The organism is Streptomyces sp. NPDC048566 (genome assembly GCF_043199735.1).
GTDB lineage: Bacteria > Actinomycetota > Actinomycetes > Streptomycetales > Streptomycetaceae > Streptomyces.
In genome coordinates this window covers 1-57,671 of the sequence record NZ_JBICWL010000020.1, presented here as the reverse complement: position 1 = coordinate 57,671, position 57,671 = coordinate 1, and the positions used below count along the sequence as shown (strand labels likewise).

At 71.4% G+C, this 57,671-nt stretch carries 37 protein-coding genes and 5 pseudogenes; 15 read left to right on the top strand and 27 right to left on the bottom strand.

From position 1 onward, the window contains the following. Positions 1–626: 626 nt before the first annotated feature. Entirely contained in the window at positions 627–821 is a 195-nt protein-coding gene (locus tag ACGFS9_RS25265; RefSeq protein ID WP_393256400.1) for a DUF4236 domain-containing protein, read from the top strand. Between the two features lie 240 nt (positions 822–1,061). Beyond that, positions 1,062–2,591: a helix-turn-helix domain-containing protein gene (locus ACGFS9_RS25260; protein ID WP_393256399.1), complete on the top strand. Its 1,530-nt coding sequence runs from the start codon at positions 1,062–1,064 to the stop codon at positions 2,589–2,591. Positions 2,592–2,990: 399 nt separating this feature from the next. Here ACGFS9_RS25260 and ACGFS9_RS25255 read toward each other — a convergent pair. The 4 genes and pseudogenes from ACGFS9_RS25255 to ACGFS9_RS25240 all read right to left on the bottom strand — a co-directional run. Further along, positions 2,991–4,127, bottom strand: a pseudogene (locus ACGFS9_RS25255) (IS3 family transposase); the annotation flags it as partial. A 912-nt stretch (positions 4,128–5,039) separates the two neighbouring features. Then, the gene (locus ACGFS9_RS25250; protein WP_393256397.1) at positions 5,040–7,100 is read right to left on the bottom strand and encodes a serine/threonine-protein kinase; all 2,061 of its coding nucleotides are present in this window, start codon (positions 7,098–7,100) and stop codon (positions 5,040–5,042) included. An 80-nt stretch (positions 7,101–7,180) separates the two neighbouring features. Beyond that, positions 7,181–7,480 (bottom strand): annotated as a pseudogene (locus ACGFS9_RS25245) (glycosyl transferase family 2); the annotation flags it as partial. A gap of 63 nt (positions 7,481–7,543) precedes the next feature. Then, positions 7,544–7,759, bottom strand: a pseudogene (locus ACGFS9_RS25240) (3'-5' exonuclease); the annotation flags it as partial. A 44-nt stretch (positions 7,760–7,803) separates the two neighbouring features. Here ACGFS9_RS25240 and ACGFS9_RS25235 point away from each other — a divergent pair. Next, positions 7,804–8,639: pseudogene (locus tag ACGFS9_RS25235) on the top strand (IS5 family transposase). A gap of 350 nt (positions 8,640–8,989) precedes the next feature. Further along, positions 8,990–9,250, top strand: a complete 261-nt coding sequence (locus tag ACGFS9_RS25230) for an ATP-binding protein (RefSeq protein WP_393256459.1) — start codon at positions 8,990–8,992, stop codon at positions 9,248–9,250. A gap of 277 nt (positions 9,251–9,527) precedes the next feature. On the opposite strand, the gene ACGFS9_RS25225 is transcribed toward ACGFS9_RS25230, so the two are convergent. From ACGFS9_RS25225 to ACGFS9_RS25210, 4 genes and pseudogenes are all read right to left on the bottom strand, one after another. Next, positions 9,528–10,142, bottom strand: coding sequence for a hypothetical protein (locus ACGFS9_RS25225; RefSeq protein WP_393256395.1), 615 nt, complete (start codon positions 10,140–10,142; stop codon positions 9,528–9,530). 240 nt (positions 10,143–10,382) lie between these two features. Continuing rightward, positions 10,383–15,734, bottom strand: coding sequence for an RHS repeat-associated core domain-containing protein (locus ACGFS9_RS25220; protein WP_393256394.1), 5,352 nt, complete (start codon positions 15,732–15,734; stop codon positions 10,383–10,385). A gap of 483 nt (positions 15,735–16,217) precedes the next feature. Then, positions 16,218–17,464 (bottom strand): annotated as a pseudogene (locus ACGFS9_RS25215) (IS3 family transposase). Positions 17,465–17,830: 366 nt separating this feature from the next. Continuing rightward, positions 17,831–18,256 carry a DUF6299 family protein gene (locus ACGFS9_RS25210; RefSeq protein WP_393256392.1) on the bottom strand — a complete coding sequence of 142 codons (426 nt, stop codon included), beginning with the start codon at positions 18,254–18,256 and terminating at the stop codon, positions 17,831–17,833. A 446-nt stretch (positions 18,257–18,702) separates the two neighbouring features. On the opposite strand from ACGFS9_RS25210, the gene ACGFS9_RS25205 reads away from it, so the two are divergent. After that, a complete protein-coding gene (locus ACGFS9_RS25205; protein WP_393256390.1) occupies positions 18,703–19,227 on the top strand; it encodes a YceI family protein in 525 nt (174 codons plus the stop codon). Positions 19,228–19,388: 161 nt separating this feature from the next. Here ACGFS9_RS25205 and ACGFS9_RS25200 read toward each other — a convergent pair whose 3' ends face one another. Together ACGFS9_RS25200 and ACGFS9_RS25195 are read right to left on the bottom strand one after the other, a co-directional pair. After that, positions 19,389–19,787, bottom strand: coding sequence for a RidA family protein (locus ACGFS9_RS25200; RefSeq protein WP_393256388.1), 399 nt, complete (start codon positions 19,785–19,787; stop codon positions 19,389–19,391). Beyond that, on the bottom strand, positions 19,784–21,127 hold the full coding sequence (locus ACGFS9_RS25195) for an acyl-CoA dehydrogenase family protein (protein WP_393256386.1): 1,344 nt from the start codon (positions 21,125–21,127) through the stop codon (positions 19,784–19,786). The genes ACGFS9_RS25200 and ACGFS9_RS25195 overlap by 4 nt, the downstream gene beginning before the upstream one ends. 139 nt (positions 21,128–21,266) lie before the next feature. Between ACGFS9_RS25195 and ACGFS9_RS25190 the strand changes: the two genes are divergently transcribed. Together ACGFS9_RS25190 and ACGFS9_RS25185 are read left to right on the top strand one after the other, a co-directional pair. After that, positions 21,267–22,952, top strand: a complete 1,686-nt coding sequence (locus ACGFS9_RS25190) for an AMP-binding protein (protein WP_393256384.1) — start codon at positions 21,267–21,269, stop codon at positions 22,950–22,952. A gap of 15 nt (positions 22,953–22,967) precedes the next feature. Next, complete coding sequence (locus ACGFS9_RS25185; protein ID WP_393256382.1) at positions 22,968–23,810, top strand: PaaX family transcriptional regulator C-terminal domain-containing protein; 843 nt, start codon at positions 22,968–22,970, stop codon at positions 23,808–23,810. 40 nt (positions 23,811–23,850) lie between these two features. Here ACGFS9_RS25185 and ACGFS9_RS25180 read toward each other — a convergent pair whose 3' ends face one another. Further along, complete coding sequence (locus ACGFS9_RS25180) at positions 23,851–26,145, bottom strand: bifunctional salicylyl-CoA 5-hydroxylase/oxidoreductase (RefSeq protein WP_393256380.1); 2,295 nt, start codon at positions 26,143–26,145, stop codon at positions 23,851–23,853. 7 nt (positions 26,146–26,152) lie between these two features. After that, positions 26,153–26,980, bottom strand: coding sequence for an enoyl-CoA hydratase family protein (locus ACGFS9_RS25175; RefSeq protein WP_393256378.1), 828 nt, complete (start codon positions 26,978–26,980; stop codon positions 26,153–26,155). A 374-nt stretch (positions 26,981–27,354) separates the two neighbouring features. Here ACGFS9_RS25175 and ACGFS9_RS25170 point away from each other — a divergent pair, with 374 nt between their 5' ends. Further along, positions 27,355–27,807, top strand: coding sequence for an ATP-binding protein (locus ACGFS9_RS25170; RefSeq protein WP_393256376.1), 453 nt, complete (start codon positions 27,355–27,357; stop codon positions 27,805–27,807). Here ACGFS9_RS25170 and ACGFS9_RS25165 read toward each other — a convergent pair. The 3 genes from ACGFS9_RS25165 to ACGFS9_RS25155 all read right to left on the bottom strand — a co-directional run bounded on the left by ACGFS9_RS25165 (position 27,764) and on the right by ACGFS9_RS25155 (position 31,816). Continuing rightward, entirely contained in the window at positions 27,764–29,212 is a 1,449-nt protein-coding gene (locus tag ACGFS9_RS25165; protein WP_393256374.1) for an amino acid permease, read from the bottom strand. The two genes, ACGFS9_RS25170 and ACGFS9_RS25165, sit on opposite strands and share 44 nt — an antisense overlap. Before the next feature lie 142 nt (positions 29,213–29,354). Further along, positions 29,355–30,362 carry an ornithine carbamoyltransferase gene (gene argF, locus ACGFS9_RS25160; protein ID WP_393256373.1) on the bottom strand — a complete coding sequence of 336 codons (1,008 nt, stop codon included), beginning with the start codon at positions 30,360–30,362 and terminating at the stop codon, positions 29,355–29,357. Between the two features lie 230 nt (positions 30,363–30,592). Continuing rightward, positions 30,593–31,816 carry an arginine deiminase gene (locus tag ACGFS9_RS25155; RefSeq protein WP_393256371.1) on the bottom strand — a complete coding sequence of 408 codons (1,224 nt, stop codon included), beginning with the start codon at positions 31,814–31,816 and terminating at the stop codon, positions 30,593–30,595. A 162-nt stretch (positions 31,817–31,978) separates the two neighbouring features. On the opposite strand from ACGFS9_RS25155, the gene ACGFS9_RS25150 reads away from it, so the two are divergent. Both ACGFS9_RS25150 and ACGFS9_RS25145 read left to right on the top strand, forming a co-directional pair. Continuing rightward, entirely contained in the window at positions 31,979–33,058 is a 1,080-nt protein-coding gene (locus ACGFS9_RS25150) for an SPFH domain-containing protein (protein WP_393256369.1), read from the top strand. Next, the gene (locus ACGFS9_RS25145; protein ID WP_393256368.1) at positions 33,055–33,948 is read left to right on the top strand and encodes a hypothetical protein; all 894 of its coding nucleotides are present in this window, start codon (positions 33,055–33,057) and stop codon (positions 33,946–33,948) included. The genes ACGFS9_RS25150 and ACGFS9_RS25145 overlap by 4 nt, the downstream gene beginning before the upstream one ends. Positions 33,949–34,328: 380 nt before the next feature. On the opposite strand, the gene ACGFS9_RS25140 is transcribed toward ACGFS9_RS25145, so the two are convergent. Beyond that, positions 34,329–36,872 carry a polynucleotide kinase-phosphatase gene (locus ACGFS9_RS25140; RefSeq protein WP_393256366.1) on the bottom strand — a complete coding sequence of 848 codons (2,544 nt, stop codon included), beginning with the start codon at positions 36,870–36,872 and terminating at the stop codon, positions 34,329–34,331. Further along, positions 36,869–38,341 (bottom strand): 3' terminal RNA ribose 2'-O-methyltransferase Hen1, encoded by a 1,473-nt coding sequence (locus tag ACGFS9_RS25135; RefSeq protein WP_393256364.1) that lies wholly within the window; start codon positions 38,339–38,341, stop codon positions 36,869–36,871. Before ACGFS9_RS25135 ends, ACGFS9_RS25140 begins: the two co-directional genes overlap by 4 nt. A 508-nt stretch (positions 38,342–38,849) precedes the next feature. Here ACGFS9_RS25135 and ACGFS9_RS25130 point away from each other — a divergent pair. After that, complete coding sequence (locus ACGFS9_RS25130) at positions 38,850–39,773, top strand: LLM class F420-dependent oxidoreductase (RefSeq protein WP_393256362.1); 924 nt, start codon at positions 38,850–38,852, stop codon at positions 39,771–39,773. A gap of 301 nt (positions 39,774–40,074) precedes the next feature. Continuing rightward, positions 40,075–40,239 (top strand): hypothetical protein, encoded by a 165-nt coding sequence (locus tag ACGFS9_RS25125; RefSeq protein WP_393256361.1) that lies wholly within the window; start codon positions 40,075–40,077, stop codon positions 40,237–40,239. 105 nt (positions 40,240–40,344) lie between these two features. Here ACGFS9_RS25125 and ACGFS9_RS25120 read toward each other — a convergent pair whose 3' ends face one another. From ACGFS9_RS25120 to ACGFS9_RS25080, 9 genes are all read right to left on the bottom strand, one after another. Then, positions 40,345–40,824 carry a DUF6099 family protein gene (locus ACGFS9_RS25120; protein WP_393256359.1) on the bottom strand — a complete coding sequence of 160 codons (480 nt, stop codon included), beginning with the start codon at positions 40,822–40,824 and terminating at the stop codon, positions 40,345–40,347. A gap of 212 nt (positions 40,825–41,036) precedes the next feature. Then, positions 41,037–41,369, bottom strand: a complete 333-nt coding sequence (locus ACGFS9_RS25115) for a nucleotide pyrophosphohydrolase (RefSeq protein WP_393256357.1) — start codon at positions 41,367–41,369, stop codon at positions 41,037–41,039. Continuing rightward, positions 41,366–42,523 carry an AAA family ATPase gene (locus tag ACGFS9_RS25110; RefSeq protein ID WP_393256355.1) on the bottom strand — a complete coding sequence of 386 codons (1,158 nt, stop codon included), beginning with the start codon at positions 42,521–42,523 and terminating at the stop codon, positions 41,366–41,368. Before ACGFS9_RS25110 ends, ACGFS9_RS25115 begins: the two co-directional genes overlap by 4 nt. A 384-nt stretch (positions 42,524–42,907) precedes the next feature. Further along, on the bottom strand, positions 42,908–43,297 hold the full coding sequence (locus tag ACGFS9_RS25105; protein WP_393256353.1) for a cell division protein SepF: 390 nt from the start codon (positions 43,295–43,297) through the stop codon (positions 42,908–42,910). A 671-nt stretch (positions 43,298–43,968) separates the two neighbouring features. After that, complete coding sequence (locus ACGFS9_RS25100) at positions 43,969–45,387, bottom strand: hypothetical protein (protein WP_393256352.1); 1,419 nt, start codon at positions 45,385–45,387, stop codon at positions 43,969–43,971. A gap of 353 nt (positions 45,388–45,740) precedes the next feature. Beyond that, a complete protein-coding gene (locus ACGFS9_RS25095) occupies positions 45,741–46,247 on the bottom strand; it encodes a hypothetical protein (protein WP_393256457.1) in 507 nt (168 codons plus the stop codon). Between the two features lie 446 nt (positions 46,248–46,693). Then, a complete protein-coding gene (locus tag ACGFS9_RS25090) occupies positions 46,694–47,335 on the bottom strand; it encodes a superoxide dismutase (protein ID WP_393256350.1) in 642 nt (213 codons plus the stop codon). Between the two features lie 449 nt (positions 47,336–47,784). Continuing rightward, the gene (locus ACGFS9_RS25085; RefSeq protein WP_393256348.1) at positions 47,785–49,293 is read right to left on the bottom strand and encodes a glycoside hydrolase family 71 protein; all 1,509 of its coding nucleotides are present in this window, start codon (positions 49,291–49,293) and stop codon (positions 47,785–47,787) included. A 115-nt stretch (positions 49,294–49,408) separates the two neighbouring features. Then, on the bottom strand, positions 49,409–50,368 hold the full coding sequence (locus ACGFS9_RS25080; RefSeq protein ID WP_393256347.1) for an LCP family protein: 960 nt from the start codon (positions 50,366–50,368) through the stop codon (positions 49,409–49,411). A 565-nt stretch (positions 50,369–50,933) separates the two neighbouring features. On the opposite strand from ACGFS9_RS25080, the gene ACGFS9_RS25075 reads away from it, so the two are divergent. Beyond that, positions 50,934–52,337, top strand: a complete 1,404-nt coding sequence (locus ACGFS9_RS25075; RefSeq protein ID WP_393256345.1) for an exopolysaccharide biosynthesis polyprenyl glycosylphosphotransferase — start codon at positions 50,934–50,936, stop codon at positions 52,335–52,337. Between the two features lie 71 nt (positions 52,338–52,408). Here the strand turns inward: ACGFS9_RS25075 and ACGFS9_RS25070 are convergent, their stop codons facing one another. Continuing rightward, entirely contained in the window at positions 52,409–53,353 is a 945-nt protein-coding gene (locus tag ACGFS9_RS25070; RefSeq protein WP_393256343.1) for a GDP-L-fucose synthase family protein, read from the bottom strand. Between the two features lie 152 nt (positions 53,354–53,505). On the opposite strand from ACGFS9_RS25070, the gene gmd reads away from it, so the two are divergent. Continuing rightward, on the top strand, positions 53,506–54,519 hold the full coding sequence (gmd, locus tag ACGFS9_RS25065) for a GDP-mannose 4,6-dehydratase (RefSeq protein ID WP_393256341.1): 1,014 nt from the start codon (positions 53,506–53,508) through the stop codon (positions 54,517–54,519). A gap of 255 nt (positions 54,520–54,774) precedes the next feature. Further along, a complete protein-coding gene (locus tag ACGFS9_RS25060) occupies positions 54,775–57,498 on the top strand; it encodes a LamG-like jellyroll fold domain-containing protein (protein ID WP_393256339.1) in 2,724 nt (907 codons plus the stop codon). Positions 57,499–57,671 lie beyond the last annotated feature (173 nt).

Sequence of the window (57,671 nt, the reverse complement as noted above, 5' to 3'; positions counted from 1 at the left end):
GGCGACCCCCGGCGCCGCGACGGAAGGCGCCCACCGGTACGGCCGCCGGCGCCGGCGCCGGGTGCGACCGGCGCGCCACGGGGGTGATCCACGCCGTGGCGCGGATCACCCGGGACGCGGGCGGGCGCCCTCCCCGGCGGCACTCCGGCGGGGAGAGCGACGGCGGGAGGCGCGGGCGAGGAGCGGGGAGGCGCCCCGCCCGAAATCCACCGACCCGCCACGCCTCCGCACACCGCCGCTCGGGCCGCAACGCGCCGACCCGGAGCCGGGAGGACGCCGAGGCGGGTGGGTGGATGCCGCGCAGGGACGGACACCGGTCGCGGCGCAGGCGGGCGGGCATACAGGCAGGCACGCACGCGACGGACGGTCACCGGAGTACGGGGCCAGGGCGCCGTCCGGCAGGGGCGAGGGGTGGCACGGAGGAGGCCGACGTGGACGGATCGGACCGAGCCGTTCGAGCCAACAGGCTCTCAGAGAAGACGGATTGACCACCGAGGGCCCCAGCAGGGCTGCCTCCCGGTCAAGTTGACGGGGCGACGCATGGACGGACAGGCACGTCGCGCCACTTTCGGGGTACCAGGTGTTTCGCCGGGAGGGCCCCGGCACACCGAGGCGAAAGGGCCGCCATGCCGCTCACGTTCCGCAAGAGCTTCAAGATCTTTCCCGGCGTGCGACTGAACATCAACCGCAAGTCGATGTCCGTCACCACCGGCGGTGGCGACCACGGTCCGCGGGTCACACACAGCACCACCGGCCGCAGGACGACGTCGATGAACCTCCCGGGCCCGTTCGGCTGGCGCAAGACCCGCAAGGCCCGGTGACACAAGCCGGACATACATCACCCGAAGCGACCAACCGTCACATACGCATCGCCAGGCGGCGCGGACCGGCGGCGACATCGACGACCGCGGCACGCGGCATCGCTCGACGGTCGCCGCCGCGCCGGCACCGCGGAGGCCCGCGCCATCCGAACTCCCCTGCGAGCGCGACACCATGGAGCCCGTCACCCGGAAGGCGGCGCTCCATTTCTTTTTATCTCACATCCGATATACGGTCGCGCCATGGCAGACGACTACCTCGTACGCATCGGCAAGCTCATCCGTGACGCCCGGCAACACCGGGGCTGGACACAGTCGCAGCTCGCCGAGGCGCTCGGCACCAGCCAGAGCGCCGTGAACCGCATCGAGCGCGGCAACCAGAACATCAGCCTTGAGATGATCGCCCGCATCGGTGAGGCCCTGGACAGCGAGATCGTCTCGCTCGGCTATGCGGGTCCGATGCATCTGCGGGTCGTCGGCGGCCGTCGTCTGTCCGGGTCGATCGACGTCAAGACGAGCAAGAACGCCTGTGTCGCCCTGCTGTGCGCCACGCTGCTGAACAAGGGGCGCACGGTACTGCGCCGGGTCGCCCGCATCGAAGAGGTGTACCGGCTGCTGGAGGTGCTCGGCTCGATCGGCGTCCGCACCCGGTGGATCAACGGGGGCGTCGACCTGGAGATCGTTCCCCCCAACGAGCTGGACATGGAGGCGATCGACGCCGAGGCGGCCCGCCGGACGCGCTCCATCATCATGTTCCTCGGCCCGCTGCTGCACCGCCTGGACGCCTTCAAGCTGCCCTACGCGGGCGGCTGCGACCTCGGCACCCGGACCATCGAGCCGCACATGATCGCGCTGCGCCGGTTCGGGCTCGACATCGCGGCGACCGAGGGGCTCTACCACGCGCAGGTGGACCGGTCCGTCAGCCCCGGGCGGCCGATCGTGCTGACCGAGCGCGGCGACACCGTCACGGAGAACGCGCTGCTCGCCGCCGCCCGCCACGACGGCGTCACCGTCATCCGCAACGCCTCCTCCAACTACATGGTGCAGGACCTGTGCTTCTTCCTGGAGGCGCTGGGCGTGCGGGTGGAGGGCATCGGCACCACCACGCTCACCGTGCACGGCGTCCCGACCATCGACGTCGACGTCGACTACTCCCCCTCCGAGGACCCGGTCGAGGCGATGAGCCTGCTGGCCGCCGCCGTCGTCACCGAGTCGGAGCTGACGGTGCGCCGGGTGCCGATCGAGTTCCTGGAGATCGAACTCGCGGTCCTGGAGGAGATGGGGCTCGACCACGACCGCACGGCCGAGTACTACGCCGACAACGGGCGCACCCGCCTGGTGGACCTGACGGTCCGGCCCTCCAAGCTGGAGGCGCCCATCGACAAGATCCACCCGATGCCGTTCCCCGGCCTCAACATCGACAACGTCCCCTTCTTCGCGGCCATCGCGGCCTCCGCCCAGGGCCAGACGCTGATCCACGACTGGGTCTACGACAACCGGGCGATCTACCTGACCGACCTCAACCGCCTCGGCGGCCGGCTCCAACTGCTGGACCCGCACCGCGTCCTGGTCGAGGGCCCGACCCGCTGGCGCGCCGCCGAGATGATGTGCCCGCCCGCCCTGCGCCCCGCCGTGGTCGTCCTGCTCGCGATGATGGCCGCGGACGGCACCTCGGTGCTGCGCAACGTGTACGTCATCAACCGGGGTTACGAGGACCTCGCGGAGCGGCTGAACTCGATCGGGGCGCAGATCGAGATCTTCCGGGACATCTGATCGGCGAGGTGTCGTGCCCCTTGGCAGCAAGGGGTACGACATCACAACATGCCAGCTGAACTGCGGGTACTCACCTTCACGACCCTCCGTTGATCACTGTTGTTTTTCAGCGCCTTGTGCAACGCCCGTCCAAGATGATCTTAAATGGCTGACGATACGTCAGGAGTTTTTGAGTATCCGTCAGCCATCACGGAGGGTTGTTGTCGCCGAAGTGGCCGTGCCGGCACCTTCCGGTACGCGGGCAGCAGGGGCGTTCAGTCGGCCGCGTTACAGGAAGTGTTCACCGAATGCGCGGAACAGCTTCCCGAGGCCCGTAGGCAGATCGAGGACGGCAAGTACCGCCTGGACCTGCCGCTGGGAATGCGACGGGACTGCTGCACGAGTAGGTGACAGCGGGGGTTATGCAGCCGGAGCTGCGGGTGGGGTCAGGATGGTCTCGTATTCGACGGGGGGCAATCGGGCCAGGCGTTTCTTACGCCGGCGGCGGTGGTAGGTGCGCTCGATCCAGGTCACGATCGCGATCCGTAGTTCCTGGCGGGTGGCCCGGGTGCGGCGGTCGAGGACGTTCTTCTGCAGCAGCGCGAAGAAGCTCTCCATGGCCGCGTTGTCGCCGGCGGCACCGACTCTGCCCATCGATCCGATCATGCTGTGACGTGCGAGAACTGCGACGAACTTCCGTGAGCGAAATTGCGACCCGCGGTCGGAATGCACGATGCATCCTGCGACCTGACCGCGACGGGCGACGGGCGACGGGCGGACTCAAGGGCTCTCACGGCGAGACTGGACGTCATATCCGGGCGTCGATGGAATAGCCCACGATGCGGCCGGAGTACACGTCCTTGACGGCACACAGATACAGCTTGCCCTCGCCGGTCGCGTGCTCGGTGATTTCCGTCAGCCACAACCGGTTCGGCCCGGCTGAGGTGGAGTCCCGCCGCACCAGGTCATCATGGACAGGCAGCCCGGCCTTGGCGTTCTTACCGCGGCCCCGTCGTTTGCCGAACGCGCTCCACCAGCGGTTGTCGCGGCAGATCTTCCAGGCGGTCCGCTCGGCCATCGCCTCACCGGCGGCGCGGGCCTCGTCGAGCAGGAAGCGGTGGCCGAACTCGGGATCGTCGCGATGCGCGTCGAACAAGGCGTTGGCCCGGTATGCCTCGGCGAGCTCGGAATCGGTGACCGGTGAGGCCAGCCATCGGTAGTAGGGCTGGCGGGCCAGCCCTAGCACCCGGCACGTCACCGACACCGGCACCCGGCAAGGGGCAGCGGCGGCGGCCAGCTCGCGGACGAGCGGGTACATCATTTTGACGGCAGGTTCGCCTGCGACAGATATGCCGCAGCCCTCCGCAGAACCTCGTTCTCCTGCTCCAGCAGCCGGATGCGCTTGCGGGCCTCGCGCAGCTCGGCGGACTCACCCGATCCCGTTGCGGGCCTGGCGCCCTCATCGGTGTCGGCGCGGCGCAGCCACTTCGACAGCGTGATCGGGTGGACGCCGAAGTCGGCGGCGATCTGATCCAGCGTTACGCCGGGCTCGCGGCTGCGCGCAGACCCGCACGAGGTCCTCGCGGAAGTCCTTCACGGCTTGGGCACTGCAACATCCTTCCAGGCCGCCTCTCAGCAAGCCAGATCAGGTGTCACCCAAACCTGCAGCAGACCCAGTTGGCATATGCATGGGGCATCCGAGTGGAGTGCGGCTACCTGAGTACCGAGGGCGCTGCACCTCGCCGACTGCGCCGAACCAGTCTACTGAGCGTTTTCAGCGTGGCCACTGATCAGGTGACGCCGGTGAGGTCGAAGTGAGGGCCGCAACGCGCAAAGCCCCCGTGCCGTTGGGGCGGCGTTCGAAGTCTCAACCAATCGGCATAGGAGCCCTGTTGGTTCCCTATTCGGCCCGCCCCTGAGGGGGGCGGGCCTTTTCTGTTTCACGCCTCAGCGCACTACCTTGCCCCGGGGAGGCTTCTTCACCTGGCCCGGGATGGTGTGGTTGGGGTCGCAGTCGAAATGAAGCCGGCCGGTAGGGCCCCTCTCGATCTTCACCCAGTACGACCGGGCAGAGGTCAAGCTGACGGTGAACGCAGTCTCCACGGTCCCGTTGGGATACCTCGCAAAGCCCCAGTCACCGGAGTTCTTGATCAACTGGGCCAGGCCATCGGCCACCGGTCTTTCAAGTACTTCTTCTCCTCCATCAGCTCTCCACCTTGTCCCGTCCGGTCCCGTCAGGTTCCTGTCGGAGCGTCATGTAGACCTCCCCGGGGGTCATACCGTAGTCCTCCGCGGTCTGTTCGTACGTCTGATTCTGGCTCCCGCAAGAATCCAGCCCTTCAACGCGGGCTGTACCGCCACTCAGTGCTTTCAGCGTTGCCGCTCCAGGGTGAGGACGTAGCCCTGTCCGTTTGCGGCACCCACCCCCACATGCCCGGCGTCACCCGATCAGGGGACGCGCTGAAACGCTCACTGCTGGGCGATGGCCGCGCGAATCCGGTGGTCGACGAGGAGGTCGTGCACAAGGTGGCCGAAGTACGTCACGCATTCCGGGTGCTGTCGCAGCATCGCCGCCACCGAACTGGCGGCGTCCCCGTTCAGGGTCGTCCACCAGGAGAAGCCATCAGCCTGCCCGCTCTGGTCGTCCAGGAGGGGGATCCATTCGAACGCGCCACCGCAGCACGCTTCCAGGAGATCGAGCTCCCTCGCCCGGGCAGCCCCCTCGGCGATACTGGCCAGCCACCTGACGGTGGCGTCGAGTTCCTCGGAACCGTGGGAGACGACCGAGCCGAAGAGTGTCGCCATCGCGGACACGACCTCTACAGCACGAGCGGCGTCGGTCAGCAGGTCCGCCATGATCGAGGCGACGGGAACCTTGATCAGCACGTCGAAGTAGAGAGCAGCATCGTCGGGATGCCTAGCGGCCAGCGTTAGGAGGTCCGACCCCGCACCCGTCGACCCGGCGAACAGTTCCCGCTGGAGGTGCTCGCCGCGTAGCGCAACGGGCTCTGCCGGCTCGTCCAGCTCTCGCGCGACGAAATCGAGGAAGGCGGACACCGTGGCCGGGCGTCGCTCCGGGTCCCTCTGGGTCGCCTCCCGGACGATCGCACGCCATGGGCCCGACTTCGGGAGCAACGGGACGTTCACGAGGGGCATCTCGCCCGTGACGGCCCATCCGATGAGCTGCCCCAGGCTGTAGATGTCGGCAGTGGGGTCCACGTGGTGGACGTCGCTGTAGTGCTCAGGGGCCGCGAAACCCTCCGAGCCGAGGAAGACCCCCACGCGGGTCCGCTGCGGATCGGTCGTCTGCCCCAGGGGCCGCCGCGCGATCCCCCAGTCTGCCAGGACCCAGCGGCCGTTCAGACGCAGGACGTTGGCCGGCTTGATGTCCCGGTGGATCCATCCCTCACGGTGCGCCACCGCGAGGACCGAGCAGAGGGACTCCAGCAACTCCCGCAGGGCCGCATCATTGGAGAACTCTTCCCGGCAGTTCTCGGCGGTGGCCTCCGCGTACGGCATGACGAACCAGGTGTACTTGGGATCGAAGTCCAGCACCGGCATCGCATGCGGGTTCCCGGTCAGGCTGCGCCCCCATTCGATCTCCCGCTTCATGCGAGCAACTTGACGGCCGGGCGGGTACTTGTCCTTGAGCTTCTTCAGGATGACGACCTTGCCACTGGGCTTGTGCACCGCCTTGAAGACATCTGCCTGGCCGCCGTCGGCGAGGGGTAGCCGTTCACACCGGTAGTCCTTACGCTCGCCCTGCCTGGAGTGGCTGACCAGCTCTCCCGTTCGTGGCGCGACCAGCGGCTTGCCAGCGATCTCCTCCAGTTCCCCGGCTTCCGAGAAAAGGGTGATCCGATCGCTTGTGCGGGCGATGGCATCCGCGAGGGTCGCCGAAGCCCGTGGGTTCGCGTCTACCGGCCGCCGGGGAGCGACGACGTTCTGGAAGACCTCTGCGGGATCAAACCCCTCGGCAAGGTACTGGAGCACCTCGCGCTGGTCCTCGGGCAGCAGTGGCTGGAAGGCGTCGAACTGCGCCCTGTCCGTGATGGTGCGGATGGCCTCCAGAGTCTGGCCGTCGATGCCCAGCGCTGTGAGGTCGGTGGCGGAGAACCGAGCGAAAAGAGTCATGGGAACGTGGGAGGCGGGCCGCGAAGTGACCAGCCGCTCCATGGCAGCAACGTCCCGCACCTCCAGGCTTCCCATCGCGGAGTTCACGGAGACGAGCCGGGTGGCGGCCCACTGCAGGGCCTCGTCGTGTGGCAGCACCGTGAGGAGGAGAAAGGTCTCACTTCCGTCGTCGGGCGCGAGGAGCACGCCCCTCCAGAAGGCGGTGATGCGTATCGTCCTCATCCGCGGATCACGGGCCATGCGCGCGACGGACAACCCCAGCCCCTTGTCCGCGTACAGCTCGGCCACCGTCAGCGACTGGAACTTGGTGATCGCCTTGCGAACCCCGGCCCGGACGGGCTTCTCCAACTGCTCGTAGTCGGTCCAGAACGTGTGCACGACGGCGAGCTGCGGCAAGGCTAAGTCTCCAACGCGAGAGGCTGGTTGTCCGGCTCTCCAGCGTATCGCCCGGCGTCGATCGGAAGTCGTGCCGTTCGCCGGTCCGGCGCCGCCTCCGGGCGCACGTACTTTGGCACCTTCCACGCAGCGTCCGGTGTAGCGCCCCCGAGTCCACCGTCATCAGGAGATACAGGAACGCGATGAACAACAACAGCGGAACGAGCCACAGCGGCTGACGGTAACGTCCCCGTCATCACCGCCCCCGCGGCAGCGCCAGCCACAGCCGTCACCGCGTTCCCGCTCCGGACGCCGACTACCCGGGCCACCGGTGGAGCCAGATAGACGAACACGAGACCCGCGACCGTCCCTACGAGCAGCAGCGGGTTGTGCCGCACTTTGCGCTTAATCGCTCCGCGAGGCCCGGCCAGATCCCTCGGGCATGCTGTTCGAGTCGACCCAACCTACAAGGGTAGAAACGGGCTAGGTTTGCCGTGCCAGGAGATGCGCAGCGCGTCGCGGGCTCGGGTAGTGGCGACGAACAGCTGGTTGTGGCTCTTCTTGAGCTCGCGTTCGTACCGCTTGGGGTCAGTCGTCTTGTACTTCTCGACGACAGCAGTGCGCGGGAGGATGCCGTCGCTCGCGCCGATGACCGCGAGCTTCTGGTACTCAAGTCCCTTAGAGGTCCTAACAGAAGCTGTTGATCATGTGACTTTCGGCTTTGGTGGTCGTTGGTCTGGTCGTGGGGAAACGACAGTCGCGGCCGTGGATCGTGTCGGATGAACTGTGGTCGCTCATCGAGCCGTTGCTGCCCGAGCCGGGTCCGAAGCTGGTCGAGGGCAGACCGCGGGTGCCGGACCGGCAGGCCCTGTGCGGGATCCTGTTCGTGCTGCACACCGGGATCCAGTGGGAGTACCTGCCCCAGGAGCTGGGCTTCGGCTCGGGCATGACCTGCTGGCGGCGCTTGGCCGCGTGGAACGAGGCCGGCGTGTGGGACGCGCTTCACTTGGTGCTGCTGAAGAGGCTGCGGGCTGCGAACAGGCTGGACTGGTCGCGGGCGGTGATCGACTCCTCTCATGTCAGGGCGGCCCGACGCGGCCCAAAAGCGGCCCCAGCCCGGTCGACCGCGCACGGCCGGGCAGCAAGCACCACGTCGTCACCGACGCCCAGGGCATCCCGCTCGCGGTGTCCCTGACCGGCGGAAACCGTAACGACGTCACGCAGTTGCTGCCTCTGCTGGACAAGATTCCGTCGGTGGCGGGTGTCGTCGGCCGGCCCCGACGCAGACCCGATGCCCTGCTTGCCGACCGCGGATACGACCACGACAAGTACCGTCGTCTGCTCTGGCAGCGCGGCATCCGCCCGGTCATCGCCGAGCGAGGCGTTGAACACGGCTCCGGCCTGGGCATCTTCCGCTGGGTGGTCGAGCGCACGATCGCCTGGCTGCACGGCTTCCGACGACTACGGATCCGCTGGGAGCGGCGCGACGACATCCACGAGGCCTTCCTCGGCCTCGCCACCTGCCTGATTACTCACCGACACGTCCAACGCCTTTGTTAGGACCTCTTAGAGCGGTGCATTCCGATGGGGACCTCGCCGCCACCTTGCGGGCCTTCCTTGGTGAGGGTCGCTGTGGTGATGCCGTGCTTGGTCTCCAGGTCGGCGCGACGCGGCCAGCCATGTCGCCGTCGGCGACGCAGACGGCCATGGTGCCGCTGGGGTCGCGTACGGTGCCGTCCTCGGTGGGCTGGGTGATGTCCGCGTTGCTCTGCCGGGCTGCTCGGTGAAGTCGGCGAGCGATCCATTCACTTATGGGAGATCGCGTTGACACACTAGCCCGTGCCCATCGAGAGGTCTCAGCTATGTCGCGCCCGCTCGAATAATCGCCCTACGCGTTCACCGTCCCGCCCCTGGTCGAGGCGGTGCCGGCTGCGCGAGACAGAATTGTGAGCCGTGCAAGGCGGCTCGGACTGGCCCTGAACGAGGAGCTGGCCCAGGACTTGAAGTTGCTCACCGGGGAACTGGTCACGAACTCGGTCATGCACACGCGGGCCGCGTGCGTTGTGTCCGTACGGTGGATCGGAGAGCGGCTCCGTGTGGAAGTCACCGATGTTGACCCCACTACGGTGCGTCCGTCTCAAGCTCGGTCCGCGGACGGGGGCGAGCCGTGAGGGGTCCTCGACGTCACCCGCCAGATGGTGAATTGGCTCCGACTGCAGCCGTGACGCCACGGCAGCTTCGGGGCCGGCTCGTCGAAGGCGTCGACGTCGATGTCAAAGCCTCCATCAGCCCCGGAAGGATTCGCACCTCCACTGGTTGGTGATCTGGTTGGTGACCACTCCGGCCCGCTAGTGTCAGGACACGGCCGGCACATGCCTTTGTATGTCGCTGTCGCCACGGCGATCTCCCTGTTCGCGCCTTCGCCGATGAGCGCGTCGAACGGTCGCTTCAGCGTGTCGAGCGCTCAATGGCGACTACTCCCAGAGGCTGGGTGAGGTCTTCAGAGACAGCGACGGTTGACTGCCATCCATAGTCATCAAAAAGATGGAAGATGCAAATATACTTGCTTGGATCTCTACATTCGACCATGGCGTCAGCAAATCGAATCAGATTAACACTGGCACCATCAGACGATTCGGAGGAATCCTTGACACGACTGCTGTACTGGCGCGCCAAAGTCTGCGGGGTAGCCAACCAGAATGGAATGTCAGCAGGAGTGGGATTGCTGAGGGTTTCGACCGCAACATTGGCAGCATCCCATCCATCCTCTACCAATCTATTGCATAGCACGCGGGCTTGGTCAGTTGAAATAAAGCCCACCGCGCCGACCGTGGTTGATGCTGGATCACCTCCGACACCCCTGACTGCGGTCGCCGCTATCGGCTGGTTTAGATCATCCGATACAGCAACAAGGATACGCCACCCCTGGTGCCGGATGGAGAAAAAGCGGATGAAAGACTCATTGGAAATAACTTCGAGTTTCTGAGCGAACCGATCCAGATCCAATGCGCGTTCAACGAGATCGCCGTATTTCCCGAGACGCAGTCGGTAGATTCCTGCCATGGAAGCGGTCTTTACTCGCGACATCTCCACCGCCGCGAGTTGAGACTGCTCAAGTGCCGAGAGTGCAAGCCGGGCCGACTCCCAGCCCACTCGAACGAGTTTCGCACAGCAGTCGATTGCTTGGTCTACATCCAAGACCACGGAGGCCGGCACATCCATAAGCGGCGTCTTCCTTTTGAGAATCAGACCAGGGGCGGCCACCTCGCAGTGTTCCCAGTGGCCGCCCCAGGGATCAGTTCATCAAGGAGCTGGGACGTGGAACACCTTAGCTCCTCGAACTATTCCTTCCACGAGGCTCTCGTTACTTTCCCAGAGCTCGGTACTGAACATGATTGACGGGTATATGGGCTGCCCCAGAGGGAGCTTTACCTGCAGGATCACTCCGGGAAGATCACTACGACCCTCGGCAGCGCCACGCGCATACGTCAGTGCTGTCTGCTTCGATGTCGACCACGAGGTGTAGATGCTGTCGGTGTTCCCATCATGATGGGTTTGCATGCTAGCTGAGCCGCCTCGCGGCTCAGCTATGCCGTGTACCGCGCTATTGTATGCCGGGCTCTCCGTGGAAACACCCCGGTACAGGTAGTTAAAACCGGGTTCCTCAGCGATCGAACTCAGCGAGAAGGAGCTTCCGCCGCGGAAGACCGGGTCATCTGCGTGTGCCGCTCCCGGGCCGAACCTCAAGCCCGAAGGATTCGAGGAGAACCTGCCCTTGAGCCAACTGAACGCGGGCCCGAGAAGGCTGCTGCTGCCGCCGCCCGCCGCTCCGAAGATCAGGTCCCAGGGGCCTGTAGGACGGCAGTGCGCTTCGTTGACGCCCCATGAGAACGCTGCGCCCACGCTCGCGTTGACGACCGTGGAGGTGGCGAGCGCCCGGCCTCCAGTGAGCCCGAGGCCGCGGGCTGCGGCGTTGCCAGCGCCTGGCATGAGTACACCAGCGATAGCGCCGGTGAGGGCTCCTTCGCCGCTCGCCTTGGCTAGGCCGCCCCAGGTGAAGCGTCCGTTTCGGTGCTGCCAGGAGTAGACGCCCCCTTCAAGCACGGCTCCGAAAGCGGCGCCAATGCCGGCGCTGACGCACAGAGGGCATTGACCGGACGGGTCGGCCTGGTTGACCGGGTCATTGCCAGCGTAGGCGTAGGGAGAGGGGCTGAAACTGCTCGCAGGGGCGGGGACGGGGTCGGTGGTGGCGAAGCGGGCCGTGGCGGGGTCGTAGCTGCGGGCTCGCAGAGCGAGATGGCCGGTGAGATAGGGGTCTTTGTATTGGCCGGTATAGCCGAAGACACTGGTCTGCCCGTTGGTGGTACTCGCCTTTCCGGTGGTCTCACCCCAGGGGGAGTAGGAGTAGGTGTAGGTCTCCTTGCCGGTGGCGTCGTTGACGGAGCGGACGGAGTTCTGGCGGTCGTGCAGGAGGTAAAAGACGCCTGTGGTCTGGTTGACGGCCTGGGGGATGCCGGTGGGGTTGTAGTTGTGGTCGGCGATCAGGGCGCCGGTGCTGTTGGTGTCGGTGGCGATCTGGGCCAGTGGGTTGTTCAGATCCCAGCGGGTGGTGCGGTCCCGGGTGCCGTTCTTGTTTGAGGTGGTGCGGTTGCCGTCGGCGTCGTAGCCAAAGGTGAAGGAGTTGGCACCGATGGTGGCGGACTTGATGCGGCTGGCGGCGTCGTAGGTGTAGATGCCGGTGGCGTCCTTGGTGAGGTTGCCGTCGGTGTCGTACGTCAGGTTGGTGGTGGTACTTCCTGACACGCGTTTGGTCAGCTGGTCAGCGGCATCGAAGGTGTTGGTGACGGTGGTGGTGCTGGTCTTGGATGTGGTGAGGTTGCCGACCTTGTCGTAGCCGTAGCTGGTTCCGCTGGTGCCGTCCAGACAGGATGTGGTGGCGAGGGTGTCGGTGCAGGCTCGGGTGAGGCGGCCGGTGCCGTCATATCCGTAGCGGCTGGCAAGGCCGGTGGTCGTGGCGTCCTTAAACTGGTCGGCGACGACTCGGCCGTCGGGGTCGCGGGTGAACTGGCGTGCCCCGGTGCCTTCGGAGACGGAGGCGAGGTTGCCGGCCCTGTCGTAGGTGCGAGACTCGGTCAGCGCCGTGGTGGTCGGCAGTTGCGCGGATGTGAGATTGCCTGCCTGGTCCCAGCCGTAGGTGATGGTCTTGCCGCTGGTGGACTGCGTTTTGATGCGGCCGTCCGCGTCGTAGACGTAGCTGATTGCGTAGCCGTCCGGGTAAGTGCGCGTCCTGACGGTGCCGTCGCCGTTGTAGGTGTACTTGAACGGGTTGGCGGCGCCGGGTGAGGTGATGGTCAGCGGCCGGCTCTCTGCGTCGTAGGTCAGAGTGCGGGTTCCTGTGCCGTCTGCGACCGTCGCGACTCGCCCTGCTGCGTCGTACGTGTAGGTGACGGATGGCGTGCCGTCGGAGTAGGTGCTCTTGGACGGCAGTCCACGGCTGTCGAAGGTGCTGATGATCGTCTGGCTGCGGGCGTTCGTGACCGTGGTGCGGTTGCCGTCCGCGTCGTAGGCGTACGACGTGGCGCGGTTCAGGGGGTCGGTGGTCTTGGTGAGATGGCCGGCTTTGTCGTAGGCGTACGCGGTGGTGTGCCGGTTGGGGTCGAGACGCGATGTCAGCTTGCTCATGGCGTCGTAGCCCAGGGTGGTGATGCCGCCGTCGGGAGCGGTGATCTTGGTGAGCCGGTCCAGATCGTCGTAGCCGTAGCCGGTCTTCTTGCCCAGCGCGTCGGTACTCTCGGTGACGTTGCCTACCGTGTCGTATGTGCTGGACGTCTTATTGCCCAACGGGTCGGTCTGGCCGGTGACGTTGCCTGCGGCGTCGTACGAGGTGTGCCAGGTGTACTGAGCCGGGTCAGCGCCGGTCACGTTGCCCCGCGGTTCCACGGTGTCGGTCAGGAGACCGTCGCTGTTGTAGCCATAGGTGGTCTTGTTACCCATCGGCGAGGTCTCGGACGCGAGTCGCCCGGCGGTGTCGTAGCTGTAGGTGATGGTCTTGCTGTTCCGGTCCCTGACCGTGGCCACCTGGTTGTTTGCGTTGTACGTGCTGATGATTATCCGGTTCAGGGCGTCCGTGGCTCGCAGGACGTTGCCCACGTCGTCGTAGCTGTACTTCCGGACGTTGCCGAGGGGATCGGTGACCGACTCGGCCAAGTTGTCTGCGGTGTAGGTCGTGGCGGTCGTGTAGCCCAGGGGGTCAGTGACCGTCGTCTTGTTCCCGGCCACGTCGTAGCCGTACTTCCAGGTGTACTTCGCCGCATCAGCCCCGGCTGCATTGCCTCGCGGCATCGTCATGGACAGCGCGCGGCCGGCCTTGTCGTACGTGTAGGTCGTCTTGCTGCCGACCGTGTCCGTCGCGGACAGGAGACGTCCCATGGCGTCGTAGGACTGCTGGCCGGTGTTGCCTGCGGCGTCGGTAGCGCCGGTGGCGCGGTTCGCCGCGTCGTACGTGCTTGACGTCGTCTTACCCGTGGCGTCGGTGACCGAGGTCAGGTTGCCGACGGCGTCGTATCCGCGCTTCGTAACGCGGCCTTTAGGATCCGTGGTCGTCAGGAGCCGGTCCGCGTCGTCGTACGTGTACTTCGTGGTGAACGCTGCCGGGTCTGCGCCTGAGGCGTTCCCTCGTGCGTCGGTGCTGGTGGCCACTCGCCCCGACGCATCGAAGGTCTGCGTGGTTGTAGCGCCGCTCGGAGACTTGACGGATGTCTGGTTGCCTACTGTGTCGTACCCGTAGGTCGTCGTTTTCTGCAGTGGGTCGGTCTCCGTGGCGAGCTGCCCGGTAGCGGTGTAGGTGAAGGTGGTGACGTTGGCCAGTGGATCCTTGACGGTGGCCAGCAGGTTGCCGGTGGTGTAGGTGTACGTCGTGGCGTGCACCTCAGGATCTGTGGACTTGGACAGGTTTCCGTTTGTGTCGTAGGCGTACTGCCAGCGGGCGCCGGAGGGCGCGGTCTCCGTCGTCAGACGGCCTGCCGTGTCGTAGGCGTACGACGTGAAGTGACCGAGCGGGTCGGTGGCCCTGATGAGGTTCGCGGTGCCGTCGTAGTTGTAGAACGTCCGGTTCCCGAAGGGGTCGTACTGGACGAGCAGGTAGTTGTGGGCGTAGACGTCGGTCCATACGCCCCCGTCCGGGGCCGTGGTGTCCGTCTCTCCGCTGCGGTACGTGTAGGACGTGCTGTTCCCGAGGGCGTCTTTCTGAGTGGCCACGCGGCCCTGGGAGTCATACGTGCTACGTACCGGGTAGTGCCCTGCCGCGTCCTGGATCGAGTTGAGTCGGCCTCCGGTGTCGTAGCCATAGGTGATCTGCTTGGCGTCGGTCCCGGTGACGCTCGTCAGGCGGCTTGCGGTGTATCCGTAGTCGACGTGCCGGCCATCAGCGAGCTGCACGCGGGAAAGAAGGTCGCCGGAGTACGTCGCCGTGGACGTCCGGCCCGCCGCGTCGGTCACGGACGCCAGGTGCCCGGCCGCGTAGCGGTAAGTCACGCCCTGGCCTGAGCGGTTCTTCGAGGAGGTGAGGTGTCCGCCGGAATCGAAGCTCAGGGTCCGCTTGTCCGGGGTGGTCAGGGTGTACGTGCCGTCGTCCAGGGACTTCAGGGCCGACCGCGAAGTGGCGGGATCCGTGAACGTGCCGTCGGACTTCTTGGTGTAAGGGTATTTCGCCCCGCTCTCCGACGTGTAAGTGATGTTGCCGTCCGCGTCCTTGGCCAGTTGGGCGTCCCAGGGAAGGGTCCATCCCTGGCCCAGAGAGCTGGCCGCGGTGTTGTCGGAGGAGTACCGGCGGGTGAGGTCGAGGCCACCCCCGACGGACGACTGCTGGGCGTCGGTGAAGGAGCCAGAGAACGCGCCCGTGGCGGTGTTCACCGAGGCACCGCGCTGGGCCTGCGGCTGGGCGAAGGCCGTGCTCAGGGACGCGCACTCCGGGGCACATGCGTAGGTCTGGTCGGTGGGTATCCCGTGGGCCAGGGTCATCACCGTGACCACGCCACCCCTGCCGCCGGCAACGTCGACGACGGTGGCGAGCGCCTTGATGGAGAAGTTTCCGATGTTGGGCTGGACACCGGCGCACTGTGTGGGATCGACCGACGCCTGGAGAGTCACTACTGGGTCGTTGACTTCGGGATGGACCAGTGAGTAGGCACCGGAGTGGGCCGTCACGACCTGGCCCGAGTCATAGGCAACGACATTGGGGCCGCAACCGACTTCCCAGGTCACCTTGACCTGATGCAGAACATCGGCGAGCTTGCCGTCCGCATCGTGAGTGGAGTCGGAGTTGGTGATTTCGGCGCTCGCGAGAAGCGTCTCGCCTTCGAAGACCTGCCCGACGAGCGCATCGGGGCCCAACGGGCTAGCGCCCACCACCGACCGGTACGAGCCTTCCGAGCCGACCGCTGCCACGTAGTTCACGACCCCGTTGGGTACATCGACGTCGCCCGCAGCCGCGCGCCCACTGCTCCTCTTGGCCCCTGCCACAGAGCGGGACCGGGCTGCAATCTTCTTCGCCTCGGCCACGGCATCGGCCTCGGTCAGCTTCTTCCGATGGACGTCGAGAGTCGGTGCTTTGAACCGCTGCTGGTCAACCTGTTGATGACGCTGCTTCAGCGTCATCGGTCTCTGGTGCATTGAGAGTCTTGGCCCGTCCGCAGAGGTTGTGACCGCGGGCGCCGACTCGGCTGTCTGCTTCTCCACCGACACCGCCGTCGCGGCCCCCGCAAAGATCACAGACCAAGCGGTAACGACGCTGACAACGGCCCGTCGCAGTCTAGAAGAACGTGCCACTTCAACCCCCTCGATCACGGCCCACCAGGATGCAACCCGAAGCGATCATGTAACTACGGAAAGTGACAGTATAGAATCGAACATGGCCATGTCAGTGTCAGATTCGTGCGTGGCCTATGCGTGGCCTAGACCGGTCCATGGATGGCCAGATCTACATACAGCAGTCTGAGCGCGCCCCAAGAGGCGTTGTCGAAGCAAGATCCGACTCTGCCCATGGACTGGACCACGCCGCGCTTTCGGCAGGCCCGCCTGAACCGCCGCGAGCAGTACTCGCTGGGGCCTTCCCCCGTGATGGTGGGCACGCTTCGTTGATCACGCGGCGAGCGTGAGCTGAGCCGCGTGGTGTCGGCGTTCGCATTCGTTGGGGCTGAGGTGGCCGTTGGCGGAGTGCCGGCGGCGGGTGTTGTAGCGGGCCAGCCAGGCGAAGACCGTCTTCCTGCAGGTGCGGGCGTCGCCGTAGTCGCGGGCGCCCTGGAGGGTTTCGCGTTTCAGGGATGCGTGGAAGCTTTCGCAGGCCGCTTTGTCCGCGCTGGTGCCGACCGCGCCCATGGACCGGGTGACCCCGAGCTGGTCGCAGAGGTCGGCGAAGGCCCGGGATCCGTACTGGGCTCCATGATCGGAGTGGAACACCGAGTCGGCCAGGCCGCCGCGGGTCGTGGCCGCCATCCGCAGTGCTTCGGCGACCAGGCCGGTGCGCATGTGGTCGGCGATGGACCAGCCGACGACCTTGCGGCTGAAGCAGTCCAGCACGGTCGCGAGATAGAGGAACTCTCCGCCTGCGAGCGGGAGATAGGTGATGTCGCCCCTGTATTTCCGCCCCGGCTCGGTGGCGGTGAGGTCCCGCTGGAACAGGTCCGGAACCTGTGAGGCTGTCGAGTCCGGGATGGTGGTGCGGATGCGTCTGCGCAGGCGGATGCCGGTGATGGAGAACGTCCGCATCACCCGGGCAATCCGCTTCTCGTTGACCCGCAGCCCCTTCTCCCGGAGCTCGGCGGTCACCCGTGGGGAGCCGTAGGCGCCGCCGGACTCGCCGTGGACCTCGCGGATCCTCGCCGCCAGGAGCCGGTCCTCGCGTAGTCGTGCCGCCCTCGCCTGTGTTCCGGCGAGCCACTTGTAATAGCTGGGCCGGTTCAAGTCCAGGACCGTGCAGTGCCGCTTCACCTCGTAGGTGTCCCGGTGGTCGCCAACGAACTGGAAGCGGCTCACCACCAGTTCGTCTCCCCGGCGAAATACTTGGCCGCCTTGCGGAGTATGTCCCGCTCGGTAGCCAGCTTCCGCTCACTCGCCTCGAGCTCGGCCACCCGGGCTTCCACTGCCGGATTCGCTCGTCCGGGTCGGTGGCCGGCCCCGCCTGGCCGGCCCGAGCCGAAGATTTGCCGCCCGCCGGCGGGGCGGGCGGGTCGATGCCGCGGCGGTCGCGGCCCCGCAGCACCCAGGTCCGCAGGGTGTTCCTGTTGATGCCCAGGTCGGCGGCGATACTTGTAGGTCGCCCCGGGTGTGGACTCGTACAGGGCCACGGCATCGGCCTTGAACTCGTCCGAGTAGTCCTTCATCGCCATCGGCGGTCTTTCTCGCTTCCTCCGGATCAAGCAGATCCAGTATCAGCGTGTCCACCGCTCAGGGGGAGGCCCCGGTGCTCAACGACGACCAACGCTGACAACCACCGACAGTTACGTCGCAGGTCACAACATTGATCGATTGCCCGTCCGCAGGTTACTGAGGTTGAACTCGACGCCCCCTTCGCGGGTCCGGGCCCCCGGCCGCCCCGTAGCGGGTCCCGGCGCGCGCCCGACCGCCCCCTTCGCGAGTCCCGGCGCGCGCTCGGCCCGCCCGGCGTTCACGTCGTGGAGCACGGTCGCCCCGGGCCCGCGTCCCGCCGGGGGGGGGCCGCCGAGCCCGGGGCGGGGCGGCCCCGGCTCGGGTGGTCAGCTCCGGCCGACCGTCACGTCCCGCTCGCTGCTCGCGTGGATCGTGGGCAGCGGCAGGCCCGTGCCGGCCAGTTCCAGCAGAGTGGCCTCCACGTGCGCCGTGCCCGGGACGAGCGTGCCGGCCTCGCGCTTCTCGGAGTTCGTCCAGCGGTGCTCGGCACCGTCGCAGACCGCCGAGGTGCCGCCGATGCCGTGGCGGACCCGCGCGTCGCCCTGGGACACCGACGAGGAGACGAACACCGGCCCGGCGGAGGTGGCGCAGCGGTAGGTGCCGGACAGGGTGATGGTGCCGTCGGCGGCGACCGTGGCGGTCGGGTCGACGGTCACCTCGTCGAACGCGGCGGACCGGGCGACGGCCGACGGGGCGAGCAGCAGCAACAGCGCGGCGGCGGCTGCGGTACCGACGGTCTGGCGCACGAACATGGGGTACCTCCTGAAACGGGGCCTGCTGAGGGCCCGGGAAAGAGCGCTCAACAGGTACCGGTCCGGCGCTCCCGAATCCGTGATCATCACCCCATTGGTGGCGAGTTGGACCGTTTGTCGCGGCCACGTTCGAGAGGCACGATGGTCCGCGGCGAAACGCGGCCCTCGGAACCACCGATCTCCAGTGGCCCCGTGACGGCTTGACCTGACCAGGTGCGAGATGGACACGTTGTTGCCGTTTCTCCGGGCGGGAGTCAGCGCGAGCTTGGTGTCACGGGTACGCGCGAGCAGCGAGAGAGCGTTGAGCCGTGATCTCTCGCCGGACTCCGGCGGTGGCCGAGGTCGGTTTCACTGCCGGAGATCGAACGAGGTCTGGTGCGGCCACCGCGTCGTGCGAGAGGCTGATCCGTCCAAGGGGACCTTCAGCACACGGAGGCTACGGGCTCATGGCGACACCCGGCACGTCAGAGCAGTCCTCACCGGCAGCAGGCACCTACGAGATCGACCCGGTGGCGTCCACAGTGCGTTTCGACACGCGGGCCCTGTTCGGGCTGCTCCCGGTCCGTGGCACCTTCTCCATCAGTCATGGCCGGATCGTCGTTGCCGACTCGCCGGAAGAGTCGTCCGTGGACGTCGTGGTGGACGCGGCCAGCTTCGAGTCCGCCAACCCGCGGCGCGACGACCACGTACGGTCCTCCGACTACCTGCACGTGGCACGACATCCCGAGATCGCCTTCCGGAGCCGGCGCCTGGAACGATCCGCCCAGGATGCCTCGCTCCAGGGGGAGGTGACTGCCTGCGGGGTGACGCGGCCGGTTTCCGTCACCATCACGTCCGTCGCCTCCGAGGACAGGCGGATCACGGCCCATGGCACCGCCACGCTGGACAGGTACGCCTTCGGTGTCACGAAGGCCAAGGGCATGACGGGGCGCCTCCTGAAGATCGCCGTGGAAGTCGTCGCCGCCCGCTGAGGGAAACCGGAGCTACGGGCAGCGCCCACCGGGGGCCCGGCAGTGCGCACAGGCGGCGGACTTCGCCCTGGGCGGTCTCCCGTTTCCGTGGGCTTCCGCACGGTGCGGCCGGCGTGCGGGCAGGGCGTCGCGTGGCAGACCGGGGCGTTCGCGACGCGCCTTCAGTCGAGCACCGCGAAGCCGTCGAGTTCGACGAGTGCCTCCTCGTCCCACAGCCGGGTGATGCCGACGACGGCCATCGCGGGATAGTCGCGGCCGGCCAACCGGTGCCAGATGCGGCCGAGTTCGGGGGCGTTGCGCCGGTAGTCGGCGACGTCCGCGGCGTAGACGGTGACCCGGGCGAGATCGGCCGGGGTGCCGCCCGCCGCGCGCAGCGCGGTCAGCAGGTTGGCCAGCGCCCGTTCGAACTGGAGGGGCAGCGTCTCCCCCACCACCCTGCCGTCGCCGTCGAGCGCGGTCTGGCCGGCCAGGAAGACGACGCGGGAGCCGGTGGCGACGACGGCGTGCGAGAAGCCGGTCGGCGGGGACAGTTCGGGCGGGTTGACGCGGTCGGCGCTCATCGGGTCTCCGTCCCCCACCCGGGGCGCACCTCTGTCGCCGGGCCCGACTCCGCGGGTCCCGATGGACTTCCGGCACCCGGCGCCTCTGGCCGGGCCGGTGCCGCGGGGCCCGCTTCCGTACCCCGGCCCGCCCTGTCCGGGTCCGCGCTTTCGGGCCCCGCTCCCCTTGCACGTCCCGGGTCCGCTCCCCTTGCGCGTCCCGGGTCCGCTCCCCTTGCCGGGTCGGCCTCGCGGTACAGCTCCTTGGCGATCACGGCCCGCTGGACCTCGCTGGCCCCCTCGTAGATGCGCGGCGCGCGCACCTCGCGGTAGAGGTGTTCGAGGAGGTGGCCGCGCTCCAGGGCGCGCGCGCCGTGCAGTTGGACGGCCGCGTCGACCACGTACTGGGCGGTCTCGGTGGCGAGCAGCTTGGCCATCGCCGCGCGGCGAGGGACGTCGGCGGCGCCGGCGTCGTAGGCCGCCGCGGCGGCGTAGACCATGAGGCGGGCGGCCTCGGTGCGCAGTGCCATCTCGGCGACCTGGTGGGACACGGTCTGGAGGTCCTTGAGCGGGCCGCCGAACGCCGTGCGGCGGGTGGTGTGGGCGAGCGTGGCGTCCAGTGCGGCCTGCGCCATGCCGACGGCGAAGGCGCCCACGCTGGGCCGGAACAGGTTGAGGGTGCTCATGGCGACCCGGAAGCCGCGGCCGGGTGCGCCGAGCACGTCGTCGCCGGTGACGGGGACGGCGTCGAAGGAGAGGGCGCCGACGGGGTGCGGGGAGAGCAGGTCGAGCGGGGTGCCGGTGAGGCCGGGGCGGTCGGCCGGGACGAGGAAGGCGGTGACTCCGCGGGCTCCCGGGGCGGGCCCGGTGCGGGCGAACACGGTGTAGAGGTCGGCCTCGGGGGCGTTGGAGATCCAGCACTTGTCCCCGGTGAGGCGCCAGGCTCCGGGCCCGTCCGGTTCGGCGCGCAGGGCCAGCGCGGCGGCGTCGGAGCCGGCGCCGGGCTCGCTGAGCGCGAAGGCGGCCACCGCGTCGCCGTCCGCCACCCGGGGCAGCCATCGCTCGCGCTGGGCGGCGGTGCCGTGGGCGTGCACCGGATGGGCTCCGAGCCCCTGGAGCGCGAGCGCGGTCTCGGCCTCGGTGCAGACCTGGGCGAGCGACTCGCGCATCAGGCAGAGGTCCAGGGCGCCCGAGGTGAACAGGCGGGCGAGCAGGCCGAGTCGGCCCAGTTCGGCGACCAGCGGTCGGTTGACGTGCCCGGGCTCCCCCTTGTCCGCCAGGGGGCGCAGATGGTCGGCGGCGAGGCCGCGCAGCTCGGCGCACCAGGCGGTCTGTGCTGGTTCGAGTGAGAATGCGGTCATGGTCGGCCCCTCTCCCCGTCGGAGACCGCTCCACGTTATCGCGAACCATTGACTGTCGTCACCAACACGATACGCTCCCCATGCGAGCCCACCACCACGCCCACGAAGGCAGCCCACGACGGCAAGGGGGCGAACCGCCATGCATCCCGTGGACCCCGCGGACACCGTGGCGCCGGCACACTCGGCCCACCTCGACACCTTCGCGCGCGACCACCTGCCGCCGCCCGGCCAGTGGCCCGAGCTCCGCTTCGACCTGCCGGAGCTGCGCTACCCCGAACGGCTGAACTGCGCCGCCGAGCTGCTCGCCGGCCCCGATCCCGGGCGCCCCGCCTTCCACACCCCCTCCGCCCCGTCCTGGACGTACGGGGACCTGCGCGACCGCGTCGACCGCGTCGCCCACGTGCTCACCCGCGAGCTGGGCGTCGTCCCGGGCAACCGGGTGCTGCTGCGCGGCCCGACCACCCCGTGGCTCGCCGCGTGCTGGCTGGCGGTGCTGAAGGCGGGCGCGGTCGCGGTCACCGTGCTCGCCCAGCAGAGGCCGCACGAGCTGCGGACCCTCTGCGGGATCGCCCGGGTGACCCACGCGCTGTGCGACGTCCGCTCGGTGGACGACCTGGTCCGGGCGGGCGTTCCCGGCCTGCGGATCACCTCGTACGGCGGTGACGCCCCGGAGGACCTGCTGCTGCGCATCACCGGTGCGCCGGCGGAGCCCTTCGAAGCGGTGGACACCGCGGCCGACGACGTGGCGCTCATCGCCTTCACCTCGGGGACCACCGGTCGGCCCAAGGGCTGCATGCACTTCCACCGGGACCTGCTGGCGATCGCGGACACCTTCTCGCGGCACGTGCTGCGCCCCCGCCCGGACGACGTGTTCGCGGGCAGTCCCCCGCTGGGCTTCACCTTCGGACTCGGCGGGCTGGTCGTCTTCCCGCTGCGCGCCGGGGCCAGCGCCCTGCTCCTCGAACAGGCGGGCCCCCGTCAACTGGCGCCCGCGATCGCCGAACACCGGGTCTCGGTGCTCTTCACGGCGCCCACCGCCTACCGGGCGATGCTGGCCGACCCGGACGGGCACGACACCGGATCGCTGCGGCGCTGCGTGTCCGCGGGCGAGAACCTGCCCGCCGCCACCTGGCGCGACTGGTACGAACGCACCGGGCTGCGCATCATCAACGGCATCGGCGCGACCGAACTGCTGCACATCTTCATCTCCGCGGCCGACGGCGACATCCGCCCCGGCACGACCGGCCTGCCCGTGCCCGGCTGGCAGGCGCGCGTGGTCGACGCCGGGGGACGGCCGCTGCCCGACGGTGAACCGGGGCTGCTCGCGGTGCGGGGGCCGGTCGGCTGCCGCTACCTCTCCGATCCCCGACAGCGGGAGTACGTGCGCGACGGCTGGAACATCACCGGCGACACCTACGTCCGCGACCCCGACGGCTACTTCCGCTACGTGGCCCGCGCCGACGACATGATCATCTCCGCCGGGTACAACATCGCCGGCCCCGAGGTCGAGGAGGCGCTGCTGCGGCACCCGGACGTGGCCGAGACGGCGGTCGTCGGGCGCCCCGACGAGGAACGGGGCCAGATCGCGGTGGCCCACGTGGTGCTCCGGGAGGGCGCCGCGCGGGACGCGGAGGCCCTGCGGGCCTTCCTCACGTCCGAGCTCGCACCGTACAAGTGCCCCCGGGCGTTCGTGTTCATGGACGCCCTGCCCCGCACCGCGACGGGCAAGCTCCAGCGGTTCCTCCTGCGCGGCGAACCCGTCTCCGACGCACCGTCACCCAAGGGGCCGGAGGGTGATGCGCCCCCCGGTGGCACTCCGAAGTGATCTTCGAGCACTAGAGTGGCCGACGTGTCAGACCAGCACGCCCCCCGGTCCCTCATCGTCACGTTCTACGGCGCGTACGGCCGTTTCATGCCCGGCCCGGTGCCCGTGGCCGAGCTGATCCGGCTGCTCGCCGCGGTCGGTGTGGACGCGCCGTCCGTCCGCTCCTCGGTCTCCCGGCTCAAGCGCCGCGGGCTGCTGGAACCGGCCCGTACGACGGGGGGCGCGGCGGGGTACGCGCTGTCGGCGGACGCCCGGCAACTGCTCGACGACGGCGACCGCCGGGTGTACGCGTCGGCGGCTCCCGCGGACGACGGCTGGGTCCTGGCGGTGTTCTCGGTGCCCGAGTCGGAGCGGCAGAAGCGGCACGTCCTGCGCTCCCGGCTGGCCGGCCTGGGATTCGGCACGGCGGCCCCCGGTGTGTGGCTCGCGCCGGCCCGTCTGTACGAGGAGACCCGGCACACGCTGGAGCGGCTGCGCCTCGATCCGTACGTCGAGTTGTTCCACGGCGAGCACCTGGGCTTCGCCGCCACGGCCGACGCTGTCGCCCGCTGGTGGGACCTGGCGGCGATCGCCAAGCAGCACGAGGCGTTCCTCGACCGGCACGAGCCCGGCCTGCGCGCCTGGGAGGGACGCGACGACACGGACCACGAGGACGCCTACCGCGACTACCTGCTCGCCCTCGACTCCTGGCGCCATCTCCCCTACGCCGATCCCGGTCTGCCCGCCGCCCTGCTGCCCGGGGACTGGCCCGGCGCCCGCTCGGCCCGGGTCTTCGGGGCGCTGCACGACCGGTTGCGGGACGCGGGAGCGGAGTTCGCGGGGGTGCCGCCCCGGCCGGGGCGCGCCGGGACCGGGTGACACGGCCGCGCGACGGTGACCGCGGGGCGGACCGGTGCGGTCAACGCCCCAGTGTGAGGCGGGGTTTGGGGGCGTCCGTGCGGCCGGTCGGCGGGCGCCTGCTGCCCGCCCGGTAGGGCAGCGGCCAGCTGATCCCCGGCCCCTCGTAGCCCTGTTCGGCGGCGGCGTGCAGCGTCCAGTTGGGGTCGTAGAGGTGTGGGCGGGCGAGGGCGCACAGGTCCGCCCGGCCCGCGAGGATCAGGGAGTTGACGTCGTCCCAGGAGGAGATCGCGCCGACGGCGATCACCGGGACGCCGGTCTCGGAGCGGATGCGGTCCGCGTACGGCGTCTGGTAGGAGCGGCCGTGGGCGGGGCGTTCGTCGGCCACCACCTGGCCGGTCGAGACGTCGACGGCGTCGGCGCCGTGCGCGGCGAACGCGCGGGCGACGGCGACCGCGTCGTCGCCGGTGGTGCCGCCCTCGGCCCAGTCGGTGGCGGAGATCCGCACGGTCATCGGCCGCTCCTCCGGCCACACCGCCCGCACCGCGTCGAAGACTTCGAGCGGGAAGCGCAGCCGCTTCTCCAGCGAGCCGCCGTAGGCGTCGGTGCGACGGTTGGTCAGCGGCGACAGGAAGCCCGAGAGGAGATAGCCGTGGGCGCAGTGCAGTTCGAGGAGGTCGAAGCCGCACCGGGCCGCTCTCACGGCCGCCTGCGTGAACTGTTCCCGTAGATCCGTGAGCTGGGCACGCGTCAGTTCACGGGGGGTCTGGCTGTTTTCGCGGTACGGGAGCGGGGAGGCGGCCACCAGGGGCCAGTTGCCCTCGGGCAGCGGTTCGTCGATGCCCTCCCACATCAGCCGGGTCGAGCCCTTGCGGCCGGCGTGGCCGAGCTGGACGCCGATGGCGGTGCCGGGCGCCTGGCGGTGGGTGAAGTCGACGATGCGCCGCCAGGCTTCGGCCTGCCGGGGTGTGTGGAGCGTCGCGCAGCCCGGCGTGATGCGCCCCTCGGCGCTGACGCACACCATCTCGGTCATCACCAGACCGGCGCCGCCGAGCGCGCGTGCGCCCAGGTGGACGAGGTGGAAGTCGCCGGGCACCCCGTCCTGCGCCGCGTACATGTCCATCGGTGACACGACGACGCGGTTGCGCAGGGTCAGACCGCGCAGCCGGAACGGGGTGAACATCGGCGGAGTGCCGGGCGGGCAGCGGAACTCCCGCTCGACGGCGGCCACGAAGTGCGGGTCCCGCAGGCGGAGGTTGTCGTGGGTGACGCGGCGGCTGCGGGTGAGCAGGTCGAACGCGAACTGCCGTGCGGGCCGGTCCAGCCGGCGGTCGACGTCCTCGAACCACTCCAGGCTGGCGCGCGCCGCGCGCTGGGTGGAGGTGACGACGGGGCGCCGTTCCTCCTCGTAGGCGGCGAGCGCCGGAGCGAGGGCGGGGTGCTCCCGGAGGCAGGCGGCGAGCGCCAGGGCGTCCTCGACGGCGAGCTTGGTGCCGGAGCCGATGGAGAAGTGGGCGGTGTGCGCCGCGTCGCCGAGCAGCACCAGGTTGCCGTGCGACCAGCGGGAGTTGACGACGGTGCGGAAGCGCGTCCACGTCGAGGCGTTGGAGGTGAGCGGGCGCCCGCCGAGGGCGTCCGCGAAGATCTTGCCGCAGCGCTCCACGGAGGCGCTCTCGTCGAGGTCCGCGAAGCCGGCCGCCCGCCAGACCTCCTCGCGCATCTCGACGATGACCGTGGAGGCGTCGGCCGCGTAGGGGTAGCCGTGCAGCTGCATCACGCCGTGTTCGGTCTCGGCGATCTCGAAGCGGAAGGCGTCGAAGGCGAAGTCGGCGGCCAGCCAGATGTAGCGGCAGCGGTGTTCCTCGACGGACGGGCGGAACACGTCCTCGTGGGCCGCGCGGGTGAGGCTTCCCGCCCCGTCGGCGGCGATCACCAGGTCGTGCGACCGCATCAGGTCGGCGACGGGCGGCGCCTGGGTGCGGAAGCGCAGATCGACCCCGAGGGAGCGGCACCGCCGGTGCAGGATCGCGAGCAGCCGGCGGCGGCCCAGGGCGGCGAAGCCGTGGCCGCCGGAGGTGTGCCGGACTCCGCGGTGGACGATGTCGATGTCGTCCCAGCGGACGAACTCCTCGCGCAGGGCCGCGTAGACGACCGGGTCGGCGTGTTCGATGCCGCCGAGGGTCTCGTCGGACAGGACGACGCCGAAACCGAAGGTGTCGTCGGGGGCGTTGCGCTCCCAGAGGGTGATCTCGCGGGCCGGGTCGAGGCGTTTGAGCAGGGCCGCGGCGTAGAGACCGCCAGGGCCGCCGCCGACGACCGCGACGCGCAGCGCCCCCGGCCCGGGGACCGCCGTCATCGGCCGGTCACCTCCCCCGCCACTTCGGCGTCCGCTTCTGCGAGAACGCGGCGTGGAACTCGGCGTAGTCCTCGCCGTTCATCAGCAGGGCCTGGGTGGCGGCGTCCAGTTCGACGGCGGCGGCGAGCGGCATGTCCAGTTCCGCGGTGAGCAGCGCCTTGGTCTGGGCGTACGCGAGGGCGGGCCCCTCGGCGAGCCGGCGGGCGAGGGCCTGCGCGGCCTCGTCGGCGTGGCCCTCGTCGGTGAGTTCGCTGATCAGGCCGATGCGCTCGGCCTCGGGCGCGCGGACGGGCTCGCCGAGCATGAGCAGCCGGGTGGCGTGGCCCAGGCCGATCACCCGGGGCAGCAGGTAGGCGGCGCCCATGTCGCCGCCGGACAGGCCGACACGGGTGAAGAGGAAGGCGAACCGGGCGCTCGGGTCGGCGACGCGGAAGTCGGCGGCCAGCGCCAGCACGGCACCGGCTCCCGCCGCGACGCCGTGCACCGCGGCGATCACCGGGAACGGGCACTCGCGGACGGCGCGGACGACCTGGCCGGTCATCCGGTTGAAGTCGAGGAGCTGGGCGGTGTCCATGGCGAGGGTCGCGCCGATGATCTCGTCGACGTCGCCGCCCGAGCAGAATCCGCGTCCCTCGCCGGCCAGCACCAGGGCGCGGACGGAGCGCTCGCGGGACAGCTCGGCGAGCAGGTCGCGCAGGTCGGCGTAGGCGCCGAAGGTGAGGGCGTTGAGCTTGTCGGGGCGGGCCAGGGTGACCGTGGCGACGCCGTCGGCCAGCGTGTAGCCGAGATGCTCCCAGCGGGGAGTGGGGGCGGCGGAGCCGGTGAAGGGACTCATGAGGTGCGGCCTCCTCGGACGGGGGCGACGCTGCGTCTGCCGTCCTCCGAAGTTATCACTCTTGCGTGACTGTCGTCACGAGTGCGCGATAGGCGAGTGCGGGGCGGGCGCGCTCCGGAGGGCGCCGCGCGACGGCGGCGCGACGGTCCCCGTCACGGCGTCACGGATCTTCGATAGCCGTGTAACGGCGGGAGCACACGCGGGAGCGGGCCCGTTGCCCTGGGTACGGAGCCCCGTATCGGACCGAACGTCCGGAAAGGAGACCCCGGACGGCTCCCGGGACACAGCGGCGGATGTCGGGAGAAAGCCCGCCGAGCGCATCGGCCCGGTACCGCCGTACCATTCCTCAGGCTGACAGCAGGCCAGCCTGCTCCATGAACGGACCCGCCGTGCACGACACCCCCGCCCCCGCCTCCTGGCGCATCGCGCTGCCGCACTCCGTCGCGGCCGTGCCGGTCGCCCGCGCGCTGGTCCGCGCCGCCCTCGCCGAGCTGGAGCAGGCGGCGGACAGCGACACCGCCGAGCTGCTCACCGCGGAGCTGGTGGCCAACGCCGTCGAGCACACCGCGGGCGACGGGCCGATAGAGCTGGTCGTGGAGCTGCTGCCGACCGGCTGCCGGGTCGAGGTGCACGACCCCGACCCGGCCCCGCCGGGCGACCTCACGCTTCCGCACCCGGCCGAACCCGACCCCTGGCAGGAGCACGGGCGCGGACTGCTGCTGGTCCGGGCTCTGAGTTCGTCGTGCGGGCACCGCCCCACCGGTTCCGGCAAGGCGGTCTGGTTCAGACTCCCTGTGGTTCCCGCTCAGCGGCGTCCGGGGCGCTGACGGCGGCGCCGTCCGCGGCCAGCCGGGAGTGGCGGCGCCCGTAGGCGGCGTACACCAGGAGTCCGGCCAGCAGGAACACGCCGAACTGGAGCCAGGCCGCCCAGCCGGTCTCGTACATCAGGTACAGGCAGAAGCCGACGCCGAGCAGGGGGACGACGGGGTAGAGCGGCACCCGGAAGGTGCGGGCGAGGGCCGGTTCGCGGCGGCGCAGCGCGATGACGGCGACGTTGACGGCCGCCATGACGGCTAGCGTGCCGATGGTGCACAGGTCGACCACCGCGTCGAGGGGCGCGAAGGCCGCGGGGAGCGCGAAGACCAGGGCGACGATCAGCGTGCCGGCCACCGGGGTCGACGTCTTCGGGGACACCTTCTCGAAGACGCGCGGCACGAGTCCGTCCCGGGACATCGACATCAGGATGCGGGTCTGGCCGTACATCACGGCGAGCACCACGGAGGCGATGGCGACGACCGCGCCGAAGGCGATCACCCCGCCGCCGACGGTGGAGCCGGTGACCTCGTTGACGACGTAGGACAGCGCGGCCGGGCGGCTGCCGACCCTGTCCCCGCCGATGGCGCCGATGGCGGCGAGGGCGACGGCGCAGTACAGCACGGTGACCAGGCCGATGCAGACCAGGATGGCGACGGGGATGTCGCGGCGGGGGTTCTTGGCCTCCTCGCCGGCGGTCGTGATCGCGTCGAAGCCGATGTAGGAGAAGAACGCGGCCGTGGTGCCGGCGCCGATGCCGCCGAGTCCGGCGGGCGAGAACGGTGTGAGGTTGCCGTCCCGGAAGGCGCTGAACCCGATCGCGCAGAACAGCACGAGCACGACGAGCTTCAGCACGGCCATGGCGGCGGTCGCGCGGGCGCTTTCGCGGACGCCGCGCACCAGCAGGACGGAGGCGAGCGCGATCACGACGACGGCCGGGAGGTTGACGATCCCGCCGTCGGCCGGACCCGCGCCGAGCGCCGCGGGCAGGTGCAGGCCGGTGAGGCTGTGCAGCAGTTCGTCGACGTACTGGCTCCAGCCGACCGCGACGGCCGACACCGAGACGCCGTACTCCAGGAGCAGGCACCAGCCGACCAGGAAGGCCGTGCGCTCGCCGAGTCCGGCGTAGGCGAAGGAGTACGACGATCCGGAGACCGGGATGGCGCCGCCCAGCTCCGCGAAGGCGAAGGCGGTCAGGACGCAGGTGATCGCGGCGAGGACGAAGGAGACGACCACGGCGGGTCCGGCCTGGGCGACCGAGTCGGAGAGGCCGACGAAGATGCCGGTGCCGACGATGGCGCCGACGCCGAAGCAGATGAGCTGGAAGAGCCCCATCGTGCGCCGGAGTCCGTGGCCTTCGAGGTCGGCTCCGGACTCGGCCAGCAGGCGAGCGGGGGTCTTGACGCGGGAAGCGGGCATACGGGGTGGTGCTCGTTTCTGGTGGTGCGGTGCGACCGTCGGGGTGCTCCCGCTCGGACGGGGCCGAGATCTTGGGAATGGGTCGCGAGACCGGCCTCGGAAGGGATGATTCCAAGGCCCGCCGGACATCGTACGGAGGTTTTCACGCCAAGGTGGCCACCAGGATCGCCTTGATCGTGTGCAGCCGGTTCTCCGCCTGGTCGAAGACGACGGAGTGCGCGGACTCGAAGACCTCGTCGGTGACCTCCAGCGCGTCGAGGCCGTGGACCGCGTGGATCTCGCGGCCGACCTCGGTGCCGAGGTCGTGGTAGGCCGGGAGGCAGTGCAGGAACCGGACGTCGGGGTTGCCGGTCAGCCGGAGCACGTCCATGGTGACCGCGTACGGGCAGAGCGCTCCGATGCGTTCCGCCCACACCTCCTTGGGCTCGCCCATCGAGACCCAGACGTCGGTGGCGAGGAAGTCGGCGCCGCGCACCCCGTCGGCGATGTGCTCGGTGAGGGTGACCCGGCCGCCGCTCTCGCGGGCCAGCTCGCGGGCCCGGGCCACGACCGCGTCGGCGGGCCAGTAGGCGCGCGGGGCGACGATCCGGACGTCCATGCCGAGCAGCGCGCCGGTGACCAGGTAGGAGTTGCCCATGTTGAAACGGGCGTCGCCCAGGTAGGCGAACACCGTCTCGCCCAGCGGCTTGGTGCCGTGCTCGGTCATGGTGAGCACGTCGGCGAGCATCTGGGTGGGGTGCCAGTCGTCGGTGAGCCCGTTGTAGACCGGCACCCCGGCGTGGGCGGCCAGTTCCTCGACGGACGCCTGGCTGTCGCCGCGGTACTCGATGGCGTCGAACATCCGGCCCAGCACGCGCGCGGTGTCCTTCACGGACTCCTTGTGGCCGATCTGCGACCCGGAGGGGTCCAGGTACGTCGTGGAGGCGCCCTGGTCCGCGGCGGCGACCTCGAAGGCGCAGCGGGTGCGCGTGGAGGTCTTCTCGAAGATCAGCGCGATGTTGCGCCCCCGCAGGTGGCGGGTCTCCGTCCCCGCCCGCTTGGCCGCCTTGAGCTCGGCGGCCAGCTCGACCAGGCCGAGGAACTCCTCGTCGGTGAAGTCCAGCTCCTTGAGGAAGTGGCGGCCGGCGAGGGCGGTCGGGACTGTCGCCATGGGGGCGCTCCAGGAATGACGGGGACGGAAACGGGGTGTATGGAATTCTATACGAGGCTCAGCATTTATATGCGAGCCCGTGTTCGATCTCACCCGGGCTCCGCCCCGGCCCTCCCCCGGCCCGCCCGACGGACATCCTGCCCGCCGGCGCCCGCGCCCGCTTCCGCCACCCCCGCCCCGTCCGTCCCGCCGCACTCCGGGCGCGGGAGCGCGGCGGGGACGCGGGAGCGTCAGACGGGGTCGCGCTCGACCGGGCAGCTCATGCAGCGGGGGCCGCCCCTGCCGCGCCCCAGCTCGCTGCCGGGGATCTCGATCACCTCGATGCCCTGCTTGCGCAGATGCGTGTTCGTCGTGGCGTTGCGCTCGTAGGCGATCACCACGCCCGGTTCGACGGCGAGCACGTTGCAGCCGTCGTCCCACTGCTCCCGCTCGGCCGCGTGCACGTCCTGGGTGGCGGTCAGGACGCGGATCGCGTCGAGGCCGAGGGCCGCGGCGATGGCGCGGTGCATGTGCTCCGGAGGGTGGTCGGTGACCTTCAGCTCGCTGTCCCCGGCGCCCGGCTCGATGGTGTAGGAGCGGAGCATGCCGAGACCCGCGTACTGGGTGAAGACGTCCCCGCCGACCATGGTCATGACGGTGTCGAGGTGCATGAAGGCGCGCCGCTTCGGCATGTCGAGCGCCACGATGGTGGTCGCCGAACCCGCGGCGAACAGCTTGTGCGCGAGCATCTCGACGGCCTGGGGGGTCGTCCGCTCGCTCATCCCGATGAGCACCGCGCCGTTGCCGATGACCAGGACGTCGCCGCCCTCGATGGTGGACGGGTAGTCCGCCTGCCCCTCGGACCAGAGTCGGAAGCCCTCGTCCCGGAAGAGCGGGTGGTGGCGGTAGATCGCCTCGAAGTGCACGGTCTCGCGCTGCCGCGCCGGCCAGCGCATCGCGTTGATGGAGACCCCGTCGTATATCCACGCGGAGGTGTCGCGCGTGAAGAGGTGGTTGGGCAGCGGCCCGAGCAGGAAGTCGTCGAGGTCCATGACGTGGAACCGCACGGAGGTCGGCTCGGGGTGGGCGTCCAGGAACTCCCGCTTCGTCATGCCGCCGACGAGGACGGAGGCCAGCTCCGGCCCGGGCAGCACCTCGAAGGACGCCCGCAGGTGGTCGGTGGCGAGCGGCCCGTACTCCTTCTCGTCGAAGACGCGGTCCAGGACGAGCGAACGGGCCGCGGGGACCTCCAGCGTCTCGGCGAGCAGGTCCCCGAAGAGATGCACGGCGACCCCGCGGTCGCGCAGCACGTCGGCGAACCCGTCGTGCTCGGCGCGCGCCCGGCGCACCCAGAGGACGTCGTCGAAGAGGAGGGCGTCCTTGTTGCTGGGGGTGAGCCTTTTGAGTTCGAGGTCCGGCCTGTGCAGGATGACGCGGCGCAGCCGCCCGGCCTCGGAGTCGACGTGGAATCCCATGCCCCCATCCTGACCATCCGGACGCACGTTCACCCGCGGATCGCCGCGAGCCGCTCCGCTTTCCTTTCGTCCACTTGACGATAAGGACACCTCCGCCTTATCGTCCTACTGACGACAACAAGTGTGAGAGGGCGCCGGACCGCCGGTGCCGAGGGGGTAATCATGGCCGACATCACCCGCCGTTTCGGCTGGCGCCACCTGCGCGGGGGGCCCACCGCCCACGTCCGGCACCACCGGTCCGGCCGGCTGGTGCACGACGGCCCCGGCCTCAGCTTCTGGTACCGCTCGCTGACCGCGGCGCTGTCCGAGGTGCCGGTCGACGACCGCGAGCTGGCGATGACCTTCCACGCGCGGACCTCCGACTTCCAGGACGTCGCGGTGCAGGCCACCGTCACCTACCGGATCAGCGACCCGGCGCTCGCCGCGGCCCGCCTCGACTTCTCCATCGACCCCGACAACGGCGCCTGGCGCGGCACCCCGCTGGAACAACTGGGCTCACTGCTCACCGAGACGGCCCAGCAGCACGCCCTCGACGTCCTCGCCCGCACCTCGCTGGCCTCGGCCCTGGTCGACGGGGTGGCGGCGGTGCGGGAACGGGTCGCCGGGGGCCTCGCCGCCGAGCCCCGGCTGCCCTCCACCGGCATCGAGGTGGTCGCCGTGCGCGTCGTCGCGCTGCGCCCGGAACCCGAGGTGGAACGCGCGCTGCGCACACCGGCCCGCGAGCAGATCCAGCAGGACGCGGACAGGGCCACGTACGAACGCCGGGCGGTCGCGGTGGAACGCGAGCGCGCCATCGCCGAGAACGAACTCGCCAGCCAGATCGAACTGGCGCGGCGCGAGGAGCAGTTGGTCGACCAGCGGGGCACCAACGCGCGCCGCGAGGCCGAGGAGCACGCGGCGGCGGACGCGGTCCGCGCCGGGGCGGAGGCCGCCCGCACGGTCCGGCTGGCCGAGGCGGAGGCGACCCGGTCGGTGCGCCTCGCGGAGGCCGAGGCGAGCCGCAAGGTGCGCCTGGCCGGCGCCGAGGCGCAGGCGGAGCGCGAGGTCGGCGCGGCGCGCGCCGAGGCGCAGGCGGCCTGGCTGCGGGTGCACGGCGAGGTGGACGTGGCCACCCTGCACGCGCTCACCGGCACCCGCCTCGCGGAGAACCTGCCGCGCATCGACAGTGTCACCGTGTCGCCGGACGTGCTGACCGGGCTGCTCGCCAGGCTGGGCGGCACGGCGGACGGCGAGCGGGCGTGAGCCTCGCGCCGCGGATCGTGCTCGTCCACCGCACCACCGAGTACGAGGAGCTGGTGGCGCGGCACGGCACCCACGGGCAGGCCGCGTTCTTCCTCTCCTCGCGCGGCCGGGACATCACCGAGGTCGCCGAGCGGCACCGGCGGGCCCGAGCGGCGCTGGCCGACGTGGTGGCCGCGGTACCGCTGACCTGGCGCCAGGCGCGGGTGGAGCGGGCCGACCTGGACCGGTTCCTGTTCGCCCCCGAGGACGTGGTGGTCGTCGTCGGGCAGGACGGGCTGGTCGCCAACGTCGCCAAGTACCTGTCCGGGCAGCCCGTCGTGGGGATCGACGCCGACCCCGGGCGCAATCCGGGCGTACTGGTGCGCCACCGGCCCGCGGACGCGAAGGCGCTGCTCGGCTCGGCGTTCACCGGCGCCGCGGAGGAGCTGACCATGGTCGAGGCGGTCGCCGACGACACCCAGCGACTGGTCGCCCTCAACGAGATCTACCTGGGAGCGGCGGGCCACCAGACGGCCCGCTACCGGCTGGGGCTCGACGAGTACGGGGGTGCCGTCGAGCCCCAGGCGTCCAGCGGGGTGCTGGTGGGGACCGGGACCGGGGCCGGCGGATGGCTCCGGTCGGTGTGGCAGGAGCGGGGCGGAGGGCCCGTACTGCCCGCCCCGACCGACCGGCGCCTGCTGTGGTTCGTGCGGGAGGCGTGGCCCTCGCCGGCCACCGGTACGTCGCTGGTGGCGGGTGAACTGTCCGCGGCGGGCCGGCTGTGCCTCACGGTCGAGTCGGACCGGCTCATCGCGTTCGGGGACGGGATGGAGTCGGACGCACTGGAACTGACGTGGGGTCAGTCCGTGCGGGTGGGGGTGGCCGAGGTGCGGCTCCGGCTGGTGGGGTGATCGCCGGGCGGCCCGCCCCGCCCCCTGCTCCGCGCCGGACTCCGGCGGCCCCGGCGCTCCCCGGCCCCGCGGGCCGCCGCTCCGGAGCGCGGCACGGACCCCCGGGCTCCCCGGCCCCGCGGCCCGGCTCCCTCCTCCGGGCCGGGTCCCCCTCTCCGGGGCGGCTCGGAGCGGTGCGACCGTCGCGCGGGGGCGTCGCCCGCGCCGGTTTCCCGCCGCCTCCGCCGGCCCCCGGCGCGACAAGCCGGCGGGGCTTCGTGCGGCCGGCGGTGGGGCCCCGCTCGGCTCTGCCGCCCGTCGGGCCGTCGGGCCGTCGGGCAGGCGAGCCGGGTGGCTCCTGCCGGTCGCGGGAGCCGCCCGCGGTCGCCGTGCCCGCGCGGCTAGAGGCGAGGGTCGACGGGCTCGGACTCCAGCGAGAGGGTCGCGAAGACCGCCTCGTGGACGCGCCAGAGCGGCTCGCCCTCCGCCAGCCGGTCCAGAGCCTCCAGGCCCAGGGCGTACTCGCGCAGGGCCAGCGACCGCTTGTGGTTGAGGAAGCGGCCCCGCAGGCGGGCGAGGTTCTCCGGGCGGGTGTACTCCGGGCCGTAGATGATCCTCAGGTACTCGCGGCCCCGGCACTTGACGCCGGGCTGTACCAGCCGGCCCTGCTCGTCGCGCACCACCGCGCCGACCGGCTTCACGACCATGCCCTCGCCGCCGCGGCCGGTCATCTCCAGCCACCAGTCGACCCCGGACCGCACCGACTCCGGGTCGCCGGTGTCGACGAAGAGCCGCCGGGTGGTCTGCAGCAGACCGCTGCCGTCGTGCTCCACGAGCCGGTCGATCAGGGCCAGTTGGGCGTCGTGCGGCAGTCCGGCGAGACTCCGCCCGCGGACCGCGAGGATCTGGAAGGGCGCGAGACGGACGCCGTCGAGGCCGTCCGTGGTCCAGCAGTAGCGCCGGTAGGCGTCGGTGAACGCAGTGGCGTCGGCGGCTCGTTCACGCTGCCGCGTGAGCAGGTCCGCCACGTCGATCCCGCGGGCCGCGGCTCCGTCGAGCGCCGACAGCGCTCCCGGGAACACGGCCGCGGACGCCGCTCCGACGGCGGCGTACTGCGTGCGCAGCAGCCCGGACGCCTTCAGCGACCACGGCATCAGCTCCGCGTCCAGCAGCATCCAGTCGGTGTCCAGTTCGGCCCAGAGTCCCGCCTCGGTCGCGGCGTCGCGCACCCGGCCGAGGATCTGCTCGGTGACGGCGTCGTCGTCGAAGAAGGGCCGGCCCGTGCGGGTGTACAGGGACCCGGTGGGGCCGTCCACGCCGAACCGTTCGCGGGCCGCGTCCGCGTCCCGGCAGACCAGGGCCACCGCCCGGGAGCCCATGTGCTTCTCCTCGCACACGACCCGTTCGACCCCGTCCCGGCCGTACTGGGCGAAGGCCTCGGCCGGGTGCTCCAGGAAGCCCTCGACGTGCGAGGTCGCCGTCGGCGCCATCGTCGGCGGCAGGTACGGGAGCAGGCGCGGGTCCACGGCGAACCGGCTCATGACCTCCAGGGCCGCCGCCGCGTTCTCCTCGCGGACCGCCACCCGTCCCGCGTGCCGGGTCTCGACCGTCCGGCGGCCCTGGACGTCCGCCAGGTCCAGCGGCCGGCCCTCGTGGCCGCCCGGCGCCTCGGTGGCCAGCGGCCTGGCCGGCTCGTACCAGACCCGCTCCGCCGGTACGTCGACGAGTTCGCGCTCGGGCCAGCGCAGCGCGGTCAGCTTGCCGCCGAAGACGGCTCCGGTGTCCAGGCAGATCGTGTTGTTCAGCCAGGTGGCGGTGGGCACGGGGGTGTGGCCGTAGACCACGGCGGCGCGGCCCCGGTAGTCCTCGGCCCACGGGTAGCGCACCGGCAGGCCGAACTCGTCGGTCTCGCCGGTGGTGTCGCCGTACAGGGCGTGCGAGCGCACCCGGCCCGAGGTGCGGCCGTGGTACTTCTCGGGCAGGCCGGCGTGGCAGACCACGAGCCGGCCGCCGTCGAGGACGTAGTGGCTGACGAGTCCGTCGACGAACTCCCTTACCGAGGCGCGGAACTCCTCGCTCTGCGCGTCGAGCTGTTCGATGGTCTCGGCGAGTCCGTGGGTGGGCTGGACCCTGCGGCCCTTGAGGTGGCGGCCGAGCTTGTTCTCGTGGTTGCCGGGCACGCACAGGGCGTCGCCCGAACCGACCATGGACATCACGCGGCGCAGCACGCCCGGGGTGTCGGGTCCGCGGTCGACGAGGTCGCCCACGAAGACGGCGGTGCGGCCCTCGGGGTGCACGCCGTCGACGTAGCCGAGCCTGCCGAGCAGGGTCTCCAGTTCACGGGCGCAGCCGTGGACGTCGCCGATGATGTCGAAGGGGCCGGTCAGGTGGGTCAGGTCGTTGAAGCGCCGCTCGGTCACCACCGACGCGTTCTCCACGTCGGCCACGCCGCGCAGGACGTGCACCTTGCGGAAGCCCTCACGCTCCAACTGCTTTATGGACCGCCGCAGTTCGCGGATGTGCCGCTGGATGACGCGGCGCGGCATCGTGGCCCGGTCGGTGCGCGTGGCGTTGCGCGCGGCGCACACCTCCTCGGGCACGTCGAGGACGATCGCGATGGGCAGCACGTCGTGCCGGCGGGCGAGTTCGATCAGCTGCCTGCGGCTGTCCTGCTGCACGCTGGTCGCGTCGACGACCGTGCGGCGACCGGCCGCGAGCCGCTTGCCCGCGATGTAGTGCAGGACGTCGAAGGCGTCGCCGCTGGCGCTCTGGTCGTTCTCGTCGTCGGCGACCAGTCCGCGGCAGAAGTCGCTGGAGATGACCTCGGTGGGCGTGAAGTGGCGCCGGGCGAACGTCGACTTGCCGGAACCCGACGCGCCGACCAGCACCACGAGGGAGAGGTCGGTGACGGGCAGGACACGCCCCTGGTGGGTCCGGTCGTTCATGCCGCCTCCTCCTTCGCGGTCGGGGTGGCTCGGTCCAGGGTGAACACGGCCATCTGGGTGGGCGGGCCGACCTCGGGGTCGTCGAGCCCGACGGGGGTGAACTCCACCGTGTAGCCGTGCCGTTCGGCGACGGCGCGGGACCACGCACGGAATTCCTCGCGGGTCCACTCGAAGCGGTGGTCGCCGTGCCGGCTGTGCCCGGCCGGGAGGGTCTCCCAGCGGACGTTGTACTCGACGTTCGGGGTGGTGACGAGGACCGTCCCGGGTCGCGCGGCGCCGAACACGGCGTACTCCAGGGCGGGCAGCCGGGGCGGGTCGAGGTGCTCGACGACCTCGCTGAGCACGGCCGCGTCGTACCCCTTCAGCCGGCGGTCGGTGTAGGAGAGCGAGCCCTGGACGAGGCGGACGCGCGCGGCCTGCCGCTCACCCATGCGGTCCAGCTTGAGCCGGCGGGCCGCGATGGCGAGGGCGCGGACCGACACGTCCACGCCGACGATCTCGGTGTAGCGGACGTCCTTGAGCAGCGCCTGCACCAACTGGCCCTGTCCGCAGCCGAGGTCGAGGACCCGGCGGGCGCCGGACGCGTGCAGCGCGGCGAGGATGGCCTCCCGGCGGAGCACGGCGAGCGGTACCGGCTTCTCCTCGGTGTCGCTCTCCTCGTCGACCGCGTTGTCGATCTCCTCCACGTCGGTGTCGTCGGTCTCGGCCAGGCGGACGAGTTCGAGCCGGTCCAGGGCCTCCCGGGTCAGGGACCAGCGCCGGGACAGGAAGCGGCTGGTGATCAGCTTGTGCTCGGGGTGGCCGGGCAGCCAGCCCTCGCCCGCGCGCAGCAGCTTGTCGACCTCGTCCGGTGCCACCCAGTAGTGCTTGGTGTCGTCGAGGACGGGGAGGAGGACGTAGAGGTGGCGCAGCGCCTCGGCGAGCGTCAGCCGCTCCGATGCCAACTCCAGCCGCAGGTAACGGGAATCGCCCCACTCCGGGAACGTCTCGTCCAGCGGCACGGCCTCGGCCGTCACGGTCCAGCCGAGCGGTTCGAAGAGCGCGCGGACGAGGTCGGCGCCGCCGCGGGCGGGCAGCGCCGGCACGGAGATCCGCAGCGGGCGGGCCGCCGGCGGAAGCTCGGGCCGGGCTCGGCACTGGCCCTTCATCGCGGTGGAGAAGACGGCGCTGAGCGCGACGGCGAGCAGCGAGGAGGCCGCGTACGGGCGGTCGTTGACGTACTGCGCGAGTGCGGTGTCGGGCGCGCCGCCGCGTCCCTTGCCCTTGCCGCGCCGGACGAGCGCCACGGCGTCGACCTCCAGCAGCAGAGCGGCCGTGCACCGCTCGGCCGTCGCCTCGGGGTAGAGGACGTGGGCGGTGCCGTGGGCCGTGGAGAAGCGCTGCGCGTGGTCGGGATGCTTGTGCAGCAGGAAGCCGAGGTCGGTCGCCGGGCTGTCCGGGGTGCCGGTGGTGCTGATCGTCAGGAACACTGTCGTCTGCCTCGAAACGTCTTCCGAGCCGCGGAACCGGGGCCTGCGGGCGGGTCGGCGCGCGAGGCGCTCCGCCCGGGCATCGTCCGGTCGCGCGGCGATGGGCGAGCGCGCCCTGCGGGCGTCGCTCCCGCCCCCCTCCGGCCCGCGGCACGGAGCCGCGCCGCACCGGGGAGGCCACGGAAAGAGACGCCGTAACGCGGCGCGCTCCTCTCAACCTACCGCCGAAGCCCCAGGTGGGCGCCAGGATTATTTCCCGCGGCCGAGCGGTCGGTGGGGGCACCGGCGGCGGTGGCCGCCACCGAGCGGTGGCCACGTTTCCCGGGTCTCGCCGTCCCGCCGCCTCCCCAGGAGGGTGCCGGTGGCGGGCGGGTCGCGCGCTCCGGCCGCCCGTGGGAGCGGGCCGGCCTCCGCCACGGAGGGCGGGCACCGCCCGGCCGACGCGATCACCGGGCGGGGCCAGCGGTTCGGCGCGGAACGCTCCCGGCGGCCGGTGCATGATGACTACATGGATCTTCGAGTCTTCACCGAACCGCAGCAGGGCGCGACCTACGACACGCTGCTCCGCGTAGCCAAGGCCGCCGAAGACCTCGGCTACGGAGCCTTCTTCCGGTCCGACCACTATCTGCACATGGGCTCCGCCGACGGCCTTCCGGGCCCCACGGACGCCTGGATCACCCTGGCCGGCATCGCCCGCGAGACGAGCACCATCCGCCTGGGCACCCTGATGACGGCCGGCACCTTCCGGCTGCCCGGCGTCCTCGCCATCCAGGTCGCGCAGGTCGACCAGATGTCGGGCGGCCGCGTGGAGCTCGGCCTGGGGGCCGGCTGGTACGAGGCCGAGCACACGGCCTACGGAATCCCCTTCCCCAAGGAGAAGTTCGGGCGCCTGGAGGAGCAACTCGCCGTCGTCACGGGGCTGTGGAGCACACCCGTCGGCGAGCGGTTCACCTTCGACGGCACCTACTACCAGCTGAAGGACTCTCCCGCGCTGCCCAAGCCCGTGCAGGCCAGGGTGCCCGTCCTGGTCGGCGGGCACGGGGCCAGGCGGACCCCGGCGCTCGCGGCGCGGCACGCCGACGAGTTCAACATCCCGTTCGCGTCCGTCGCGGACTCGGAGCAGCAGTTCGGCCGGGTGCGGGCCGCGGTGCGGCAGGCGGGCCGCGCGCCCGAGGACCTCGTCTACTCCAACGCCCTCGTGGCCTGCGTCGGCCGCACCGACGGCGAGGTGAAGCGGCGGGCGGACGCGATCGGCCGCGACGTGGAGGAGTTGAAGGCGAACGGACTCGCGGGCTCACCGGCGGAGGTCGTCGAGCGGATCGCCCGGTACCAGGCGGTCGGCTCGCAGCGCATGTACCTCCAGATCCTCGACCTCGACGACCTGGACCACCTGGAGTTGATCGCGTCCGAGGTGATGCCGGCCCTCGACTGACACCGGCTGGGCCGGCCTCGTGGTCCGGCCCCCGACGGCGGTCGCCGTCCGGCCGGACCGCGGCGAAAGAGGTCAATCCCGGTCGCCCGTGCGGGAATCCGCGCCCCGACGTCGACGTACTCCGCCACGAGCGGGTGAAAATCCGTCACCCCGGAGTGCTGCACGGGGCCGCGCCAGTGTCCCGGCCGGACGGTGATCGTTGGCTCGGGCGGAGCCGGACCGCCCGGCACCCGTCACCGGCGGTCGCCGGAGGCGACACCCTCGTCAGCGGCCCTCCATCACGGGGGCCGAGGAGGCCGTCGTGACCCAGGAAACCGTGCCCGCGCAGGGCACGCCCGCCCCGCCGAAGGGGCTGCTCCAGCAGATGGAGGAGTTGATGGCGGCCCTGAACGCGGACCTGTCGCAACTGGACGCGGACCTCTCGGCACCGCGGTCCGCGCCCGCGGGCCAGCCCGAACGCGCCTGACCGACCCACCGGACTTCCGTGACGGGGGCCCGCCCCGTCACCGCGCGAGCGCCGTCCGGCGGTGGCGGGCGGCGCACGGCACGGGAACCGGGCGGGGCCACGCGGCTACCCGGTGGCCGACCCCTTCTCCACCACGCGCTTCTCGTCCCGCACCGCCAGGCGCCGGAGCATCTCCAGGACGCGGTCCCGGGACTCGTCCGCCGCGTCGATCGCCTCCATGCACTGCCAGTAGGTCCCCTCGTCGTCCGCGGCGCAGGCGACGGCGACCAGCGCCATGCCCACCTCCCCCAGCAGGCCGCCGAGGCACATCAGCGCCTCACGCGGGTCGCCCAGCTCGGTGAGCCGGGCGGCCCGTAAGGCACCCGCACCGAGCGCCGGAGCGCCGAGGACGCCACAGCCGCGGCCCGCCAGCTCGGTCAGCCCCAGTGCCTCGCCCCGGAGTTCGGGGGGCCCGGAGACCGCGAACCTGCTGCCGATCGCCTGCGCCAGGGAATGCGCCTGCCACGCCTCCGCCATCACCTCCGGAGTGTCCCCGCTCTCCGCCAGGGCCCGTCTGCTCGTCACGATGAGCCGCACCGCTTCCATGCGCTGCCCCCGTCTGTCGCGACGCGCTCGCACGCGTCCGCCCGAACTCACTGGTTCACTACCCAGAGTGAGGTCGGTTGAGACGAAAAGCCAGAGGAAGCCCGAAATCTGTGGACACACTCAGGAGAGTTGACATCTCAACGACTCCGGAGAGTGACATTCCTGCGGTGCGTCGGCGCCCCACGCCTCCGCCGGCGGGAGAGGGCGGGGGCTCAGGAGCCGCCGGGCGCGGGAAACCTCAGCTCGTTGCGGTCGATCTTCGCGTCGAGCGCCGCGAGCGGGTCGATGTCCAGCACCTCGCACAGCTGGAGGAGATAGGCGAGGACGTCGGCGACCTCGTCGCGCACGCGGTGCGCGCGATCCGGGTCGTCCATCACCCGGGCCGACTCCTCCGGGGTCGACCACTGGAAGATCTCCACCAGTTCGGACGCCTCCACGCTCAGCGCCGCGACGAGGTTCTTGGGGGTGTGGAAGGGCTGCCAGTTCCGGGCCGCCGCGAAGTCGGCCAGTCTGCGCTGCAGCGTCGCCACGTCCAGTTCGCTCACGGCGTCAGGTCTACCACCGTCGCGCCCGCGGCGGCGAACTCCGGGACGGCGCCGCTCAGCGCCGCCACCAGCCGGATGTGACCGCGTTCGCACATCCGCTCCGCCAGCCGCACCAGTTCGCCGGCCTGCCGCGCGTCCAGCCCGCGGTCGAGACCGTCGGCGAGGACCGTCAACGACTGGTACGCGGCGGGCACCTCGCCCGCCGGATCGACCTCCAGGACCCCCGGTCCGGTGAGCAGCACCAGGGCCAGCGCGAGATACCGCAGCTCGCCGTCGCCGAGTAGTTCCATCGGCGTGCGGACGCCGTCGCCGCGGTCGAGGAGTCCGCGCACCCGGCCGTCCGCACCCACCTCGGCCAGTACGTCGGTGACGGTCCCGGCGCAGCCGGCCCGCACGGCGGTGACCAGGTGCGCGTACCGGTGGGGGCATTCGGAGCGGGTGCGCCACAGCACCTCCGCGAGGTTCCCGCAGCTCCGCAGGAGCCTGCCCGTCCCGGGCGTGGCGGTGACCCGCATGGCGGACGCGCCCGGGTCACAGGCGTACACGGAGCGCAGGGCGAGCACCGTCTGCTCGGCGGCGGCGAGGACCCGGCGCTCGCCCTCGGTGCGGCCCGCCACGCGCAGCGGCAGCAGCGCGGTGCCGAGCCGGTCGTCGGGCAGCGGTCCGCGGGTCACGGCGGAGGTGCCTCCGGTGTGCCAGGCTGCCTGGACGGACGGGCGGCCCGGGTCGCGCAGCGCGGTCTCCAGCAGGGTGCGCCCGCCGGCCGACAACCGCTCCCCCACGATGCGCAGTTCGGGTTCCGCCTGGACGGCGAGGTCGAGGCGGACCGGGCCTTGCGGGCCGTCGACCGTGCAGCCGATGCGGAAGCCGCGGCGGCGCTGCGCGTCGGGCCGGGCCCGCTCGGGCACGCAGGCGACGGGGTCGGGGAACACCTCCCGCAGTTCGGCGCCCCCGCCGAGCCGGGCGAGCGCCTCGTAGGCCCGGAGCGCGGCTGTCTTGCCGCTTCCGCTGGGGCCGGTGAGGAGGGTGAGCGGTCCGAGGGGGAAGCGGACGCGGCGATGCGTGGCGAAGGCGGCGAGCCGCAGCTCGGTGAGGCCCGGACGGTCGGGGCGCGCCTGCGCCACCGTGGGCGCTTCCGGCGTGGACAGGGTCATATGCGGACGGTACGGCTCCGCCGTGGGACGAACCGTTCCGCTACGGGAAGCTTCCTACGATCGGGGGACGAATCCACCCTCGGGCGGGGCGGGTCCGCCGGATCGTTCGGGCGGGCGCGGGATGGCGCGGCGGGGGTGCGGGCGGCTCGGCAGCGGCGGGACGGCACGGGCCCGGCGGCCGGCCGCGGCGGGCGGCACGGCAGCCGACGGGCAGGCCCCTCCGGGTGCCACCGGGCCCGCAGGGAAAGCGGTTCGCGAGTGGCGGCACCGCAGCGGAACCGCACCGCCCGGGAGGACCGTTCACGGGGAGGCGCCGGGAGCACGGTCACCGGTCCCGCCGGAAAGCGCCGGCCCCCGATCGCCCCCGGCCCGGCAGGCGCGGCGTCAGATCCCGGGGACCCCGGCCTGCTCCATCAGGCCGGAGACCTCGGTCCCCGGCGGGGTCAGCAGGAACACGTTCCGGTCCACCCGGTGCATTCCGCTCGCCAGGCCGAACACCACGCCCGTGCTGAAGTCGAGGACCCGCTTGGCGACGTCGCCCTCCGCGCCGGTCAGGTCGAGCAGCACCGGGATGCCGGCCATCAGGGTCTCCGCCACGTCCCGTGCGTCGGCGAAGATGTTGACCCTCAGGACCACGAATCGGCGCCGTGCCTCGGTCGGGGCCTCGGGGATCGACCGGTGGCCGACCGAGGAGGGCCAGGCGTCCCGGCCACGCAGCGGAACGACCTGGGCGAGCCCTCTCCACTGTTCATCGGTGACGTCGTGGCTGTTCATCGCCCCACCCCGTCCTGGCTCGCACTCGTAGTCTGCACCGGGCAATTCTTACGCATGGTCACCCGTTCGGCTCAACAGCGACACGGTCCGCGACCCGGTCGGCGACCACCGGGCCCCGGTACCTCCGCACCGCGGGCCCTGTCCCTTCGACGCGGCGCATGCGGTAACTCCCCCTCGCCGCCCGTCCGTTCACCGGCTCGCCGCTTCCGCGACCGCGGCGGCGGCGAAGCCGCGGCAATCGGCGACGCCGAAGCCCTGGGACCGTGCCGGATCGGGCAGCGGGCCGCTCACGACGCGAGGGCGCCGCGTTCGCCGCGGGCGGCAGCCCGGTGGCACCGGCTCGGCGGTCGTGTGGGGCGGTCGCCGAGCGCGGCGGCGACGCGGTGGTCGCGTACCGGTGCGGCCGGAGGCGGCCGGGGCACCGGCCCGGGAGACGTCGACCACCCGGCGGCAGATAGGCGTGCCCGGCGCCTGACCGGCTCGGGCGAAGCCGACGCGACGGGACCGGGGACAGCCCCGTCGTGCCGTCTCGCGGGACCGCCTCGGCGCCGCGACGGCCGGCGGGGGCCCGCGCCGTCCGGCCCCCGAGCCCGCCGGCTTCGCCACCGGGCGGGCTGCGGGGCGGGGGCGCCGGCGTGCGGCTGCGGCGCGCGGGGAGGAGCCGGGGACGGTCAGGTGATGTCGACCGCGGCGGCGCCACCCGCGGCCCCCGCGCGGCCGCCACCGGGTCCGCCGCCGGCGTCCGCGGCGGTCGGTGCGGGCGTGCCGCCCCCCGCACCCGCACCACCGGCCGGGCCTCCGCCGCCGGTCGGGCCGCCGTCCCCGGCGGCCCGATCCAGGTGCGGGGTCCCGTCGTCGTCGAGGAACTCGACGACGGCCAGCGCCAGGAGGGCCACGACCGCGATCCAGACGGTGACGGCGGCCGTCGGGTAGTTCCAGACGATCAGGGTGGCGGCGGCGACGGCGACGACCGTCCAGTTCAGCCAGGTCTTGGCCCGGTGCACCCAGGCACCGACCGCTCCCAGGTCGGGGCCGGCGGCGTCGCGGACGGCGCCGATGCCGCCCCGCCAGGCGGCCAGCACGCGGGTGGCGGCCCGGCCGCTGCCGGTGAGCCAGGCGGCCAGGGCCACGATGACGCCGAGGGTGATCACCATGCGGACCGTCGTGCGCAGATAGCGCACCAGGGTGTCGAAGACCGACCCGGCCGCGGGCTGGGAGACCGCCGAGGGGAGGCTGTCGAGATAGATGCCGCGGAAGATCCACAGGGCGATGCCGAGGACGGCTGCCCCGGCGGCCACGGCCAGCGCGGCGGTGACGAGGGCACGGCGCCTGCGGACGGCGAGCAGCACACCCCCGGCGGCCAGGAGGAGGGTGAGCACCGGCAGCCAGAACCCGACGATCTGCAGCAGGCGGTAGAACTTCTTCGCCTTGCCGATGGAGTCCGACGTCATGACCGTGAAGTTCGTGTGCACCTCGGGGATCTTCGCCGCGAGGCCGAGTCCCCTGTCGACAAGGGCCTGTTTGACCCGGTCGATGACCGGCGCGAGGTCGATGACGACGGCGTCGTCGGTCAGCTTGACGGCTCCCCCGCCTCGCCCGGTCAGCGCCTTGTCGACCGAGGCGTGGGCCGTCCGGTTGAGGTCGGTCCACAGGGTGGCGAAGGCGTCGCTGCTGACGAACCGCTCGGCCGTGCTGTGCACGAAGTCGGTGAGGCCGCTGGTGATCGGGCCGCTGAGCGGGCCGAGGAGCTTGGTCAGCCGGGGCCGGTCGGCCGGAGCGACGGAGGTGAGCAGCGACTCGATGTCGACGTGCTGCATGACGGCCGTGGTCACCCGGTCGGCGACGGCGTTCTGCACGTCGGGGTCGGAGGCCAGCGGCTTCATGGTCGCCACGTAGCGGTCGGTGTCGCCGATCAGGTCGCTGGACCAGGCGGCGACGGCGCTCAGCGGGGTGAGGACGGCCGCGACGAGGATCAGCAGGACAGCGAAGGACGAGCGTACCCGGTGCCGGTGGACGGGCGGCCGGCGTCGCTCCAACTCCGCTACTCGGGCACGCAGTTCGGACAGCTCCCGGGAGTCGTCGCCGTTCACTTCGCCTCCTTCGGGGCTGTCGCCCGCAGCGGCGGGCGCCGTGGCGCCGCGAGCGGTTCGCCCGGCCGCGCGGACCGTTGACCGGCGGTCGTCCGGTCGGTCGTGTCATCCATGGCGCATCTCGTTCCGCTCGGTCCGCTGCCGTCCGGTCCCGGTCCCCTGCCGCCCGGTCCGTCGCCGGTCTCGCTCCCTGGGGTGCGGTCGGGCCCGCCCCTCCGCCCACTCCCCGTCCACCGCCGGCCTGCGGGGCCGCAGGCCGGCGGTGGACGGGGGGTTCGCCCCGGCCGGGGCGCGGCCCTCGTTGCGCCGTCGAGACGGCCCCGGGCGGCGCGGGGGGACTCACACGGGGTGGTTCAGTGCGTCTGCGGCCGGCGCGGCGCCTGCGCCGAGGGCTGCGGGCGGGCGGCGGGCTCGTCGCCACGCGGCCGGTAGGTGGCGAGCGCCCAGATCACGAAGATGTCGATCGCGATCATGATGACCGACCAGACCGGCGCGTACGGCAGGAACATGAAGTGGAACAGCATGCTCACCGAGGCCAGCGCGATGCCGGTGATCCGGGCCCACGCGGCACCCTTCAGAATGCCCGCGCCGACGACGGCCGCGATCACACCGACGATGAGCAGGATCCAGCCCCAGCCGGTGAGGTTGATGCGGTAGACGTAGTCGTCCACGCGCGCGTACACGTTGTCCTTGGCGATCGCGGAGATGCCCTGAAGGATGTTGAGGAAGCCGTTCACCAGCAGGAGCACGCCGGCGAACGTGACGCCGCCTGACGCCCAGGCGCTGTCGCCCGACGGGGGCGGCCCGTATCCGCCCGCGGCGGGTGCCGCCCCGGACCACTGGTCGCCCCACAGCGGCATGTCGCCGCCGCTCGGCTGGGATCCGGTGCCGCCGCCGGGCGGCGGGGTCGGGGGCTGCGAAGCGTCCTGGCTCATGCTCGACCACCTCGTTGCGCTGTCGGCCGCTGGCCGCCCCGGCGCGGGAGGCGTCCGGGGAATTCGAGCGTCCGCCGCGACTCCCCCACGCGCCACGGGGGCGCCCCCGATCGGGTGACGGACCCCGCCACGGCCCGGGCGCGACCGGATTCCCCGTGCCCCTCCTCCCGGTCCCTGCTCTCGCCCTGGCCGGGAGACCTGTTCCCCCGGGCCCGGCCCGGCATGGCGCTCCGGACCGTGCCCGGCCGGACTCGTCAGGTGCCGCCGCCTGCGTCACGCCGCGGGCGGGGAGGACCCCCCGCCGGGGCACCCGCACGGCGCCGGGGCACCGCCGGGCCGTGCAGGTGCCCCGGGATCACGGCGTCACGGCGTCACGGCGCGAGCAGGAGGCGGTCGCCGCGCTCCTTGGCGGCGGCGTGGCGCCGGGCCACGTCCTGCCAGTTCACGACCGCCCACATCGCCTCGATGAAGTCGACCTTCTGGTTCTTGTACTGGAGGTAGAAGGCGTGCTCCCAGGCGTCGAAGACCAGGATCGGGGTCGACCCCTGACCCACGTTGCCCTGGTGGTCGTAGACCTGCTCGACGATCAGACGGCCGCTCAGCGGCTCGTGGGCGAGGACACCCCAGCCGGAGCCCTGGGTCGTCGCGGCGGCCTTGGTCAGCTGGGCCTTGAAGCGGGCGAAGGAGCCGAAGGACTCCGTGATGGCGTCCGCGAGGTCGCCCACGCCGTCCGCCGCCAGCGGCTCGCCACCTCCGTCGCCCGTCATGTTGTGCCAGTAGATGCTGTGCAGGATGTGCCCGGAGAGGTGGAAGGCCAGGTTCTTCTCCAGACCGTTGATCGAGCCCCACGCCTCCTTGTCCCGCGCCTCCGCGAGCTGCTCCAGCGTGTCGTTCGCGCCCTTCACGTACGCCGCGTGGTGCTTGTCGTGGTGGAGTTCGACGATCTGGGGGTCGATGACCGGTTCCAGCGCCGCGTAGTCGTAGGGAAGCTCCGGGAGCGTGTACACCGCCATGTCCAACATCCTCCGCTGTTATTGCAACCAATGTGCAGGTGCACGCTAGCAGTAACAGGGACCGTGCATCAGGAGGGGCGCCGACGGACCGCTTCGGGACAGCACCGGGCAGGTGTGGATGCGGGGTTCGCGCAGCCCTCGGGGCCACGGCCCGGCGGAAGGCGGTGGGAGCGGGACGGCGGGCGGGAGATCAGCGACCGGAGGTGGGCGGCGGGAGCGAGCGGGGCCCGCCCGGCGCCGAGTTGCCCGACGACGACGGGACCCCGCGCCCGGGTCGGGCCGCCCGGGACGGCGGCCCGACCCGGGTGTGCGGGCGCGGGCGCACGGTTCCCTCCACCACCGGCGGGTGGCGGAGGCGATCCGCCCCGGGACGGCCCGGGCACCTCACCGACGGGGCGGGGCCGCGCCGTCACTCGCCCGGACCGTGAGGCACCGCCCGGGACGCGAGGTCACCTCCCGCTGGAGACCCCGTAGTACTGGAGGTCCTGCACCGTCGCCGTGCGCCGGGCCGGGTAGCGGGTCGTGACGGCCGCCGCCGTGTCGCCGGAGCGGCGGGCGACGACCTGCGTGAACCCGGGGCTGAGCGGCAGCTGGTGGGCGTCGACCCCGACCGGGGCGCGGTAGGAGTGCGGCACGCTGCCCACACGGGCGGAGACCGACGCGGGCGCGGTGAGGAAGGTGAGCAGCTCGACCTGGTCCCGCGGGGCGGCGGTGCCGGCGCGCGGCCGCATCAGCCGGGCCTGCTGCGCCGCGCCGCTGCCGGAGAACTGGACGCGGGAGGTGACGTACACGGTGTCGCGCACGATCCGCGGCCAGGCGCCCGTCTTGAAGCGCGTGAGGTAGTACGAGGAGATGTCGAGGTAGGTGTGGCCGTTGTGCAGCGAGGGAGCGAACTGGCTGCCCTCGGAGTAGTCGTTCCAGGTGGTGAGCTGCACCCAGTCCGCACCGTCGGAGATGGCGTGGTTCCAGGTCGACCGCAGGGTGGCGGTGTTGCCCGCCTCGTCGTAGACGGCCTGGTTGGGCCGGGCGTCCTGGACGGACACGGCCTGCATCCACTTCTTGCCGAGGGAGTGCGCGAGCCGGATGTCCCCGGGGACGTTGCCCTGGCTGGCGAAACTGCGGTTGCCCCAGGAGGAGAACGCGTGGCTGATCGGGGCGAAGCGTTCGGCGTTGGCGCGGAAGTCCAGGAAGACCGGGACGAGTGCGGTGTCGATGCCGTGCGAGCGCAGTCGCGAGGTGACCCGGCTCCACCAGGCCGGATCCTGGGCCTCGGCCTTGAACGGGGAGACCACGAGACGTCCGTCGGCCAGCCGGTAGGCGGCCGGGGCAGCGGCGAGCCGGGCCAACTCGTCGGCGAGCGTGCGCGGATCGGTGTGCAGTGACGTCATGTCCGGCATCAGCACGATCCGGAACCCGGGGTCGACCCGGTGCGCGGCCCGCAGCAGCAGGTCGACCCGCTCGCGGTTGGGGCCGGTCAGGGACAGGAGGTCGACGGTGAAGCCGTCGATGCCGGCGTCCCGGGCGGTCCTCACCTCCCTTTCCAGGTTGGCGAGTTGCCAGTCGCCCTTGGACGGTGCGACGGGCTCGGGCCGGTCGCGCAGCAGCCCCCCGTAGGCCGCGTGCTTGCCCTGCTCCCCCTGCGGGGTGAGGTAGTTGCGGGTGTAGTAGTCGCGGGAGGCGGGCTGGTTGTCCAGGGAGAGCGGGTACGGGGTGAAGTAGTGCGCGAAGACCATGTGGGGGCCGGACCGCAGGGCCGCGGTGGAGGGCAGGTCGAAGGGCAGGGCCGTGGTGCTCGCCCGTCCGGCGTCGGCGGTGCGGTCCTCGCGGTCGAGGGCGAGCCCGGTGCCCGCGACGACGCCGAGGAGGAGCAGGCCGAAGACCGCTCCGAGCGCGGTGCGCCGCCGCCTGCCGGGCGGCCTGCGGTGCTGGCGCGTGAGACGTGCGGGCTGATCCGTCATGGGTGTCCTCCGCGGACGCCGATGGGCCACCGTGGCCGAACTCTACTGCACGAGCGGCCCGTCGGGTGACGTTCCGTCACAGGACGGGCGACCGTGCGTGATCATCGCGGTGCGGTCAGGAGGTGGTGGCGCCGAGCCGGTCCACGTCGTGGGACTGGAGGTAGACGTCGAGGGAGTCCTCGCGCATCGCCCGCCACAGGTCGCCGCCGGAGGTCTGGTCGAGCAGGACCACGGACTGCCCGGAGATCATGTCGGTGCCCTTGGCGGGGGCGTTCATGAAGACCATGTTCCCGGGCCGGACCTTCTTGTTGTCCCACAGCAGGTCGCGCAGGTCCCCGTCGCCGAGGCGGTCGTCGACGCTGACGGCGGCCGTCAGATCGTCCAGCACCTCGCCGGCCTTGACCGGGTTGCGGAACGTGGAGGGGCGCATGACCTTCGCCAGCAGGGTGCGCAGGAAGTACTGCTGACGGTGCGTCCGGTCGAAGTCGCCGCGGGCGAGGTGGTGGCGCTCACGCACGTAGGTGAGGGCCTCGGTGCCGTTCATGTGGCGGGAGGCGCCGTCCACGACGAGGTCCACGCCGCCCACGGAGTCGGTGAGCTTCTTGAAGCCGTCCCAGTCGATGACCGCCAGGTGGTCGATCCGTACCTCGGTGAGCCGCTGGACGGTGTCGATGAGCAGCGGCGGACCGCCCCACGAGAAGGAGGCGTTGAGCTTCGCCTTGCCGTGTCCGGGGATGTCCACCCACGCGTCGCGGGGCAGCGAGACGACATAGGCGCCGGAGTGGTCCGCCGGAAGGTGGACCAGCATCATCGTGTCGCTGCGCTGGGCGCCGTACTTCCACTCGGGAGCCTTGGCGTCGCGGCCGGTGGTGGGCAGGTCGGAGCGGCTGTCGACGCCGACGAGCAGGAACGTCTGGCCGCCGTCGGAGGCGGCGGGCCGGTCCGCCACGGGCACCTTCGGGAAGACACCCGAGATGCGGTCGACCTTCCCGGTGTAGTGGTCGACGGCCCACCAGGCCGTGCCGCCCATGAGGAGCAGGGCCACCGCGAACAGCACGGCCGCCCCGAGGAGCACCCGCCTGGTGCGGCTCCTGCGGGGACGCCGCGGAGCCCGCGCCGCGTCCGCCGGAGCATCGTCCTCCGTCGCTCCGGTGCCGCCCGGGCGACCCTCGTCGCTCACCGGGCCGGATACGTCCGGGCCGGCTCCGGACGCGCCGTCATGCCGGCCCACCCCGGTGGCCCGGCCCGTCGCATCGGCCTCGGCCGTGTCCCTGTCCCCCATCGCCCACCCCCACATCACCCCGGTACGGCCCCTTCCGCACCGGGCGCACACTGTAGCCAGCACGTTCGAACATCGTACGGGTTTCCGGATGTTCGGCACCGCGCGTGGTCAACGGGCCGCCGCGGAGAGCGATTTCGTACGGCTCGGCACTTCTCGGTGACGTTCACGTAAACGCTCACATGCGTACACAAGTTTGCCGTACTGTTCACCGTCGTGCCGCATGTTCGACGAAAGAGCGTTCGCGACATCCGGCGACTCGTGCAGCCGAATGTGCCTGGGGGGGTACATGTGGGATGTTCAGGCCACTGAATCCGACAGATCACGCAAAGCGCGCTCGCGGGCGCGCTCTTCCGTTTGGATGGGACGCAAGTCCCGTTGGTATCTTCCCGCGTCGCTGATCACCGACCTCGTCGGCGCGGGCGTACCGGTCACCGTCATGTTCTCCGCCACGCGACAGCCGTGGCCGGTGCCGAGCGGCATCGTGGCCGGACTGGCGTGGGCGGGCGTCCAGTTGTTCCGTTCGCGGTACGCCGCCCGCACCATCGGGGAGAGCCGCGGCGCCCTGCCGGTGCTGCACGACTGGTTCATCCTGCTCGGCGTTCTCGCCGTGGTGCACGCCTCGGCCGGCATCCGGCTCCGGGCGCCGCTCTGCCTGCTGGCCCTGCTGCCGGCCCTGCTGCTGACGCTGGTGTGCCGCAAGGCGGTGCACCGTCACCTCGCCGCCGTGCGGCGCAACGCCCAGGCGGTGATCAAGGTCCTGGTGGTGGGCGAGCCCGCCGCCGCGGCCGGGGTCACCGCGCATCTCGCCGCACGCACCGACCACCCCTATGTCGCGGTGGGCGCCGTACCGGTCGGCCCGGGCCCCTTCGACTCGGGCATCCGCACCTGGGAGCGGCTCTCCGCCACCGCGCCGGAGGCTCCGGCCGAGGACGCCAACCTGGTGATCAGCGCCGTGCACCGGCTCGGCGCCGACCTGGTGCTGGTCGTACCGGGCGCGGCGACCTCCGGCGAGCGGCTGCGCCGGCTCTCCTGGGGGCTGCACGACGCCGGCGTCGAACTCTTCGTCGCACCCGGCCTGGTGGAGGTCTCCGTCAAGCGGCTGGAGACCGGCTCGGCGGGCGGGATGTCACTGCTGCGCGTCGCGCCTCCGGTCCGGGAGGGCATGCAGCCGCTGCTCAAGGGGGCACTGGACCGCGGCGTCGCGCTGCTCGGGCTGCTCGTCCTGACGCCGGTGCTGCTGCTGGTGGCGGGCGCGGTGAAGCTGTCGTCCCGCGGACCGGTGCTGTACCTGCACGAACGCATCGGCCGGTCGGGCCGGGCCTTCGTGATGTGGAAGTTCCGCACCATGCGGGTCGGCTCCGACCGGCTGAAGGCCGAACTGGCCGCGGAGAACGAGAACGACGGGCTCATGTTCAAGATGCGCCGGGACCCGCGGGTCACCCGGGTCGGCCACTGGCTGCGGCGCACCTCGCTGGACGAACTGCCTCAGCTCGTGAACGTCCTCAAGGGGGACATGTCCCTGGTCGGGCCGCGTCCGCCGCTCGCCGACGAGGTGGCGCACTACACGCCGGTGGAATGGCGCCGGCTCAGCGTGCGGCCGGGGATGACCGGGCTGTGGCAGATCAGCGGGCGCTCGGACCTGTCCTGGGACGAAACGGTTCAGCTGGATCTCAGCTATGTCGACAACTGGTCCTTCACCAGTGACGTCGACGTCATGGCCCGCACCTTCCGCGCCGTCGTCGACGGCCGCGGGGCGTACTGAGAGGGCCGCCCGTGAGAGCACAGTTCCCCGGCGCGCGGCGCGCGCCGGGGTCCGGCGACCGGTCGGGCCCGTCAGCCGCCGAGGCCGTCGCGCCAGTGGGCGTAGGTGGCGGCGATCCCGTCCCGCAGCGGGACGGCCGGCTTCCATCCGAGGTCCGCGAGCCGGGAGATGTCGAGCAGCTTCCGCGGAGTGCCGTCGGGGCGGCTGGTGTCCCAGCCGATCCGGCCGGTGAAGCCGGTCACCTCGGCGACCGTCGCGGCGAGTTCGCGGATGGTGAGGTCGCTGCCGCAGCCGACGTTCACCGGCTCGTCGCCGTCGTAGGAGCGCAGCAGCAGGGCGCAGGCCGCGGCGAGGTCGTCCACGTGCAGGAACTCCCGGCGCGGGGTGCCGCTGCCCCACAGCACGACCTCCTCCCGCCCGTCGGCCGCGGCCTCGTGGAAGCGGCGGATCAGGGCGGGCAGGACGTGCGAGGTCTCCAGGTCGAAGTTGTCGCCCGGTCCGTAGAGATTGGTCGGCATGGCGCTGATGTAGGAGGCGCCGTACTGGCGGCGGTAGGACTGCACCTGGACGATGCCGGCGATCTTCGCGAGGGCGTACGCCTCGTTGGTGGGCTCCAGCGGTCCGGTGAGCAGGGCGTCCTCGGCGATGGGCTGCGGAGCGTGCTTCGGGTAGATGCACGACGACCCCAGGAAGAGCAGCCGGCCCACGCCGGCGGCGTGGGCGCCGGCTATCACGCTGAGCTGGATCCGGAGGTTCTCCTCCAGGAACTGCACCGGCTGGGTGCTGTTGGCCATGATCCCGCCGACCTTGGCGGCGGCGAGCACCACGGCGTCGGGTCGCAGGTCGGCCAGGTACGCCGCGGTGCCCGCGGCGTCGCGCAGGTCGAGTTCGGCGCGGGTGCGGGTGAGCACCTCGTGCCCGTCGGCGGTGAGCCGGCGGGCCACGGCGGAGCCCACCAGGCCACGGTGGCCGGCGACGAAGACACGGGCGCGTTCGGGCAGCAGCGATGCGGTCATAGGCCGGATCATGCCAGGCCGCGGGCGGCCGGAACTGCCGTACCGGCAACTCAGGCGATATTTCCTGTAGTTCACGACATGCGACCCGCGCACCGCGGGCGCACGGACCGGAGCCGCCCGCGGGGCGGGTCCGGCAGGGAGGGGAACACCGCATGACCAAGACCGCGCTGATCACCGGCGTGACCGGGCAGGACGGCTCGTACCTGGCGGAGCTGCTGCTGTCGAAGGGCTACCGGGTGCACGGCCTGGTGCGGCGGTCGTCCAGCTTCAACACCGAGCGGGTCGACCACATCTACCAGGGCCCCCAGGAGGCCGAGCGGCACTTCGTGCTGCACCACGCCGACCTCTCCGACGGGGTGGCGCTGGTGAACCTGCTGCGCGAGATACAGCCCGACGAGGTGTACAACCTGGGCGCGCAGTCGCATGTGCGGGTCTCCTTCGACGCCCCGCTCTACACCGGTGACGTGACCGGTCTGGGCGCGCTGCGGCTGCTGGAGGCGATCCGTGCGAGCGGGGTGGAGACGCGCATCTACCAGGCGTCGTCCTCCGAGATGTTCGGCTCGACCCCGCCCCCGCAGAACGAGGACACTCCCTTCCACCCGCGCAGCCCGTACGGCGCGGCGAAGGTGTTCGGCTACTGGACGACCGTCAACTACCGCGAGGCGTACGGGATGTTCGCGGTCAACGGCATCCTGTTCAACCACGAGTCGCCGCGGCGCGGCGAGACGTTCGTGACCCGCAAGATCACCCGGGCGGTGGCCCGCATCAAGGCCGGCCTCCAGGACCGACTCTACCTGGGCAACCTCGACGCGGTCCGCGACTGGGGCTACGCGCCGGAGTACGTCGAGGCGATGTGGCGGATGCTCCAGCACGACGAGCCCACGGACTACGTGGTCGCCACCGGAGTCCCCGCGACCGTCCGGCAGTTCGTGGAGACGGCCTTCGCCCACGCCGGGCTCGACTGGAACGAGCACGTGCGCTACGACCCCAAGTACGAGCGCCCCAGCGAGGTGGACGCGCTGATCGGCGACGCCTCCAAGGCCCAGCGGCTGCTGGACTGGAAGCCGCAGGTCCTGGTCGAGGAACTGGCGCGGATCATGGTCGACGCCGACGTGCGGCAGGTGGAGCGTCAACTCGCGGGAGCCGCCGTGCGCATCGACCGCTGACGGCGGCCGGCCGCAACGGACTCCGGCCGTCCGGGCGGACGGCCGGGTGTGTTGGGCGAGTTCCGACGGACGCCACGGGTTCGCCGTGAACACGTCGAAATTTCCCACCAGATGAGTCAAGTGCGTTCCATGGGGTGTCATGTACTCGTATGGTTCGCGAGCAAACAGTTCACGCGGCCCGGGCGGATCAGGGGAAACACCGCCGGGCACGCCGAGGCAATGGGTCCGCGAACGGGCCCGGAAGCCGGGGGGTTCATGCACAGATCCAGAGGGCTCAGCGCCGCCCTCGTCCTTTCCACCGCGGCAGGTCTGGGCCTGGTGGCCCTGCCGCAACCGGCCGCAGCGCTCACCGCGCCGGTCGCCTTCACCGCCGACGACCTGCCGACGTGGCAGACCAACGGCATCGTGTGGGCGCTGGCGGAGGCGGGCGGCACGGTCTTCGCCGGCGGCACCTTCTCGCAGGTGCGCCCGCCCGAGGGGGGCAGCGGCACCGCGCAGAACGCGGTGAACTTCGTCGCGCTGAACGCGGCGACCGGCAACCCCACGTCCTGCACCCTGTCCTTCACGGTCGGCAGCGGCAGCGCGACCGTCCGCGCGCTCGCCGTGTCCCCGGACAAGAAGACGCTCTACGCCGGCGGTTACTTCGGTGCCGTCAACGGCACGCAGGTGAGCAGCCTCGCCGCGATCGACATCGCCACCTGCACGCCCAAGGCCGACTTCCACCCGAGCGTCCCCGCCACCGTGCGGGCCCTCGCCGTCACGGACGACACCGTCTACCTGGGCGGCGACTTCACCTCGGTCGGCGGAGACCCGCACGCGCGGTACGCGGCGGTGGACGCCACGAGCGGCGCCGTCAAGTCCTTCCAGGCCGACGTGGACGAGCCCGGCCGAGCCGTCGCGGTCACCCCGGACGGCAGCAAGGTGATCCTCGGCGGCGACTTCTTCACCGTCAACGGAGCGAGCTCGCACGCGCTGGCCGTCGTCGACTCCGGCACGGGTGCCAACGTCCGCACCTACCCCGGCTTCATCGAGAACAACTCGGTGGTCAAGGGTCTCGACACGGACGCCACCGGCTTCTACACCGGCAACGAGGGGACCGGCGGCGGCGTCTTCGACGGCCGTATCGCCGTCGACCTCAACACGCTGAACCAGCGCTGGCGGGACACCTGCCTGGGTGCCACCCAGGCCGTCAAGTCCTACCAGGACGTGGTGTACAGCGCCTCGCACGCGCACGACTGCTCCAGCGTCGGGGAGTTCCCCGACGGGCGCCGTCACCACCTGCTGGCCGAGCCGACCTCCGGCACCAACAAGCTGGGCTGGTTCCCGGACACCAACGACGGTCTGGGCGAGGGCATCGGCCCGCGCGCGATGGCCGTCTCCGAGACCGGCGGCAACAAGTACATGTGGGTCGGCGGCGAGTTCACCACCGTCAACGGTGCGGCTGCCCAGGGCCTCACGCGCTTCGCGTCGAGCCCGGACGTCGGCGCCCCGACGGTTCCCGCGGTGGGCGCGGAGTCGGTGAAGCCCACGGAGACGCACGTGCGCTGGCGCTCCAGCCTGGACACGGACGACACCAAGCTGACGTACAAGGTGTACCGCAACGGCGGCTCCACACCGGTGTACACGGTCGACGGCGACTCGGTCGAGTGGTCGCGCCCGCAGCTGTCGTTCACCGACACCGACGTGAACCCCGGTTCGACGTACAGCTACCGGGTGACCGCGACCGACGGCGCGGGCAACGCCTCGGGGCTGTCCGCGACGGCCACGGTGACGGTGCCGACGTCCGCCCAGAAGTACCCGGCCAAGGTGCTCGACGACGGCGCCGACCTCTACTGGCGCTACGACGAGTCCGGCACGCCGTTCGTCGGCGACACCTCGTCCGGCGACCAGAGCGGCATCCACGTCAACGGGCCCTCGCTGCGCCAGACCCCGGCGGCCGTGACCGGTCCCTCCACCGCGATCGGGTTCGACGGCACCGACCAGATCGTCTACAGCGACAAGCGGACCACCGTGCCGAGCCAGTACTCGATCGAGACCTGGTTCAAGACGACGACCACCCGCGGCGGCAAGCTCGTCGGCTTCGGCAACAACACCACGCGAGCCAGCGGCAACTACGACAAGCACGTCTACATGCGCAACGACGGCCGGCTGGTCTTCGGCGTGTGGACGGGCACGGCCCGCACCATCACCACGCCCGCGAGCTACAACAACGGCTCCTGGCACCACGTCGTCGCCACCCAGGGTTCCTCCGGGATGGCGCTGTACGTGGACGGTGCCCAGGTGGGCACGCTCAACGAGTCCAACAGCCAGTCCTACAGCGGCTACTGGCACGTCGGCGGCGACAACCTGAACGGGTGGCCGAACCAGCCGTCCAGCAACTACTTCGCCGGCCAGATCGACGAGACGGCCATCTACCCGTCGGTGCTGAGCGCGGCCCAGGTGCAGAGCCACTTCACCCTGGCCTCGGCTCCGGCGGACAGCGTGCAGACCGTCCGCGCCACGGACGACACGTACGTCAACGCCGGTGCTCCGAGCGCCACCTACGGCTCTTCCAGCTCGCTGGCGGTGCGCGGCAGCTCGGCCTACGAGTCGTACCTGCGCTTCGACCTGCCGGCGGCCCCGGCCGGAACCGTGCTCAAGAGCGCGCGGCTGGCGGTGAAGACGACCACGCTGAGCAGTGCGGGCAGCACGGACGACATCGCCGTGCGGCCGGTCACCGGCAGCTGGACGGCGGCCGGGACGACGTACTCCACCCGTCCCACCGTCTCCGCGACGTCGGTGGGCACCCTGAGCGGGGCCACCGACCTGTCGACGGTCTACTCGGCCGCGCTCGACACCTCGGCGCTCTCCCCCGCCCTGGGTGGCGCATACGACCTGGCGCTCACGAGCACCGGGACGGACGCGCTGTGGCTGTGGTCCAGCGAGGCGTCGGCGGCGGAGAACACCCCGCAGCTGGTGCTGACCTTCGGGGCGCCGTAACCCTCACGGCGTTCCCGTGGGCGGGGGGGGGGGGGCGGGGTGGGGGCGGGGGCCCCCCCCCCCCCCCCCCCCCCCCCCCCCCCCCCCCCCCCGGCCGGCCCCCCCCCCCCCCCCCCCCCCCCCCCCCCCACCACACCCCCCCACCGGCGGTAAACCCCCCCCCCACGCCCACC

Excerpts from the sequence above, each read along its gene's own strand:
- ACGFS9_RS25200 (WP_393256388.1), bottom strand. The coding sequence starts at position 19,787 with ATGAGCGCCGACCGCGTCAACCCGCCCGAACTGTCCCCGCCGACCGGC.
- ACGFS9_RS25140 (WP_393256366.1), bottom strand. The coding sequence starts at position 36,872 with ATGAACGACCGGACCCACCAGGGGCGTGTCCTGCCCGTCACCGACCTC.
- ACGFS9_RS25120 (WP_393256359.1), bottom strand. The coding sequence starts at position 40,824 with ATGGAAGCGGTGCGGCTCATCGTGACGAGCAGACGGGCCCTGGCGGAG.
- ACGFS9_RS25150 (WP_393256369.1), top strand. The coding sequence starts at position 31,979 with ATGGCCGACATCACCCGCCGTTTCGGCTGGCGCCACCTGCGCGGGGGG.
- ACGFS9_RS25060 (WP_393256339.1), top strand. The coding sequence starts at position 54,775 with ATGCACAGATCCAGAGGGCTCAGCGCCGCCCTCGTCCTTTCCACCGCG.
- ACGFS9_RS25130 (WP_393256362.1), top strand. The coding sequence starts at position 38,850 with ATGGATCTTCGAGTCTTCACCGAACCGCAGCAGGGCGCGACCTACGAC.
- ACGFS9_RS25170 (WP_393256376.1), top strand. The coding sequence starts at position 27,355 with ATGAACGGACCCGCCGTGCACGACACCCCCGCCCCCGCCTCCTGGCGC.
- ACGFS9_RS25220 (WP_393256394.1), bottom strand. The coding sequence starts at position 15,734 with ATGACGCTGAAGCAGCGTCATCAACAGGTTGACCAGCAGCGGTTCAAA.
- ACGFS9_RS25265 (WP_393256400.1), top strand. The coding sequence starts at position 627 with ATGCCGCTCACGTTCCGCAAGAGCTTCAAGATCTTTCCCGGCGTGCGA.
- argF (WP_393256373.1), bottom strand. The coding sequence starts at position 30,362 with ATGGCGACAGTCCCGACCGCCCTCGCCGGCCGCCACTTCCTCAAGGAG.
- ACGFS9_RS25155 (WP_393256371.1), bottom strand. The coding sequence starts at position 31,816 with ATGGGATTCCACGTCGACTCCGAGGCCGGGCGGCTGCGCCGCGTCATC.
- ACGFS9_RS25165 (WP_393256374.1), bottom strand. The coding sequence starts at position 29,212 with ATGCCCGCTTCCCGCGTCAAGACCCCCGCTCGCCTGCTGGCCGAGTCC.
- ACGFS9_RS25110 (WP_393256355.1), bottom strand. The coding sequence starts at position 42,523 with ATGACCCTGTCCACGCCGGAAGCGCCCACGGTGGCGCAGGCGCGCCCC.
- ACGFS9_RS25260 (WP_393256399.1), top strand. The coding sequence starts at position 1,062 with ATGGCAGACGACTACCTCGTACGCATCGGCAAGCTCATCCGTGACGCC.
- ACGFS9_RS25105 (WP_393256353.1), bottom strand. The coding sequence starts at position 43,297 with ATGAACAGCCACGACGTCACCGATGAACAGTGGAGAGGGCTCGCCCAG.
- ACGFS9_RS25205 (WP_393256390.1), top strand. The coding sequence starts at position 18,703 with ATGGCGACACCCGGCACGTCAGAGCAGTCCTCACCGGCAGCAGGCACC.
- ACGFS9_RS25070 (WP_393256343.1), bottom strand. The coding sequence starts at position 53,353 with ATGACCGCATCGCTGCTGCCCGAACGCGCCCGTGTCTTCGTCGCCGGC.
- gmd (WP_393256341.1), top strand. The coding sequence starts at position 53,506 with ATGACCAAGACCGCGCTGATCACCGGCGTGACCGGGCAGGACGGCTCG.
- ACGFS9_RS25075 (WP_393256345.1), top strand. The coding sequence starts at position 50,934 with ATGGGACGCAAGTCCCGTTGGTATCTTCCCGCGTCGCTGATCACCGAC.
- ACGFS9_RS25225 (WP_393256395.1), bottom strand. The coding sequence starts at position 10,142 with ATGGCAGGAATCTACCGACTGCGTCTCGGGAAATACGGCGATCTCGTT.
- ACGFS9_RS25190 (WP_393256384.1), top strand. The coding sequence starts at position 21,267 with ATGCATCCCGTGGACCCCGCGGACACCGTGGCGCCGGCACACTCGGCC.
- ACGFS9_RS25085 (WP_393256348.1), bottom strand. The coding sequence starts at position 49,293 with ATGACGGATCAGCCCGCACGTCTCACGCGCCAGCACCGCAGGCCGCCC.
- ACGFS9_RS25095 (WP_393256457.1), bottom strand. The coding sequence starts at position 46,247 with ATGCCGCTGTGGGGCGACCAGTGGTCCGGGGCGGCACCCGCCGCGGGC.
- ACGFS9_RS25090 (WP_393256350.1), bottom strand. The coding sequence starts at position 47,335 with ATGGCGGTGTACACGCTCCCGGAGCTTCCCTACGACTACGCGGCGCTG.
- ACGFS9_RS25180 (WP_393256380.1), bottom strand. The coding sequence starts at position 26,145 with ATGACGGCGGTCCCCGGGCCGGGGGCGCTGCGCGTCGCGGTCGTCGGC.
- ACGFS9_RS25210 (WP_393256392.1), bottom strand. The coding sequence starts at position 18,256 with ATGTTCGTGCGCCAGACCGTCGGTACCGCAGCCGCCGCCGCGCTGTTG.
- ACGFS9_RS25195 (WP_393256386.1), bottom strand. The coding sequence starts at position 21,127 with ATGACCGCATTCTCACTCGAACCAGCACAGACCGCCTGGTGCGCCGAG.
- ACGFS9_RS25175 (WP_393256378.1), bottom strand. The coding sequence starts at position 26,980 with ATGAGTCCCTTCACCGGCTCCGCCGCCCCCACTCCCCGCTGGGAGCAT.